The organism is Serratia sp. NPDC078593, from assembly GCF_050268245.1.
GTDB lineage: Bacteria > Pseudomonadota > Gammaproteobacteria > Enterobacterales > Enterobacteriaceae > JBNNGK01.
Map to the genome: position 1 here is coordinate 115,344 of NZ_JBNNGK010000010.1, position 56,305 is coordinate 171,648.

General features: G+C 52.8%; 56 protein-coding genes (1 of these 56 running past the window's edge). 36 read left to right on the forward strand and 20 right to left on the reverse strand.

The window, feature by feature from the left end:
• On the reverse strand, nt 1-454 hold the 5' end (the start) of the coding sequence (locus ACQKDS_RS12915; protein ID WP_399671022.1) for an intracellular growth attenuator family protein. The gene continues 1,679 nt to the left of window position 1, outside the view; the window shows 454 of its 2,133 coding nt (coding positions 1-454); the start codon lies at nt 452-454; the stop codon falls past the left edge of the window.
• A gap of 433 nt (nt 455-887) precedes the next feature.
• On the opposite strand from ACQKDS_RS12915, the gene nudE reads away from it, so the two are divergent.
• Nucleotides 888-1,442 carry an ADP compounds hydrolase NudE gene (nudE, locus tag ACQKDS_RS12920; RefSeq protein ID WP_399671025.1) on the forward strand — a complete coding sequence of 185 codons (555 nt, stop codon included), beginning with the start codon at nt 888-890 and terminating at the stop codon, nt 1,440-1,442.
• A 324-nt stretch (nt 1,443-1,766) separates the two neighbouring features.
• Here the strand turns inward: nudE and mrcA are convergent, their stop codons facing one another.
• Nucleotides 1,767-4,325: a peptidoglycan glycosyltransferase/peptidoglycan DD-transpeptidase MrcA gene (gene mrcA / locus ACQKDS_RS12925; RefSeq protein ID WP_399671028.1), complete on the reverse strand. Its 2,559-nt coding sequence runs from the start codon at nt 4,323-4,325 to the stop codon at nt 1,767-1,769.
• 122 nt (nt 4,326-4,447) lie between these two features.
• On the opposite strand from mrcA, the gene pilM reads away from it, so the two are divergent.
• The 12 genes from pilM (at nt 4,448) to trpS (ending at nt 14,759) form a co-directional block, all read left to right on the forward strand.
• Complete coding sequence (pilM, locus tag ACQKDS_RS12930) at nt 4,448-5,290, forward strand: type IV pilus biogenesis protein PilM (protein WP_399671031.1); 843 nt, start codon at nt 4,448-4,450, stop codon at nt 5,288-5,290.
• Complete coding sequence (locus ACQKDS_RS12935) at nt 5,290-5,826, forward strand: PilN domain-containing protein (RefSeq protein WP_399671034.1); 537 nt, start codon at nt 5,290-5,292, stop codon at nt 5,824-5,826. The genes pilM and ACQKDS_RS12935 overlap by 1 nt, the downstream gene beginning before the upstream one ends.
• Complete coding sequence (locus ACQKDS_RS12940; RefSeq protein ID WP_399671037.1) at nt 5,819-6,325, forward strand: hypothetical protein; 507 nt, start codon at nt 5,819-5,821, stop codon at nt 6,323-6,325. The genes ACQKDS_RS12935 and ACQKDS_RS12940 overlap by 8 nt, the downstream gene beginning before the upstream one ends.
• Nucleotides 6,309-6,668 (forward strand): hypothetical protein, encoded by a 360-nt coding sequence (locus tag ACQKDS_RS12945; protein WP_399671040.1) that lies wholly within the window; start codon nt 6,309-6,311, stop codon nt 6,666-6,668. The genes ACQKDS_RS12940 and ACQKDS_RS12945 overlap by 17 nt, the downstream gene beginning before the upstream one ends.
• Nucleotides 6,665-7,897 (forward strand): DNA uptake porin HofQ, encoded by a 1,233-nt coding sequence (gene hofQ, locus ACQKDS_RS12950; protein WP_399671042.1) that lies wholly within the window; start codon nt 6,665-6,667, stop codon nt 7,895-7,897. The genes ACQKDS_RS12945 and hofQ overlap by 4 nt, the downstream gene beginning before the upstream one ends.
• 472 nt (nt 7,898-8,369) lie before the next feature.
• Nucleotides 8,370-8,891 carry a shikimate kinase AroK gene (gene aroK, locus ACQKDS_RS12955; protein ID WP_050116179.1) on the forward strand — a complete coding sequence of 174 codons (522 nt, stop codon included), beginning with the start codon at nt 8,370-8,372 and terminating at the stop codon, nt 8,889-8,891.
• A gap of 94 nt (nt 8,892-8,985) precedes the next feature.
• On the forward strand, nt 8,986-10,074 hold the full coding sequence (gene aroB, locus ACQKDS_RS12960; protein WP_399671046.1) for a 3-dehydroquinate synthase: 1,089 nt from the start codon (nt 8,986-8,988) through the stop codon (nt 10,072-10,074).
• Between the two features lie 143 nt (nt 10,075-10,217).
• The gene (locus ACQKDS_RS12965; RefSeq protein WP_399671049.1) at nt 10,218-11,177 is read left to right on the forward strand and encodes an SPOR domain-containing protein; all 960 of its coding nucleotides are present in this window, start codon (nt 10,218-10,220) and stop codon (nt 11,175-11,177) included.
• A gap of 245 nt (nt 11,178-11,422) precedes the next feature.
• The gene (gene dam, locus ACQKDS_RS12970; protein WP_399671051.1) at nt 11,423-12,235 is read left to right on the forward strand and encodes an adenine-specific DNA-methyltransferase; all 813 of its coding nucleotides are present in this window, start codon (nt 11,423-11,425) and stop codon (nt 12,233-12,235) included.
• A gap of 148 nt (nt 12,236-12,383) precedes the next feature.
• Complete coding sequence (gene rpe, locus ACQKDS_RS12975; RefSeq protein WP_399671054.1) at nt 12,384-13,061, forward strand: ribulose-phosphate 3-epimerase; 678 nt, start codon at nt 12,384-12,386, stop codon at nt 13,059-13,061.
• A complete protein-coding gene (locus tag ACQKDS_RS12980; RefSeq protein WP_399671057.1) occupies nt 13,054-13,752 on the forward strand; it encodes a phosphoglycolate phosphatase in 699 nt (232 codons plus the stop codon). Before rpe ends, ACQKDS_RS12980 begins: the two co-directional genes overlap by 8 nt.
• Nucleotides 13,753-13,754: 2 nt before the next feature.
• A complete protein-coding gene (gene trpS / locus ACQKDS_RS12985) occupies nt 13,755-14,759 on the forward strand; it encodes a tryptophan--tRNA ligase (protein WP_399671059.1) in 1,005 nt (334 codons plus the stop codon).
• A 72-nt stretch (nt 14,760-14,831) separates the two neighbouring features.
• On the opposite strand, the gene cysG is transcribed toward trpS, so the two are convergent.
• The 4 genes from cysG to nirB are packed head-to-tail and all read right to left on the reverse strand — an operon-like array spanning nt 14,832 to nt 20,005.
• On the reverse strand, nt 14,832-16,235 hold the full coding sequence (cysG, locus tag ACQKDS_RS12990) for a siroheme synthase CysG (protein ID WP_399671062.1): 1,404 nt from the start codon (nt 16,233-16,235) through the stop codon (nt 14,832-14,834).
• Between the two features lie 48 nt (nt 16,236-16,283).
• Entirely contained in the window at nt 16,284-17,084 is an 801-nt protein-coding gene (gene nirC, locus ACQKDS_RS12995; RefSeq protein ID WP_399671064.1) for a nitrite transporter NirC, read from the reverse strand.
• A gap of 39 nt (nt 17,085-17,123) precedes the next feature.
• Nucleotides 17,124-17,459, reverse strand: coding sequence for a nitrite reductase small subunit NirD (gene nirD / locus ACQKDS_RS13000; RefSeq protein WP_399671067.1), 336 nt, complete (start codon nt 17,457-17,459; stop codon nt 17,124-17,126).
• A complete protein-coding gene (gene nirB, locus ACQKDS_RS13005; RefSeq protein ID WP_399671069.1) occupies nt 17,456-20,005 on the reverse strand; it encodes a nitrite reductase large subunit NirB in 2,550 nt (849 codons plus the stop codon). Before nirB ends, nirD begins: the two co-directional genes overlap by 4 nt.
• Before the next feature lie 546 nt (nt 20,006-20,551).
• Between nirB and ACQKDS_RS13010 the strand changes: the two genes are divergently transcribed.
• Nucleotides 20,552-21,835, forward strand: coding sequence for a cytosine deaminase (locus tag ACQKDS_RS13010; RefSeq protein WP_399671071.1), 1,284 nt, complete (start codon nt 20,552-20,554; stop codon nt 21,833-21,835).
• A gap of 141 nt (nt 21,836-21,976) precedes the next feature.
• Here the strand turns inward: ACQKDS_RS13010 and tsgA are convergent, their stop codons facing one another.
• The 6 genes from tsgA to ACQKDS_RS13040 form a co-directional block, all read right to left on the reverse strand.
• Nucleotides 21,977-23,161, reverse strand: a complete 1,185-nt coding sequence (gene tsgA, locus ACQKDS_RS13015) for an MFS transporter TsgA (protein ID WP_399671074.1) — start codon at nt 23,159-23,161, stop codon at nt 21,977-21,979.
• 188 nt (nt 23,162-23,349) lie between these two features.
• On the reverse strand, nt 23,350-24,327 hold the full coding sequence (locus ACQKDS_RS13020) for a LacI family DNA-binding transcriptional regulator (RefSeq protein WP_399671077.1): 978 nt from the start codon (nt 24,325-24,327) through the stop codon (nt 23,350-23,352).
• Nucleotides 24,328-24,395: 68 nt separating this feature from the next.
• The gene (locus ACQKDS_RS13025; protein WP_399671081.1) at nt 24,396-25,706 is read right to left on the reverse strand and encodes a 6-phospho-beta-glucosidase; all 1,311 of its coding nucleotides are present in this window, start codon (nt 25,704-25,706) and stop codon (nt 24,396-24,398) included.
• The gene (locus ACQKDS_RS13030) at nt 25,703-26,005 is read right to left on the reverse strand and encodes a PTS lactose/cellobiose transporter subunit IIA (RefSeq protein ID WP_399671181.1); all 303 of its coding nucleotides are present in this window, start codon (nt 26,003-26,005) and stop codon (nt 25,703-25,705) included. Before ACQKDS_RS13030 ends, ACQKDS_RS13025 begins: the two co-directional genes overlap by 4 nt.
• 60 nt (nt 26,006-26,065) lie before the next feature.
• Nucleotides 26,066-27,391, reverse strand: coding sequence for a PTS sugar transporter subunit IIC (locus tag ACQKDS_RS13035; protein ID WP_399671084.1), 1,326 nt, complete (start codon nt 27,389-27,391; stop codon nt 26,066-26,068).
• A 16-nt stretch (nt 27,392-27,407) separates the two neighbouring features.
• Nucleotides 27,408-27,713: a PTS sugar transporter subunit IIB gene (locus ACQKDS_RS13040; RefSeq protein ID WP_399671087.1), complete on the reverse strand. Its 306-nt coding sequence runs from the start codon at nt 27,711-27,713 to the stop codon at nt 27,408-27,410.
• A 319-nt stretch (nt 27,714-28,032) separates the two neighbouring features.
• Here ACQKDS_RS13040 and ppiA point away from each other — a divergent pair, with 319 nt between their 5' ends.
• From ppiA to argD, 6 genes are all read left to right on the forward strand, one after another.
• The gene (gene ppiA, locus ACQKDS_RS13045) at nt 28,033-28,602 is read left to right on the forward strand and encodes a peptidylprolyl isomerase A (protein ID WP_399671090.1); all 570 of its coding nucleotides are present in this window, start codon (nt 28,033-28,035) and stop codon (nt 28,600-28,602) included.
• A 164-nt stretch (nt 28,603-28,766) separates the two neighbouring features.
• Nucleotides 28,767-30,452, forward strand: a complete 1,686-nt coding sequence (locus ACQKDS_RS13050; RefSeq protein WP_399671185.1) for a LytS/YhcK type 5TM receptor domain-containing protein — start codon at nt 28,767-28,769, stop codon at nt 30,450-30,452.
• Nucleotides 30,452-31,177 (forward strand): two-component system response regulator BtsR, encoded by a 726-nt coding sequence (gene btsR / locus ACQKDS_RS13055; protein ID WP_399671093.1) that lies wholly within the window; start codon nt 30,452-30,454, stop codon nt 31,175-31,177. The genes ACQKDS_RS13050 and btsR overlap by 1 nt, the downstream gene beginning before the upstream one ends.
• A gap of 214 nt (nt 31,178-31,391) precedes the next feature.
• Nucleotides 31,392-32,918 (forward strand): helicase HerA-like domain-containing protein, encoded by a 1,527-nt coding sequence (locus ACQKDS_RS13060; RefSeq protein WP_399671096.1) that lies wholly within the window; start codon nt 31,392-31,394, stop codon nt 32,916-32,918.
• Between the two features lie 58 nt (nt 32,919-32,976).
• A complete protein-coding gene (locus ACQKDS_RS13065; protein ID WP_399671099.1) occupies nt 32,977-33,552 on the forward strand; it encodes an aminodeoxychorismate synthase component II in 576 nt (191 codons plus the stop codon).
• A 130-nt stretch (nt 33,553-33,682) separates the two neighbouring features.
• Nucleotides 33,683-34,903, forward strand: a complete 1,221-nt coding sequence (gene argD, locus ACQKDS_RS13070) for a bifunctional acetylornithine/succinyldiaminopimelate transaminase (RefSeq protein ID WP_399671102.1) — start codon at nt 33,683-33,685, stop codon at nt 34,901-34,903.
• 244 nt (nt 34,904-35,147) lie between these two features.
• On the opposite strand, the gene crp is transcribed toward argD, so the two are convergent.
• Entirely contained in the window at nt 35,148-35,780 is a 633-nt protein-coding gene (crp, locus tag ACQKDS_RS13075; protein ID WP_023489059.1) for a cAMP-activated global transcriptional regulator CRP, read from the reverse strand.
• A 374-nt stretch (nt 35,781-36,154) separates the two neighbouring features.
• On the opposite strand from crp, the gene ACQKDS_RS13080 reads away from it, so the two are divergent.
• The gene (locus tag ACQKDS_RS13080; protein WP_399671106.1) at nt 36,155-36,562 is read left to right on the forward strand and encodes an OsmC family protein; all 408 of its coding nucleotides are present in this window, start codon (nt 36,155-36,157) and stop codon (nt 36,560-36,562) included.
• Between the two features lie 60 nt (nt 36,563-36,622).
• Here the strand turns inward: ACQKDS_RS13080 and ACQKDS_RS13085 are convergent, their stop codons facing one another.
• From ACQKDS_RS13085 to ACQKDS_RS13095, 3 genes are all read right to left on the reverse strand, one after another.
• Nucleotides 36,623-37,492 carry a phosphoribulokinase gene (locus ACQKDS_RS13085; protein WP_399671108.1) on the reverse strand — a complete coding sequence of 290 codons (870 nt, stop codon included), beginning with the start codon at nt 37,490-37,492 and terminating at the stop codon, nt 36,623-36,625.
• A gap of 224 nt (nt 37,493-37,716) precedes the next feature.
• A complete protein-coding gene (locus tag ACQKDS_RS13090; protein ID WP_399671111.1) occupies nt 37,717-37,950 on the reverse strand; it encodes a YheU family protein in 234 nt (77 codons plus the stop codon).
• Nucleotides 37,947-38,927 (reverse strand): hydrolase, encoded by a 981-nt coding sequence (locus tag ACQKDS_RS13095; RefSeq protein WP_399671114.1) that lies wholly within the window; start codon nt 38,925-38,927, stop codon nt 37,947-37,949. The genes ACQKDS_RS13090 and ACQKDS_RS13095 overlap by 4 nt, the downstream gene beginning before the upstream one ends.
• Nucleotides 38,928-39,127: 200 nt before the next feature.
• Between ACQKDS_RS13095 and ACQKDS_RS13100 the strand changes: the two genes are divergently transcribed.
• Nucleotides 39,128-39,730: a LysE family translocator gene (locus tag ACQKDS_RS13100; protein ID WP_399671117.1), complete on the forward strand. Its 603-nt coding sequence runs from the start codon at nt 39,128-39,130 to the stop codon at nt 39,728-39,730.
• Between the two features lie 10 nt (nt 39,731-39,740).
• Nucleotides 39,741-40,523: a PhzF family phenazine biosynthesis protein gene (locus tag ACQKDS_RS13105; RefSeq protein WP_399671119.1), complete on the forward strand. Its 783-nt coding sequence runs from the start codon at nt 39,741-39,743 to the stop codon at nt 40,521-40,523.
• A 35-nt stretch (nt 40,524-40,558) separates the two neighbouring features.
• On the opposite strand, the gene ACQKDS_RS13110 is transcribed toward ACQKDS_RS13105, so the two are convergent.
• From ACQKDS_RS13110 to ACQKDS_RS13120, 3 genes are all read right to left on the reverse strand, one after another.
• Nucleotides 40,559-41,596 (reverse strand): hypothetical protein, encoded by a 1,038-nt coding sequence (locus ACQKDS_RS13110; protein WP_399671122.1) that lies wholly within the window; start codon nt 41,594-41,596, stop codon nt 40,559-40,561.
• A 61-nt stretch (nt 41,597-41,657) separates the two neighbouring features.
• A complete protein-coding gene (locus ACQKDS_RS13115) occupies nt 41,658-42,809 on the reverse strand; it encodes a toxic anion resistance protein (RefSeq protein WP_399671125.1) in 1,152 nt (383 codons plus the stop codon).
• Between the two features lie 270 nt (nt 42,810-43,079).
• A complete protein-coding gene (locus ACQKDS_RS13120; RefSeq protein WP_399671128.1) occupies nt 43,080-44,999 on the reverse strand; it encodes an ABC transporter ATP-binding protein in 1,920 nt (639 codons plus the stop codon).
• A gap of 185 nt (nt 45,000-45,184) precedes the next feature.
• Between ACQKDS_RS13120 and kefG the strand changes: the two genes are divergently transcribed.
• The 4 genes from kefG (at nt 45,185) to slyD (ending at nt 48,478) form a co-directional block, all read left to right on the forward strand.
• On the forward strand, nt 45,185-45,736 hold the full coding sequence (kefG, locus tag ACQKDS_RS13125; protein WP_399671188.1) for a glutathione-regulated potassium-efflux system ancillary protein KefG: 552 nt from the start codon (nt 45,185-45,187) through the stop codon (nt 45,734-45,736).
• Between the two features lie 2 nt (nt 45,737-45,738).
• Nucleotides 45,739-47,547, forward strand: coding sequence for a glutathione-regulated potassium-efflux system protein KefB (gene kefB / locus ACQKDS_RS13130; protein ID WP_399671131.1), 1,809 nt, complete (start codon nt 45,739-45,741; stop codon nt 47,545-47,547).
• A 10-nt stretch (nt 47,548-47,557) separates the two neighbouring features.
• Nucleotides 47,558-47,761: a YheV family putative zinc ribbon protein gene (locus ACQKDS_RS13135; RefSeq protein ID WP_399671134.1), complete on the forward strand. Its 204-nt coding sequence runs from the start codon at nt 47,558-47,560 to the stop codon at nt 47,759-47,761.
• A 138-nt stretch (nt 47,762-47,899) separates the two neighbouring features.
• Nucleotides 47,900-48,478 carry a peptidylprolyl isomerase gene (slyD, locus tag ACQKDS_RS13140; protein WP_399671137.1) on the forward strand — a complete coding sequence of 193 codons (579 nt, stop codon included), beginning with the start codon at nt 47,900-47,902 and terminating at the stop codon, nt 48,476-48,478.
• A gap of 72 nt (nt 48,479-48,550) precedes the next feature.
• On the opposite strand, the gene ACQKDS_RS13145 is transcribed toward slyD, so the two are convergent.
• Nucleotides 48,551-48,778: a SlyX family protein gene (locus ACQKDS_RS13145; protein ID WP_399671139.1), complete on the reverse strand. Its 228-nt coding sequence runs from the start codon at nt 48,776-48,778 to the stop codon at nt 48,551-48,553.
• Between the two features lie 370 nt (nt 48,779-49,148).
• Here ACQKDS_RS13145 and fkpA point away from each other — a divergent pair, with 370 nt between their 5' ends.
• The 9 genes from fkpA to tuf form a co-directional block, all read left to right on the forward strand.
• Nucleotides 49,149-49,973, forward strand: coding sequence for an FKBP-type peptidyl-prolyl cis-trans isomerase (gene fkpA, locus ACQKDS_RS13150; RefSeq protein WP_399671142.1), 825 nt, complete (start codon nt 49,149-49,151; stop codon nt 49,971-49,973).
• Between the two features lie 304 nt (nt 49,974-50,277).
• Nucleotides 50,278-51,000: a transcriptional regulator gene (locus tag ACQKDS_RS13155; RefSeq protein ID WP_399671145.1), complete on the forward strand. Its 723-nt coding sequence runs from the start codon at nt 50,278-50,280 to the stop codon at nt 50,998-51,000.
• A gap of 2 nt (nt 51,001-51,002) precedes the next feature.
• Nucleotides 51,003-51,389: a sulfurtransferase complex subunit TusD gene (gene tusD / locus ACQKDS_RS13160; protein WP_399671191.1), complete on the forward strand. Its 387-nt coding sequence runs from the start codon at nt 51,003-51,005 to the stop codon at nt 51,387-51,389.
• A 9-nt stretch (nt 51,390-51,398) separates the two neighbouring features.
• A complete protein-coding gene (gene tusC, locus ACQKDS_RS13165; RefSeq protein WP_399671148.1) occupies nt 51,399-51,758 on the forward strand; it encodes a sulfurtransferase complex subunit TusC in 360 nt (119 codons plus the stop codon).
• Between the two features lie 9 nt (nt 51,759-51,767).
• On the forward strand, nt 51,768-52,055 hold the full coding sequence (tusB, locus tag ACQKDS_RS13170; protein WP_399671151.1) for a sulfurtransferase complex subunit TusB: 288 nt from the start codon (nt 51,768-51,770) through the stop codon (nt 52,053-52,055).
• Between the two features lie 144 nt (nt 52,056-52,199).
• Entirely contained in the window at nt 52,200-52,574 is a 375-nt protein-coding gene (gene rpsL / locus ACQKDS_RS13175; RefSeq protein ID WP_004930426.1) for a 30S ribosomal protein S12, read from the forward strand.
• Between the two features lie 96 nt (nt 52,575-52,670).
• On the forward strand, nt 52,671-53,141 hold the full coding sequence (gene rpsG, locus ACQKDS_RS13180; RefSeq protein WP_004956203.1) for a 30S ribosomal protein S7: 471 nt from the start codon (nt 52,671-52,673) through the stop codon (nt 53,139-53,141).
• Between the two features lie 94 nt (nt 53,142-53,235).
• Nucleotides 53,236-55,350, forward strand: coding sequence for an elongation factor G (fusA, locus tag ACQKDS_RS13185; RefSeq protein ID WP_399671154.1), 2,115 nt, complete (start codon nt 53,236-53,238; stop codon nt 55,348-55,350).
• A gap of 71 nt (nt 55,351-55,421) precedes the next feature.
• Nucleotides 55,422-56,305: elongation factor Tu (tuf, locus tag ACQKDS_RS13190; RefSeq protein WP_427673881.1), on the forward strand; the 884-nt coding region annotated here is incomplete at its 3' end.

The window sequence follows — 56,305 nt, forward strand, 5'->3', positions numbered from 1 at the left end:
AATGGCCATTAAGTGAGATCACCAATGGCAATGTTTGAGTCTTGATAATTTCAACGTGATTATCAGCGCTGATGTATTGTTCCCAAAACGGGGGCAGGTGGACTTCTTGAGCGTCAAGATAATAGCGCCACTTGTTGGGTTCATCGCTGGCGAGGCCATAGCGGGTGATCGCATGGGTCACCGCGAAGACATTGTCGCTTTGCGGCGTCAGTGAGAGTTTGGCCGTGGGTAAAGCGGCATTGCCGGGCAATAATTTGTTGCTCAGACGAGACTGTTGCCCTAAATAGCGCTCGATTGCTGAACGTTCTTCCGGCGTCAACTTTCGGTGAGTCGGCTTGATGAAAGGCAGTGAGCGAGCCAACACCGGCTGATGGCGAGCTTTGAACCAAAAATACAGGCTAGCGACAATTAGGCAAGCAAGCACTAAGGCTAATATCAACACTAATGTGCTCATGCGATCCCCATCTTACGCCGTGAACCTCACCAACCTGATAAAAAGTCGCCTATTGTAAGCAATCGCTCACGCGAGGCATACAAAGCAACAGTAAAGTTCAAATAACGCGGTTAAAAATATACGCCTAGCTTCTATGATCCTAGCAATCATAGTTCCACGCCAATATCGGTATTATCCTATTTTATCACGCTTTGTTTACTGAATTCGCATGGAAAATCGGCATCTGCTGGCGGTGGATGTTAAAAAAAAGTAAATTACATCGGGTGTGCGTTGCGGCCAAGGTTCTCATTAACGCACAATGTGATCAAGATCGAATATGGTCAGCGTTTACGCACGCCGAAGGCGGCATTGCTGTGCTCATCATTATCCCGGTTATTTGTGGGTTTGCGTCAGTGGGTCAGGTGCAAACAGCGATAACCCATTTGAGGCAATCATGGATAAACACCTGCAAAAACCTAAAATCCTGAAAGTAGACACGGTCGCGCGTTCGCGTTTATTTCACGTCGAATCGGTCGATCTGGAGTTCAGTAACGGGGTGCGGCGGGTGTATGAGCGTATGCGGCCTTCCGATCGTGAAGCGGTGATGATTGTGCCGGTCATTGGCGACGATCTACTGTTAATCCGTGAATATGCTGTCGGTACGGAGTCTTACGAGTTGGGATTCCCGAAAGGACTGATCGATCCCGGTGAAACCGTGTTGGAAGCCGCCAACCGCGAACTGATGGAAGAGGTGGGGTTTGGTGCGCAACGGTTTGATTTCCTCAGCAAGCTGACGATGGCCCCCTCGTATTTCTCCAGCAAAATGAATATTGTGCTGGCGCATGACCTCTATCCGCAACGTTTGGAAGGCGACGAACCGGAACCGCTGCCGCAGGTTCGTTGGCCGATAGCCAACATGATGGCGCTGCTGAGCGAACCCGATTTTCGCGAAGCGCGTAACGTGAGTGCACTGTTCCTGGCCGAGGCATTCCTGCGCGGTTCCCGTTGAGGGACTGACGAAACGTAACCCGCTGCCAGCCTAAGCGCGTAGCATGCTGCGCCCTTCAGCATCATCAATCGATTATCTCGCAACAAATGTGTTCCTGTTCGCCCGACGAGTTCAGCCAGTGTCTTACGTCGCCATCAACGAAAAGGGCCAGATTTAACTGGCCCTTAGACTGCTGACAATGCTTGTTATTAGGAAAAGCGTGCCGAAGGGGTCGTAGCGGCTTGCCGCCGGAGCGGCCCTCGGTGCGCTAAGCCCGAGTATTTCGGGTTTAAAGGCAACGCTGTAATCAATCTCATGGCCAGATTTAACTGGCCCTGAGGGGGTTTAGAACAGTTCGTGGCTTTCGCCACCTTCATCTGTCAGCGTCGTACCCGCATCGTAAGTTGGATAACTGGTTGGCTGCGTACCTTCAATAAAGTACTCAGAACGGCTACCGCCCCCACCGTTAGACAGCTTGCCCGTCGCTTTATCGATAGTGACGCTGATAATGCCCGGCGGTGGGGTGACTTTTTGCTCAGGGATCCCCTCCAGGGCAGTTTTCATAAACTCATCCCACGCGGGTTGAGCCGTTTTTGCTCCGCCTTCGCCACCGGAAATTTGGCCCGGAATCGCGCCGGATGCGGTTGAGCGGCCAAGCGTCCGACGGTGATCATCAAAACCAATCCAGACGGTGGTCACCGTATCTGGACCGTAGCCAGAGAACCAGGCGTCTTTGGAGCTGTTCGTGGTGCCGGTTTTTCCGCCGATGTCACGACGCTTTAGATCACGCCCCGCGCGCCAGCCGGTTCCCATCCAACCCGGTTCACCAAAGATATTACTGTTTAGCGCATCATGGATCAGGAAGGCTAACGGGGTGTTGATGACGTGTGGCGCATACTGCTGGTCGCCGTCTTGCAATATCTGTGCAGGTGTCACCTGTTCCAGTTTTGGCATGGGCACACCGGCATTGTTGCCTTCTTGTGATACTGCAACGTTTTCGACATTATCGTCAGACAGCACCGCAGAGCGGTGGGTATCGCCGTAAATGACCGGCAGATTACAGCTGTTACACACCACTTTCGGTTTGGTTTCAAACAGCGTGTTGCCTGCGTCATCTTCGATACGGGTGATGAAGTACGGATCGACCAAATATCCCCCGTTGGCCAGCACCGCATAACCGCGAACTAACTGCATGGGCGTAAATGACGCAGAGCCCAGCGCCAGCGACTCCGAATGTACGATGTTTTGCGCAGGGAAGCCGAAGCGTTGCAGATACTCCGCGGCATAATCAACGCCCATCGCCCGCATCGCCCGTACCATCACCACGTTTTTAGATTGCCCTAAACCTTGGCGCAGGCGAATCGGGCCGACGTAAGTCGGAGGCGAGTTCTTAGGCCGCCATTCGGTACCGGAGCCGGCATCCCAACGGGTTACCGGCAGATCGTTAAGAATCGTCGCCAGCGTCAGGCCCTTATCCATGGCCGCGGTATACAGGAACGGCTTGATGTTTGAGCCGACCTGACGCAGCGCCTGAGTCGCACGGTTAAATTTACTTTGGTTAAAGTCGAAGCCACCGACCAGCGCTTTTACCGCACCATCATGTGGATTGAGTGATACCAGCGCCGAGTTGACGGTGGGCACCTGTGACAGCCACCAGGCGTCATCCACTTTACGCACCCATACTTGCTGGCCGACTTGCACTACGTCGGTGACACGCTTCGGCGTTGGGCCTTGATGCGTATCGGATTTGTAGGGGCGTGCCCAGCGCATACCGGCCATGGGCAGCGTGATATTGCTGCCATCTGCCAGCATGGCTGTCGCTTGCGCGGCATCCGCTTGGGTTATCACCGCCGGTGCTAGCGGGCCATAGTTTGGTAGATTCTTCAGCGAATCAATGATTTGCTTTTGATCCCACACCGGCTCGCCAACTTTCCATAGCACGTTAGCGGGGCCGCGGTAGCCGTGCCGCATGTCATACGCCAATACGTTGTCGCGTAACGATTGTTGCGCTGCCAACTGCAATCGTTTCGTGACGGTGGTGTACACCTTATAGCCATCGGTGTAGGCGTTTTCACCGTAGCGCTTAATCATTTCCTGGCGCACCATCTCGGAGAGATAGGGTGCCGAGAAGCTGATTTCTGGCGCATGGTAATTGGCCACCAAGGCTTCACTGCGTGCTTCCTGATACTGCGCCTCAGTGATGTAATGCTCATCTAACATGCGTGAAAGCACGACGTTACGGCGCGCTACGGCGCGATCGTGCGAATACAGCGGGTTAAACGTCGACGGCGCTTTAGGCAGACCGGCGATCGTCGCCATTTCACTGAGCGTTAATTGACTGACGTCCTTACCAAAATAGACCTGGGCGGCGGCACCCACGCCATAGGCGCGATAACCCAGATAAATTTTATTCAGATACAGCTCAAGAATTTCATCCTTAGTCAGCATCTGTTCAATGCGTACCGCAAGGAAAGCCTCCTTGATCTTACGCATCAGCGTCCGTTCCGGGCTTAAAAAGAAGTTTCTCGCTAACTGTTGGGTAATGGTACTTGCGCCTTGAGAAGCATGGCCAGAGACCACAGCAACCGAGGCCGCGCGGAAAATCCCCACCGGATCGACGCCATGGTGCTCATAGAAGCGGCTGTCTTCGGTGGCGATGAACGCATGCACCATGACCGGAGGAATTTGGGCCAACTGGAGCGGAATACGGCGTTTTTCGCCGTATTGGGCGATCAGTTCGCCATCGGCACTGTAAACCTGCATAGGAATTTGCAGCCGGACGTCTTTCAGCGTTGCCACATCGGGCAGCTGCGGCTCGACATATTTGTACAAGCCAAAAATCGAGGCTGCTCCCAGCACGATGCAACACACTGCAAGGATTAGAAAATACTTTACGAACTTCACCTGAGATTTCCCATTTTCATGTCATTTGGGCAGTTTATAAACAACCGCGCGGTAGTATAAAGGCAAGCCTCCAACATGGATATGTTCTTTTATCATCTTGCCTTATGGGGGCTGTACAAAATATGTTCTTTCAAGCATGGCAGGTAGGGCTCGATATACAAAGTCGCAGCCTACGTGCGATCGCCGCACAACGGCGTCGCAGCGGGTGGCAGCTCCGCCACTGGTGGCAACAAACGTTGCCATGCCCAGTGCTACGGGACGGCTATCTGGATCAATCTGAAAGCTTAATCCCTTTACTCCGGCAGTGGCGTACGCGTTTACCGAGACATATCTCCTTACGTATTGCGTTGCCTGCCCAGCGGGTTTTACAACACTGGATGCCCGCTCCCGATCCGCGTCTACAAGAGCCAGCACGCAGTGGTTACATCACCGCTCAGGGAGCTAAGCAGTTTCCACTCGACAGCCAAACGTTAGTGCTTGACTACCGCACTTCGTCCCCGCAGGCAACATCATTGTTATTAACGGCAGCGCGGCGGCAGGAGCTACAGCAATGGTTGCATTGTTTACAACAGGCGGACCTACACCCGCAGATAGTTGATATCACGCCTTGCGCGTTGCTTTCGATGGCTGCCTGCGCAGGGTTGGCACCAGAGGCCGCCTTGCTACACCGCTTGGATGACCAGTGGCTGTGGGTAGCGCCACGCACTGAACCGTTTACCTATGGTCAGTGGGGTATCGAGACAATCCCGCACGCCGCTCAAGCGCTGAACGCGGTACGTGCAGCTTGTCCGTCAGTGGGCGACAAAGAAATTTATTATAGCAGCGTGCTTGAGGAGATTTTACCTGAGGGGGCGCTGGCATGGTCACCCTTTAGCGCGTTTCGTTATTTACACCCCCCGTTACCGGCGTTACCGAAGGCATTTGTATTGGCCGGTGGTTTGGCACTGCGTGCGGAAGATTGCTGATGCACCAGGTGAATTTTTTGCCCTGGCGTGAACAGGCGCAACGACGGCGCGCTGCGTTTTGGTTGCGCGTGTTATGCGGACACCTGGTGTTAACGCTGGCTATTCTGGCGTTGGCGCTGAGTGGGTTACGTTATCAGCGCCACCAATTGCAAGAGGTGTTGCAACGCCAGGCACAACACTACGGCGTATTGGTACGCCAACAGCAACAGATTCAGGCAGCGATGACCCGCATAGCGCGTATGGCCGCCAGGGAAACGCAGCGCCAGCGTAATCAAAAACATAATCAGCGTTATGTACGATTGTTACAGCAATTGGCCGCGGTACTGCCTGAGCCATTGTGGCTGATTGCCTTAGAGGAACAGGCAGAAACGTTGACGCTACGTGGCCTCAGCCCGCATTACCCGGCGGTCGTGCAACTGACGCAGAGGTTAACGTCACAGGCTTTATTACCGGGTTATCGCTTGAGTGAAGTGATGCAGCGCAAGGATGATCTGCTGGTATTTACGCTGTTGGTGCCGTGGAGGCGTGATGAATAAGCCTTTACCGGCGGCGCTAATCGGCTGGCTAAATCGTCCAACATGGCAATTATTGGCGACACAGTGGATGTTGCTGGCAGGGATAGCCGTATTCGTCAGCGTGTTGTGGGGGCGTGATGAGTGGCAACAAAATACCCAACTTCAGGCAAAGCAGCAGCAGAACACGCATGATATTCATCAACTGCAACAGCAACTCAGGCAATTGCCGGCATTGGATGAGTTAGAAGCGCAGCTAGTGCCGCGGTCGGAGGAGCCTGTCGATACCGCGCTGGCCGAAAGCTTACGTCAGGCCGGCGGTAGGCTTTTACGCCTGAGGCAGCAAGGGCAACCGCCGCAACAACAGCTGAAAATGCAGATGAAGTATGGCGATTTGTTGCGGTTGTTGGCGGATTTGTCCCCAGGGTTGCGTATTACGCAGTTGAATCTGGAAACCCAGGTCGCCGGGCTGATCGTTGAATTAGTACTTCAGGCGGAGGACGGTGATGATCAAGCGAAGTAGTGGGTTATGGCTGTTGTGTTCCCCCGCGTTGTGGGCGGCACAGCCTGGTGATCCTTTCCATCCCCCCTCGGTTGCCCCCTGTACGGCTCAACACGCGCCACCGATACACTGGCGGCTAAAAGGGACGTTGGGGCAGGACGCGCTTCGCTATGGCTGGGTGGTGACGCCTGAGGGCCAATGGTTGAAACTGGCAGCGCAACAAATGCTACCGGGCGGTCATTGGCAGGTGAGTCGGATTAGCGCGCGCTCGGTGGAGTTCATGGCAAGCCCTAGCAACATGCTTTGCCCAACGTCGGTCAATACTTACACGCTGACGCTGGGCGATCGTAAGGAGATACAATGAAGGGATACTCATTAACGGGGCTGCTGCTGTGGTGTATGTCAATGTCAGCGGCGGCGATTCAGGAAAGCAAACCGATCTCGTTGTCGTTTCATGACGCGCCTGCGACGGTAATTCTGCAAGCGCTGGCGGATTATCAGCAACTGAATTTAGTCGCGGCAGAAGGCATGGGTGGCAACCTGACGTTGCGGTTGAACAACGTTCCTTGGCAGCAAGCGTTAACGGTGATTTTACGCATGGGAAAACTCACGATGACGCTCGATGGCTCGGTGATGATGGTATCGCCAGAGCCAGATGAACAGCAACGAAGATTGCTGGCCCAGCAGCAACCGTTACAGGATTTGACCCTACCTTTGCAGTTCGCTGATGCAGAGGCAATTGCCCAGAGTTTGCAGGCCCAGCGTGGCACGTTATTAGGCGAACGCGGCAGCGTCATGGTGGATACCCATACCAATACGCTGATGATTCGTGATGCTGCCCCGGCGTTGACGGTGTTGAAAAGCTGGGTGCGAGAGATGGATAAGCCGATCGAGCAGGTTCAACTGGCGGCACACATTGTCACTATCAGCAATGAAGACTTGCGCGAGCTTGGCGTGCGTTGGGGGTTGGCGGCGGACGATCGCGAAGCCAAAAGCTTACGTATCGACAATTTCAGCGTGGCGTTACCGGTGGAGCGCAGTACGGTAAGCGCGGGGTTTCATTTGGCGCGCGTTAGCGGGCGAATCCTCGATCTGGAATTGACCGCGTTGGAGCAGGAGAACGCGGTGGAGATTATCGCCAGCCCTCGCTTACTGACGGCTAATCAGCAGACCGCCAGCATTAAACAAGGCACGGAAATTCCGTATGAGGTTTCCAGTGGAGCCAGCGGAGCGACATCCGTCGAGTTCAAAGAGGCGGTGCTGGGCATGGAGGTCACGCCAAAAATTTTACCGAATGGCCGCATTACCCTGACGCTGCACATCAGCCAAAATATGCCCGGCCGAACGATCAAGCAGGGGGAAGGTGAAGCATTGGCGATCGATAAGCAAGAAATCAAAACTCAGGTTACGGTAAAAAATGGCGAAACCATCGTATTGGGTGGAATATTCCAACGCCAAAGTAGCAATATGGCCGACAAAGTACCGGGATTAGGCGACGTGCCGTTGCTCGGCGCGCTGTTCAAACGCAGCAGCAAACAGCACAAAAAGCGTGAATTAGTGATATTTATCACCCCGACCCTGATTAAAGCCTAAGTCGGCGAAACGCGCCAGCCGAAAACTGCCAGAAGTTGATGAGCAGATGCACTTTTTTCTCACCTTATCGGCATCTGCGTTTGACGCTGCGGCCGATTTAGCTTACAAGGGTTACCGAATTGAGCTCCGAGGTTTTTTTGTTAACACCAAGACGCCGTCAAAAACGTATGGTTTCCCTCCTGCGGCGTGGATATACCCCTAAGATTTCAAGTTGCATTGCGTTAGCAACTCAATGAATCTCAGTGACTTACGGAAGTAAGTGGGTGAGGTAAGTGGAAGTAGCCAACAACATGGCGGCTTGAAAGATGAAGGGTAGGGTGATTTATTCGGTTGCCAAACTACCAAGAGTGTTGAGATAATTTTTTGTCTGATCTCACACTTTCGCTCATGAGGTTTCAGTTTAGGTCCCGCCGCTAATTTGATTGGCGGGGCGGGTTAACATTAACGAATAGTCTTAGTAATACCGAAAAACATGGCAGAGAAACGCAATATCTTTCTGGTTGGGCCTATGGGTGCCGGCAAAAGCACTATTGGCCGTCAGTTAGCTCAGCAACTCAATATGGAGTTTTTCGACTCCGATCAAGAAATTGAGCGACGTACCGGAGCTGACGTGGGCTGGGTATTCGACGTGGAAGGCGAAGAAGGTTTCCGCGATCGTGAAGAAAAAATCATTAATGAACTGACGGAAAAGCAAGGGATTGTGCTGGCTACCGGTGGCGGTTCGGTTAAATCGCGTGAAACGCGTAACCGTCTGTCGGCGCGTGGTGTCGTTGTCTATTTGGAAACCACCATCGAGAAGCAATTAGCTCGTACTCAGCGTGATAAAAAGCGTCCGCTGTTGCAAGTTGATTCACCTCCGCGTGAAGTGCTGGAAGCATTGGCGAAAGAACGTAATCCGTTATACGAAGAAATTGCAGATGTGACTATCCGCACCGACGATCAAAGCGCTAAAGTAGTTGCCAACCAGATCATCAACATGCTGGAAAGTAACTGATTACGGTTTCCGTGTTTGGCTGAAGGCAGAGGCGGAAAGACTGATTGTGCTCCCCGCAATGCGGGGATAAACCACATTGAGAGCTGAGCGCGAGATGGAGAAAATTACCGTAACGCTCGGGGAGCGAAGCTACCCGATTACCATAGCCGCCGGATTGTTTAACGATCCGGCTTCTTTTATGCCGCTGAAGGCGGGTGAACAGGTGATGCTGGTCACCAACCAAACGCTGGCACCGCTGTATCTGGATCGCGTCCGGAAGGTGCTGGAGCAAAGTGGTGTGGTGGTGGATCAGGTGATTTTGCCTGATGGCGAACAGTATAAATCCCTTACCGTGCTCGACCAGGTCTTTTCGGCACTGCTGGAAAAGCCTCACGGCCGTGATACCACGCTGATCGCCCTCGGCGGCGGCGTGATTGGTGACCTGACTGGATTTGCTGCGGCGAGTTATCAGCGCGGTGTGCGGTTCATTCAGGTGCCTACCACCCTGCTTTCGCAGGTGGACTCTTCTGTTGGCGGTAAAACCGCCGTCAATCATCCGCTCGGCAAAAACATGATCGGCGCATTCTATCAACCTGCTTCGGTGGTGATTGATCTCGAATGCCTGACGACATTGCCCGCGCGTGAATTCTCCTCTGGCCTGGCCGAAGTGATCAAATATGGGATTATTCTCGATGCTGATTTCTTCGTTTGGCTGGAAAATAACATTGATGCCTTGGTCGCGCTGGATATGCGGGCGTTGGCTTATTGTATTCGCCGCTGTTGTGAACTGAAAGCTGAGGTCGTCGCTGCCGATGAGCGCGAAAGCGGCCAGCGCGCTTTGCTCAATCTGGGCCATACTTATGGCCATGCGATCGAAGCTGAAATGGGCTATGGTGTATGGTTACATGGTGAGGCCGTGGCCGCAGGTATGATGATGGCGGCAAAGACGGCCTATCGTTTGGGGCAGTTTTCTGCTGATGAGGTCGAACGCATCCATAATCTGTTGCTACGTGCTGGCTTGCCGGTCAATGGCCCACAAGAAATGGCGCCAGAGGCCTATTTACCGCATATGATGCGTGATAAAAAAGTATTGGCGGGTGAGCTGCGTTTAGTTTTGCCGACGGCAATTGGCGCAGCGGAAGTCCGTAGCGGCGTGGCGCACGATCGGGTATTGGCGTCGATCGCAGATTGCCTACCTCAGTGACGCGCAGGCAAAATAGTCAAAATAATCGCTATATTTGATAACGTGCGAGTGGGTGAATGCTCATTCGCCATGATTTAGGTTAATGGGTCTGCATCACGTCGGTGACGAAGACAGGCCTTTACCTCTCGCTTGGAGGGTTTCAGATGGATGAATTTAAACCGGAAGACGATCTTAAACCCGATAGCAGCGATCGTCCTACACGTTCGCGAAAAACGCCTTCGGGGCCGCGCTTTGCTGTCTCACGTCAGCACATGATGATTGGTATCGGTATTTTGGTGTTGCTGTTGTTGATTATCGGTATTGGTTCGGCGCTGAATGCACCTACTAAGCACGAAGTGACGCAGCAGAATGCCCAACCGGGTGGCGCGCGTGATATTAACCTGTCGGGTTCTTCGTCGCTGACCGCTGAGAACAACGGTGTTCCGGGTGGTACTACCGATGCTAATGATGCCAATGGCGTCAGCACTTCGCAGCCGCAAAATATCAGCGTTCCCCCCATTTCTGGCACGCCAACCGAAGCGCAACCGCAACCCCAGCTGGGTAGTGAACAGCAGCGCGTCGTGCTGCCTGGCAACATGAATGACGCTTTATCTGCCCAGCAAGGTCAGGTTGACGCGGCCACGCAAGGTATGAGCAGCAGTGCGGTTTCCTCATTGCCCACAGCGCCGGCGACGGTCAGCGGCGGCACTCAGGCTACTCAAAGCGAAACCACACGGCCTGTACACAGCAATACGGCGACTCAATCGCACAAAACCGCCAGTAAACCGGCCGCCAAGCCTCATCAAGCGCCGGTTAATAAACCTGCCGCGGTCGGTGGCAATAGTCGCCTGATTACCTCCGCGCCTGCTAGCCACTATACTTTGCAGTTGAGCAGCGCATCTCGCTCAGATACGCTGATTGCCTATGCCAAGCAGCAAAAGCTAGCGGATTATTTCGTCTATGAAACCAAGCGCGATGGCAAACGTTGGTATGTGCTGGTGAGTGGTAATTACACTTCTCTTTCAGCCGCGAAACGGGCGATAGCGTCGTTACCTGCGAATGTGCAGGCGAAAAAACCCTGGGTTCGGTCTGTACGTCAGGTACAGCAAGACCTGAAAAAGTAACCCGATAGATTTCACGCTACAGCCCTGTGCCAGTAAGCGAACGTGGGTCTGTTAAGGGCGCAGCATGCTGCGCCCTTAACGAGTCAGTGAGTCTCTGGTGATGAGGGTGCTGAATGACTGCATGCAGCCAATGAGGCGGTAGTATGAAAGACGACGGGTGGATCATTTTAATTTGTGCGCTGATGTGCTGTCTAAAACAGAGTACAATCCGCCGCTCTGAATTGTATAAGTAGCTAATTGACGGCATGAAGAAAAACCGCGCTTTTTTAAAATGGGCTGGTGGAAAATACCCGCTGGTGGACGAGATCCGTCGTCACCTTCCTGCGGGTGACTGCTTAATCGAGCCCTTCGTGGGTGCGGGTTCAGTATTTCTTAACACTGAGTACGACGCCTATATTCTCGCCGACATTAACAGCGATCTTATCAACCTGTATAACATCGTTAAGCTGCGCACAGACGACTTTGTGCGCGATGCTCGCACTTTATTCACCGATGAATTCAATATCTCAGAACGGTTTTACCTATTGCGGGAAGAGTTTAATACTAGCCAAGATGCTTACCGTCGTGCGCTGCTGTTTCTCTACCTGAACCGTCACTGTTATAACGGGTTGTGTCGCTATAATCTGCGTGGCGAGTTTAATGTGCCATTTGGTCGTTACAAAAAGCCCTATTTCCCTGAGGACGAGCTGTACTGGTTTGCTGAAAAATCACGCAATGCGACGTTTGTTTGCGAGCATTACCGCGATACCATGCTAAAAGCGTCCAACGGTGCGGTGGTCTATTGCGATCCGCCGTATGCGCCGCTGTCGGCAACGGCAAATTTCACCGCCTATCATACCAACAGCTTTAGCTTGGCCGATCAGCAAGGTTTGGCGAAAATCGCGCATCAGTTGTCGGTAGAAAGCCAGGTGCCGGTGTTGATTTCCAATCACGATACGGAACTGACCCGCGATTGGTATCAGCATGCCTCGCTGTATGTGGTCAAGGCGCGTCGCACCATCAGCAGTAATATTTTAGGCCGTAGCAAGGTCAACGAGCTTTTGGCGCTGTATCGCTAAGGTTTCGATAATCCCCGTTATCACTACGATGCAGGTGGGTTGGCTTTCCCTCAGCCCCGTACTATTTGTCCGTTGCTGGGGGCTGTGTTGCCGCCTTCCTGCCCCTTGAAATAGAGTGGGTATCACAACCCTACGTTTGGAGAAGCGGATGAAAAAGTTTTTGATTGCCCCGTCCATTCTGTCGGCAGATTTTGCCCGATTAGGTGAAGACACCGCCAACGTGCTGGCAGCGGGTGCCGATGTGGTGCATTTCGACGTGATGGATAACCATTACGTTCCGAATTTGACGATCGGCCCAATGGTATGTCAGGCGTTGCGTAATTATGGCATCACGGCGCCGATCGACGTGCACTTGATGGTGAAACCGGTCGATCGTATTGTCCCTGATTTTGCGAAAGCCGGCGCAAGCTACATCTCTTTCCATCCTGAAGCCTCCGAACACGTCGACCGCACCATCCAATTGATCAAAGAACATGGCTGCAAGGCCGGGTTGGTATTTAACCCCGCGACGCCATTGAGCTATCTGGATTATGTGATGGATAAAATCGATGTGATCTTGCTGATGTCGGTCAACCCGGGCTTTGGCGGTCAATCCTTTATTCATGGCACGTTGGACAAACTGCGGCAGGTGCGCAAACTGATTGACGATAGCGGCCGCGATATCCGCCTGGAAGTCGACGGCGGGGTGAAAGTGGACAACATCGCTGAAATCGCCGCGGCGGGTGCCGATATGTTTGTGGCCGGTTCGGCTATCTTCGGCAAGCCAGATTACCGTGCAGTGATTGATGAAATGCGCACTGAGTTGGCGAAGGTCACACATGGCTGATTTCGCCGGTGTCCGTGGATTGGCGTTTGATCTCGACGGAACGCTGGTTGATAGTGCACCAGGGTTGGCTGCCGCCATTGATCTGGCGCTGGCCGATAGGGGGCTGCCGCCAGCCGGCGTTGAACGCGTTAGTACTTGGATTGGCAACGGTGCAGATGTCTTGGTACAGCGCGCATTGCGCTGGGCGCAAGCCGATAGCACGCCAGAATATTGCCGGCAACTGCGTGAACGTTTTGATCGTCACTATGCAGAAAGCGTCAATCATGGCAGCTGCTTATTTCCGCAGGTGCGCTCAACGCTGGCACAATTAGCCTCTGCGGGCTATCCGATGGCGTTGGTGACCAATAAACCGACGCCGTTTGTCGCGCCGCTGTTGCAGGCGTTGGGGATTGTCGAATACTTTTCGCTGATCATTGGCGGTGATGATGTGATCGAAAAAAAACCGCATCCGGCTCCGTTGTATTTAGTCTTGGGCCAGCTTGGTTTGCGCGCTCATCAGTTGCTGTTCGTCGGCGATTCACGCAACGATATTCAGGCCGCGCAGGCAGCGGGTTGCCCGAGCGTTGGTCTGACTTACGGTTATAACTACGGTGAAGCGATCGCCCTGAGCCATCCCGATCGGGTGTTGGCATGCTTCGCCGATTTGTTGCCCGCTCTTGGGCTGTCATCTTTAGAGAATCAGGAAATTTAAACATGAGTAAGCCCATCGTATTTAGCGGCGCGCAGCCGTCTGGTGAACTGACCATTGGCAACTACATGGGTGCGCTGCGTCAGTGGGTGCATATGCAGGACGATTATGACTGTATTTACTGCATCGTTGATCTGCATGCGATTACCGTGCGTCAGGATGCAGAAAAACTGCGTAAGGCGACGCTGGATACGCTGGCGCTGTATCTGGCCTGCGGTATAGATCCGGAAAAAAGTACTATTTTTGTTCAGTCGCACGTACCTGAACACACGCAACTGAGCTGGGTGCTGAATTGCTACACCTATTTCGGCGAACTGAGCCGCATGACGCAGTTCAAGGATAAATCCAGCCGCTATGCGGAAAACATCAATGCCGGTTTGTTCAGCTATCCGGTGTTGATGGCGGCGGATATTTTGCTGTATCAAACCAATCAGGTGCCGGTAGGCGAAGATCAAAAACAGCACTTAGAGTTGAGCCGTGATGTTGCCTCCCGTTTTAACGCACTGTATGGCGATATCTTTAAGGTGCCGGAACCGTTTATCCCTAAATCCGGCGCGCGCGTGATGTCGCTGCAAGAGCCGACTAAAAAGATGTCCAAGTCGGATGACAACCGCAATAACGTGATTGGCCTGCTGGAAGATCCGAAAGCGGTGACCAAGAAGATTAAGCGCGCGATGACCGACTCAGATGAACCGCCGGTCATTCGTTACGACGTCGCGAATAAAGCGGGGGTATCGAACCTGTTGGATATTTTGTCGGGCGTAACCGGTAAGTCGATTGTCGAACTGGAAGCCGAATTTGAAGGCCAGATGTATGGGCACCTGAAAGGTGCCGTGGCCGAAGCGGTGTCCGGCATGATGGGCGAGCTGCAAGCGCGTTACCATCGCTTCCGCAACGATGAAGCGTATCTGCAGCAGGTAATGCGTGATGGCGCAGCGAAAGCCCGTGAGCGCGCGCAGGAAACGTTAGCTAAAGTCTATGAAGCCGTTGGTTTTGTTCCACAACCGTAATCGTGGTTATGGCCGGGCATGCCCGGCCTCTGAGCGTTGATGCCGGCGCGGCAGTTCTCACGCCCGGTGCGGTCAGGCGCTTTTTGCTTGGTTCGTCTCAGTCGTGCGGCTGGCGAACCAATTCAGTTTGCTACGTAAGCTGACCACGCTACCGACGATAATCAGGCTTGGGCTGGCGGCTTGTTGCGCCAGCAAGGCCAGTTGGCTCAATTCCCCTTCAATGACGCGCTGGCGGCAGGATGTGCCGTTTTCTACTAATGCGATTGGCGTGTTCGCCGTCATACCGTGCGCCAGTAGTTGACGCTGAATTTCTGCAGCCTGTGCTAATCCCATGTAAAACACCAGCGTTTGCTGCCTGGCAGCCAGCGTTGCCCAGTCGACACCGCCATCGGCTTTCGCATGGCCGGTGACCAACCGTACGCTTTGCGCATGATCGCGATGCGTAAGGGGAATACCGCTGTAAGCTGAACAACCGGAAGCCGCAGTAATGCCGGGCACCACTGAAAACGGAATGCCCCCCTCGGCCAGGGTTTCTAACTCCTCACCCCCTCGGCCAAAGATAAACGGATCGCCGCCTTTCAGCCGCACGACGCGTTTGCCGTGCTGCGCTTGCTCAAGCAGTATGTGATTAATTTGCTCCTGGGGTACGCAATGCTGACCGGCGCGTTTACCAACAAAAATACGCTCTGCGTCGCGGCGAACCAGCGCCATCACCTCATCCGATACCAACCGGTCATACACCACCACATCGGCCAGTTGTATTTGCTGCAAGCCTTTTAGCGTCAGCAGACCGGCGTCGCCCGGCCCGGCTCCGACCAAGACGACTTCCCCGTGCGATGCTAAAGGCGTATCGAACAGCTCTTCTGTCTGCTGCGTGACGAGGCGATCGTCATGATTAGCCAGTGATTGTGCTAGGCGATCATGAGCGAACAGTTTTTCCCAAAAACGACGGCGTGTGGCGGGATGTGGAAAATGCTGCTTCACCCGTTGGCGCAGCGTGCCGCCCCACTGAGCAAGGCGACCAAGATGCTGAGGCAGTATCGCTTCCAGTTTTTCACGTAGCAGGCGCGCTAAGACCGGCGCTTTGCCGCCGGAGGAGACAGCGACCATGATCGGCGAACGATCGATAATTGACGGCATAATAAAGCTGGCACGTTTGGGATCGTCGACCACATTGCAAAATATCCGCTGCTGATTCGCGCATTGATAGACCAGCGCGTTGACGTCTACGCGGTCAGTAGCGGCGATCACCAGCCATTTCTCTGCCAGTAAGGCCGCGCTGAATTCGCCTTCGGCCAGCGTAACCTGACCTTGCTCAGCCCACAGGCGGAACTGTGGATTAAATTCACGGGCATTAACCGTTAGCTCGGCACCGGCGTCCAGCAACAGACGAGCTTTACGTTCAGCCACTTCCCCGCCGCCCACCAGCAGGCAGGCTTTGCGTTGCAGTTGACAAAAAATGGGTAAATAGTCCATTGGCAATCCTCAGGGAAGCAAAAAAAGGGGGCAAAAGCCCCCCGTGTCTTAGGCCGTTTGGCGGGCGCTGGCTTTCTCTGCCTGCGGGCGCTGCGCACGTGGCGTGGCATACCAGTAACCGAGCCCCATGAATACGGCGCCAGAAACCATATTGCCCAACGTCACCCACAGCAGATTGTGACCAATGCCGCCTAGCGTATAGGCTTCGCTGTGAAGGCCGAACCAGGAAAGAGCAAACAGCGTCATGTTAGCGACGGAGTGTTCATAACCTGAGGCAATGAACGCCAAGAGACACCACCAGATAGCGATGAATTTTGCCGCGCCCTCGACGCGTAGCGCCATCCAGATTGCCAGACACACCAGCCAGTTACATAGAATGCCTTTAAAGAACAGTACGTCTGCGGGCGCGGTGGTTTTTGCCAGTGCCGCGCTGTGCACCAGGCTGGTATCCACCGGCAATAAACTGCCGCCGCCGTAATAATACATCAGGGCGACCAGCACCGAACCGAGCAGGTTGCCAAGCCAGGTTTGCGGCAGCACTGCCCACATTTGGCTCTGCGAGATAGTGCCAGCTTTTACGCCGAGCGTCAGGAATAGGGTGTGGCCGGTGAACAGCTCTGAACCGGCAATAATCACCAGCGTCAACGCGATGCCAAAGGTAGCCCCCATCACCAAAGGCCGAATGGATGGATCCACCAGGTTGCCGAGAGTAAAAATCAAAATGATGCCGAGGCCAACGTACGCCCCCGCCATCGCCGAACTTATCCAGAAGCTCAACGGGCTTTCTTTCGCCAGCTTGGCGATACGCGCCGCATTCGCCGCGCATTTGTTGATGGTATCGGTAAACATATTTTTTCCTCAAAATGCGATGATTTTTCCCATCAACGGCTAGGTACCGGATGCTGCGACCTGAACCACGCCGTCAATAACACGGCTGGTGAAGTGTGCCACCGATTGGTTTTCGTCTTCCATACAGAGGCCATCGTGCAGACGGAAATGCTGTTTTTTCAGCGGGCTGGCGACCCACAATTCTCCCTGATGTTCGGCGATCAGGCCACGTGACAGCACGCTAGCCTGAGCAAAGGGATCAATGTTACTGATGGCAAACACCTGTTCGTCAGCATACGGGCGGAAAACCGCCACCTGTTGCTCGTTAATCAGGGCGCATACGCCAGTGCCGGGCAGGATGTCAGCGATGGGGCAAACGGTAATCCACTGGCTCATGCGTTGTTCTCCTCTGTGTCTAACTGTACAACCGGGATGCGTTCATCAGGGCGTGCAGGACGATGTTGTTCGCGTTCAGCCACCATTTGCACGTTGGGATCGCGCTGGCTGCTATTAATAAAGTGGGCAAAGCGCACCTGAAGCTCAGGGTGTTCAACGGTTTCGGTCCATTCGCAGATCACGGCATCACGTAGGCGGGTAATGTCGGCTTCTAACTGCTCGTTGATGCCCAATTTATCGTCCACAATCACATTGCGCAGATAATCGATACCGCCTTCCAGGCTTTCTAACCAAACCGAAGTACGTTGCAGCTTATCGGCGGTGCGGATGTAGAACATCATGAAGCGATCGAGGTAGCGTACCAGCGTATCGCGATCGAGATCGGCGGCCAGCAGGTCGGCGTGGCGTGGCTTCATACCACCATTGCCGCAGACATACAGGTTCCAACCGTTTTCGGTGGCGATGATGCCCACGTCTTTGCCTTGTGCTTCAGCGCATTCGCGCGTACAGCCGGACACGCCGAACTTCATTTTGTGCGGAGTGCGGATGCCTTTGTAGCGATGTTCCAGCGTGACGCCGAAGCCGACGCTATCACCCACGCCGTAGCGGCACCAAGTGCTGCCGACACAGGTTTTCGCCATGCGTAATGCTTTGGCATAGGCGTGGCCGGTTTCGAAGCCCGCCTCGATCAATTTGGCCCAAATAGCGGGCAGATCGTTTTTCTGCGCACCGAACATGGCAATACGTTGTGAGCCCGTCATTTTGGTGTAGAGATGGTATTCTTTGGCAATTTTGCCAATGGCGACCAGCCCATCTGGGGTAATTTCACCGCCGGCGGAGCGCGGAATGACCGAGTAGGTGCCGTCTTTTTGAATGTTACCGAGGAAGTTGTCGTTGGTATCCTGTAATGGTGTGTGCTGGGGCTTGAGGATGTACTCATTCCAACAGGAAGCCAACAGCGAGCCGATGGTCGGTTTACATACTTCGCAACCGTAGCCTTTGCCGTATTTCGCCAGTAATTCATCAAACGACTTGATGCCTTCGACGCGGATCAGGTGATAAAGCTCCTGGCGCGAATAAGCGAAGTGTTCGCACAGGTGATGGTTAACTTCAATGCCCTGTTTGCTCAGTTCTGCGTTGAGAACTTGCGTAATCAGCGGGATACAACCGCCGCAGCCGGTACCCGCTTTGGTTTCTGCTTTGAGCGCGGCGACGGTGTGGCAACCCATCCCAACGGCTTTGATGATGTCGCCTTTACTGACGTCAAAACAGGAGCAAATCTGGGCGGTTTCCGGTAGTGAATCGACGCCGATGGCCGGTTTACTGCCGGCATGGGCAGGCAGGATCAGGCTGTCAGGATTTTCAGGCAGTTCGATACCGTTCAGTGCCAGCTGTAACAAATTGCCATAATCGCTGGTGTCGCCGACCAATACTGCGCCAAGCAGCGTTTTGTTATCGGCGCTGACGACGATGCGTTTGTAGACTTCTTTGTTTTCATCCAGATAGACGTAACTGCGTGCGCCTTCGGTATGGCCATGTGCATCACCGATGCCGCCGACGTCGACGCCCAGCAGTTTCAGTTTGGCGCTCATGTCCGCGCCTTGGAAGCAATTTTCACGATTGAGCAGGTGGTCGGCCGTGACCTGCGCCATTTTATAGCCTGGCGCGACCAGCCCGAAAGTGCGCTCCTGCCATGAGGCGCACTCGCCAATGGCGTAGACATCGGGATCGGAAGTCTGACAGCAATCATTGATGACGATGCCACCGCGCCGTGCCGTGGCCAACCCGCACTGATGCGCCAGTTTATCTTGGGCGCGAATACCGGTGGAGAACACGATAAAGTCGACTTCCAGCGCGGTGCCATCAGCGAACTGCATAGTCTTACGTGCGTTTTGCCCACTGTGGATGATTTCTTGGGTGTTTTTTCCGGTGTGAACCTTAACGCCCATGCGTTCTATTTTGCGACGAAGTTGATCGCCGCCCATCGGATCGAGCTGTTCGGCCATCAGCATCGGGGCGAACTCGATGACGTGGGTTTCAATACCAAGGCTTTTCAGTGCGCCAGCGGCTTCCAGACCGAGCAGGCCACCGCCGACCACGGCACCGCGTTTACTGCGGCGCGCACAGGCTTCGATAGCGTTAAGATCCTCAATAGTACGATAAACAAAGCAATCTTGGCCTTCCGCGCCCTTGATCGGGGGGATCCACGGGTAAGAACCCGTCGCCATAATCAGTTTGTCGTAATACACCGTACGGCCAGTGTTAGAGTGAATCACCTTTTCACCACGGTTGATGGTAATGGCACGTTCTCCTACCAGTACTTTTACGCCCTGTTTCTCGTAAAAGCCTTCGCGTACCAGAGAAAGTTCTTCAGCCGTATGGTGGGAGAAATAGGAAGAAAGGTGTACGCGATCGTAGGCGATGCGCGGTTCTTCACAAAAAACGGTGATGTCGAATGTGTCGGGCTCTGCTTTATCCAGCAAATCCTCGATAAACCGGTGGCCGACCATGCCGTTACCGATGACAGCAAGTTTGACTCTGCTCATTATTGCCTCAAAATTCTGATTTCCTGGCGCTACATTATTCTTCTCAGAGGGTAGTTTATTGATATACATCAACCACAGTTATATATACCTCAAATGTGGTATTTCCATGATTTTAATGGGGAATTTATAACTTACGGTTTTTATTCAACTTTAGCTGAATCGTGCCAGTTAATGAGAATATTACCCATTTGGAAGTAATACCGATGGATTGACGACAATGCGTCAATTGGCGTAGCGAACGTGAGACGAAAACGATTGCTTGTTGTGAGCCGTCTTTTGAGATTTTGGTCAGTTATTCATCGGCACACAGAGTGCGTAGTGGTTATATAATCAGCTCTTAGGGCGGCGGATATTTTTTGGCACTCTCCTGTAGATGAGCGACGCACGTGTTTTTGATTATTGGGTTAACCGACTACGCGAGATGATAGCGATGGCGTCGTAGAGGATGAGCGGTAACAAGGTAGCAATACGTCGGGCTGGTGAGCGCGGGATGAAATGATGCCGTGCTGACCTGTCGCCAATCTATACAACATATCAAGGAGTAGTATGTCGATCAACCAATTGAAATATATTGATAATTTACGTCTCGGTGGCCATGAAGGATTGTGGCAGATGGCGATTGAGCAAGGCCGAATTGCCCATTTGATCCCGCAGCCAGAAGGTGTTGAGTGGCGCAGTGAGACGCTGGATGCTGAAGGTGGGCTGGCACTGTCCGCATTCGTTGAGCCGCATATCCATTTGGATACCACCCAAACTGCCGGGCAACCGGCGTGGAATCAGTCTGGTACGCTGTTTGAAGGCATTGAACGCTGGGCGGAGCGTAAAGCACGCTTGAGCCATGACGATGTAAAGCAGCGCGCATGGCAAACGCTGAAATGGCAGATTGCTAATGGCGTGCAGTACGTGCGTACCCACGTTGACGTTTCCGATCCGACCTTGACCGCCCTGCGTGCCATGCTGGAGGTGAGGCAAGAGGTTGCGCCTTGGATAACATTACAAATCGTTGCCTTTCCACAAGAGGGTATTATGTCCTACCCGAACGGGGAGGCGTTGTTAGAAGAGGCGCTACGCCTTGGTGCGGACGTCGTGGGGGCGATTCCCCACTTTGAATTTACGCGCGAATATGGCGTGGAGTCGTTGCACAAAGCATTCGCGTTGGCGCAAAAATATGATCGCTTGGTGGACGTGCACTGCGACGAGATCGATGATGAGCAGTCGCGCTTTGTCGAAACCGTTGCGGCATTAGCATTGAAACTGGAGATGGGGAGTCGGGTGACCGCCAGCCATACTACGGCAATGCACTCCTACAACGGCGCTTATACGTCACGGCTGTTCCGCTTGCTGAAGCTCTCTGGCATTAATTTTGTCGCCAATCCCTTGGTCAATATTCATCTTCAAGGGCGTTTCGACAGTTACCCAAAACGCCGTGGCATCACGCGAGTCAAAGAGATGCTCGACGCAGACATTAACGTCTGTTTCGGCCACGATGACGTGTTCGATCCGTGGTACCCGCTCGGCACTGCCAATATGTTACAGGTACTGCATATGGGGCTGCACGTTTGCCAACTGATGGGATACGACCAAATTAATGATGGACTGCGTCTGATTACCACCCACAGCGCCCGTACCCTGCAGTTACAGGATTACGGACTGGCGGTAGGAAACAGTGCCAATCTAGTGATTTTGCCGGCAGAAAGTGGTTTTGACGCGGTGCGCCGCCAGACGCCAGTGCGTTACTCCATCCGTCAGGGGGGCGTGATCGCGCAAACCCGTCCGGCAGAAACTACGCTGTATCTGTCCGGTGAAGAGAAGGTTGATTTCCGTCAATGAGTGACATTCTCAGCAATTAACCGGTTACTCACCGCGTTGTGGCGAATTTGTTCGGTCCAAGTCAATCCGGTACGTTTGCTGATGGGCGCAGCGCGCTGCGCCCCGATGCAGGCTGTGATCAGTGGGTAAATCGCTTATTCATCACTGCGTCACGTGGCCGTGGCTGCGGTGTTTGGTCACAAAACCCAACAGCAGACACATCACGAATACTGCCAGATACAGACCGTTTGCAGTGGTCAGTGCTGCATGTGCGCCGCCTTTTGCCACAATCGGGCCGGTTACCACGAAGGTCAACATGGTACCGATGGTGCCGCAGGTCAGAATAAAGTTCACCAGTTTTGGTGACGATACCTTGGTTTGCAGTGAACCGAGTGTGATCAGTGTGGTGTAGATGGCACTGGAAACAAAGCCTAAGGCCATGATGTAGTACGGTAACGACTGCGGATCGTCACTGCTGACAAACATGTACATCGCGCCGCTGGCCAATGCCGCCAGGACGGTGACAATGCGTTGTAGATCGAAGAAGCGCAGTACGAAACTGAATACCCACATGCCGATCATGTAAGAGGTCCAGAAATCACTGACCAGCTTACCCGCCTGATGGATGTTCATACCGAGGGACTTGGTGGCGTATTCCGGCACCCACTGGATAAAGCCCAATTGGCCGAGGATGTAGCACAATGCGGCGATCGACAGGAACAGGACGCCGATACCCCATTTCTCTTTGACGACCGGCTCACCCGCTTGGGTGCCTTTATTGCCCAGCACCGGGAATTCTGAACACAGGGTTAGCACGAAGATGGCGACATACAACAGCCCAATACAGGCGTAAACCCAATACCAACCGATATGTCGCGCCAATAACATCGCCGCGACTATCGGGAAAATCATTCCGGCCATGCTAAAGAAAGAATCGGTAAACAGCAGGCGCGAACCGCGCTGACGGCCAGAATACATATGCGTGATCAAGAAGGTGCCGATCGACATGGTAATGCCGCTCACTACACCGAGGATGAACATGCAGAGGGAGAACATCGTGAGGCTCTTGCCGACCATCAGGCCGATCACCGCCAAGACCATCAGCAGGAAACCGAAGATGAGCTGGCGCTTCAGGGGGATGATTTCCATCAACCACGCGTTTAGGAAGATGGCGATCAAAATGCCGGCGTTTAAGAACGTGAAGGTGTTGCTCATGCTGGAAACTGGCAGGTTAAAGTACTCTGCAATATTCCCCATCACCATTCCTGTGACGATCACTAAGGCACCGGTCAGCGCATAAGAGAAGAAGCTGATCCATGTTAGCCGGATGCGGTTGCTGTTATTCATTGAATAAGCCCGATTGGTAGATTGGATTTTGTTGTTTGGCAGCAGACGACAGATTTTTTCTGGTAAAAGCAGTAAAAACCCGTCTCCGGCTACCAGGGGGCGAATCCTAGCATAGCTCAGGCGGGTTTTTGTGATGATTGTCTATTTTTTGATGTAAGTTATGAAATGATCGTGGGCTGGTGAGAGAACTATCCTGCCAAGATGGCAATGGAGTCCCGGGGGATAATGATCGGCGCAAAGCTGGCTTGTGGCGTGAGCGGGTCGATCAGCAAACGTGTGGCGAACTGTGCCATGTCGGTAATGGGAAAATGCACGCTGGAAAGCGCTGGGCGCACAAATTGTGCGCGTTCACCGCTGTCATAACAAATCAGTGAGATATCTTGCGGCACGCGCAACCGACGTTCATTGATGGCTAATAAGGCACCAATGGCCATTTCTTCGTTACAGCAATATATTGCCGTGGGGAGCACTTTCCTCCGCAGTAGGCGATCGGCGCATTGGTACCCGCTATCCAGATCGTAAACACCTTCCAAACAGTCTATAGGGGTCAAACTAGCCGCCTGCATCGCCTGCTCAAACCCTAAAAAACGCAACTGGCTGGATGCCCGTTGCCGTGGCCCGCTGATGCAGGCAATGCGTTGATGACCGGCATCGATGAGCTGCTGTGTTGCCAGGCGGCTGGCGCGCTGATGATCAAAAATAACGCAACGATCCTCCAAGCCGGGCACCAAGCGATCGAGCAGAACAAAACGCCGCTGATCGGCCGCTAACTGCCGTAAAACCTCGTCACTGAGATAACGCACATGCAAGATCACACCGTCGCAGCGAAGGCTATATAAACGTTGGATCGCCAGCAGTTCGTTCTCAGCGCTGTTACGCCCTTGCGTTACCAACAACTGCTTGCCGTGGGATTCGGCCTCTGTCTGAACAAAATCCATCAGTGCGCCAAAGAAACCGCCTCGGTATGAGGTGGTCACCAGACCCAACGTATGGCTCTGGCTTGAGGCCAACGCGCGCGCCGCCGGATTCGGCGTGTAGCCAAGCTGCGCAATGGCGCGTTCGACTTTTTCACGCGTCGGTGTTTTAACCTTGCTGTCGCCATTCACGACGCGCGATACCGTGGCGCGCGATACGCCTGCGAGCTTAGCTACATCTTCCAGTGTCACCCTATCCCCTTGCTCTTTCGAGCGGTGTCGTTGTTGGCATGCGCGTGGTGGGGGGCTCAGGTAAACCCCTAGGCATCAAACTGCGGTAAATAGGCTTTATTCACCGTAAGCACCTCGTCGAGCAGTGATTGGGCAATGTCGGCGTTGGCAACCAAAGGATTGGTGACCAGAGCCAACAAGCCGCTTTGGCGATCGCCGTGTACTGCGGCATCAATCGCTAGCCGTTCATACGCTTTCACCTGTTGGGTCAGTGCGTGCATGGCATCAGGCAATGGGCCGAAAACTAACGGGTGAGCGCCCTGAGCATCGACAATACAGTTTGTTTCTATCACCGCATCGTCCGGCAAACCGCGAATAGCGCCACGGTTTGCGGTATTGACCACTAATTGCGTGCCGAGATTATTATGGATCGCGCGGATCAGTTCCAGCGCCACTTCCGAATAGAAAGAGCCGCCGCGGAAGCTGAGCTGCTCTGGTTTGCTATCCAACTGCGGATCGGCATACAGTGCGAATAGCTCTTTCTCTACCTGCATCACCTGTTCTGCTCGGGTGCCGCGTTCGGCAGCGGCCGCGGTTTCTTCGGCCAGCATTGCCTGCGTTTGGTAGAAATAGCGATGATAAGGGCAGGGGATGGCGCCGACAGCACGCAGAAACGCTGGTGGCCACGGTTCTTCCTTGATGTTATTCATGGTCAGCGTTGCGCCGTCGCACAGCATATCGATCACGTTGTCAGTGACGTCTTGGCCGTTTTGTAGCACCTGATGAACCCAAACCATGTGGTTTAACCCGGCGAAGCGCAGCTGCACATCGTCATAGGGCGCGTTGAGCATGTTGGCGATCATGTGATGCATACTGATTGGAACATTACACAGACCAATGATTTTTGCTTTGGTATAATGGGATACGGCTTCGGTCACCATCCCTGCCGGATTGGTAAAGTTGATGATCCAGGCATCGGGTGCCAGTTGCTCAACTTTGCGCGCAATCGACAACATCACCGGAATGGTGCGTAATGCTTTGGCAAAGCCGCCGACGCCGGTGGTTTCTTGGCCGATAAGATGATACTTCAGCCCCAATCGTTCATCGGCAGCGCGTGCCGGTAGCTGGCCGACGCGCAGTTGAGTCAGTACGAACTGTGCCCCGCGAATCGCGTCGTCTAAGGCAAAGTGCACGCTGACCTTAATCTGCTCCAATCCGTGACGCGCCAGCATACGCTCGGTTAACGCCGCGATAATGGCCACTTTCTCACGGCCGGCTTCAACGTCAACCAGTGCCAGCTCGCTCACCGGCAACGATTCAATTCGCTGGATCAGTCCGTCGACCAATTCCGGTGTGTAGCTGCTTCCGCCACCAATAATGGCAATTTTTAGCGAGCTCATGGGCGTGCCTCCTGCTGTGCCTGACGGCGATAGAGTTCAATCATGTCATCGGCTAAATCCTGAATCACCATCGCATTCATCAAATGATCTTGGGCGTGGACGGTAATCAGATTCATCGCCAGCTTGCCGCTGCCTTCGTCCAGGCTGATGAGTTGAGTCTGGATGCGATGAGCCTGTTTCACGGCCTCTTTCGATTCAGCCATCTGTGCGGCAGATGCGGTGAAATCGCCCGCCCGTGCCTGCTGTAATGCCATTAACGCACTGCTGCGCGCACTGCCGGAAAACACCAGCAGTTCCATGATGGTACTTTCAAAATCGGTACTGATTTCAGCGGTTAATTCACTCACATTGTGCTCCTGTTACTGTGCTGCGGCGGCATCGGTTGCTGCGCGTTCGGCTTCGGCTTGCGCTTGTTCTTGCGTCAACAGTTGTTTTTCATACACCTTGAAGAACGGTAGCCAGATAGCGAGATCGATGATCATCAGCAGCAATACCAGCACGATGGCGCGGATATCCCATGAGGCAGAGATCATGGCTCCGATCGGTGCTGGGGTGGTCCACGGTGCCATGGCGACCATCTTCTCTACCCAGTCCCAGTGCAGAGCGAAATAAGCCAGCGTGGCGTTAATCATCGGTACCACAATCAGCGGAATAAACAGCGTTGGGTTCATCACGACGGGCGAGCCGAACAGCAAGGGTTCATTGATGTTGAATACGGAAGGCACCACGCTCAGTTTGCCGATGGTACGCAGATGAACCGAACGGCTGCGCAGATAAAGTAAGGCTAGCACCAGCGTGGAACCGGACCCGCCAATGCAGACATAAAATGACCAAAACGGTGCGGTGAGGGTTTGCGTTGTCGCGGCGCTTTGCGCCACTAAGGCGGCGTTTGTGGCCAGATTCGCCATAAAGATCGGGTTAAGCAGGCCGGTGACGATGTTGTCGCCATGAATACCGGCAAACCACAGTAGGTTGGCAATCAAGACCATCAGCAAAATGGCTGGCAAGGTGTCACCCACGGAAATCAATGGTTGAAATACCTGCATAATCGCCGCCGGTAGCAACAACTGAAATTCGCTCTGCAGCAGAATACTGATCGGGTAAACCGTCAGCAGAATGCCGACCACCGGATAAAGCAGTTCAAACGAGCGAGCAATCGCCGGTGGTACCTGCTCTGGCATGCGTATCGTGATGTTGTACTTTTTCAGTAAGCGAACCAGCTCCACCGACCAAATTGCACAGATTAGCGCGGTGAATACCCCTTGGCCGCCGAGGAAGTCGAGTGACATTTTGTTGTCGACCTGTGGGGCGGCGGCCAGTAGGAACGCCATCAGCGACAGTAGACCCGCAGTTAAGGCGTCTAAACCATAATGTTTCGCCAGGCTGTAGGCGGTGCCGATAGACACGAACACACTCATCAATCCCATGGTCATAAAGAATGGCAGGGTGATGGTGTCCCAGTGTTCTTTGGCAAAGCCGATCCACGCGCGGCCAAAACGGGAGGTGGTGTGGGCGTCAAACGGTGGGTTGGCGACGATCAGCATGATGCTGCCGACAATCAGAAACGGCATGGCACTGATAAAACCATCGCGGATAGCAATAATATGGCGCTGGCTGCCGATGCGGCCAGCCAAGGGGGCGATGTGGTTCTCCACCCCGCGCATCAGGGAAGCGTACAGGCTCATGATGATGTCCGCCGCGTCAGGCTAGTAAATTGAGGGCATGATCCAGCACTTTGTCGCCGCGCAGGGTGCCGTAATCCATCATATCGATCACCGCGACGGGCAAGCCGTGCGGCTCGGCAATTTTGTTAAAGCGCGCCAGTTCATATTTCACCTGTGGCCCGAGCAGTACGACGTCTGCACTCGTCAACTCGGCTTCAAACTCAGCGGCGGGTACGGCTTTGATTTCAATGGCTAACTTTCGCTTTTCCGCTTCAGCTTGCATGCGTTTAACCAGCATGCTGGTGGACATCCCCGCGGCGCAACACAGCACTATTTTTTTCATTATTGCTCTCCAGGATTAGTGTGATTTTCATCGTTGGCTCAAAATGAGAGCGCTCTCATTCATTAAGGGTAGCTGGAATGTGAAATCAAAATGCGAGATAAGTCGCAAATAGCGATGAAGAGCCGAATGGGGTAATTAATGCGTGATCGGCTTGGCAAAAATAAGCTTGGCGATCATACTTTTGTCAGTAAAATTCGGGACATCGTAAGAAACGTCCCACATTTGCGTAAATATTAATAAATGGCTGGCACTCGCTGGGGCAGCTCTTTAGAATCAATGCGCTTTCCCGTTGTTTGTCTCTCAGAGAAAGGACCCATCCATGTTCAAACGTACTTTAGTGACCTTCGTTGCGCTGTGTTCCCTGACAGCAATGGCACCTGCCGCTTTGGCCGCGGGTGAAACCCACGTTATGCTGACCACCTCAGCCGGGAATATAGAATTGGCGCTCGACAGTCAGAAAGCACCGGTATCAACCAAAAACTTCGTTGATTACGTGAACAGCGGTTTTTATAACAACACCGTATTCCACCGTGTTATCCCTGGTTTTATGGTGCAGGGTGGCGGCTTTACTGCGGATATGCAGCAAAAAACGGCGAAAGCGCCAATCAAAAACGAGGCAGATAACGGCCTGCGTAACCTGCGTGGCACCATCTCCATGGCGCGTACGGCAGAAAAAGATAGCGCGACCAGCCAGTTTTTCTTGAACGTCGCAGATAATGCCTTCTTGGATCATGGCCAGCGTGACTTTGGTTACGCGGTGTTCGGCAAAGTGGTGAAGGGCATGGAGATCGTCGATAAAATTTCCCAAGTGCCGACCGGTAACGTCGGGCCTTATCAGAATGTGCCGACCAAACCTATCGTCATTTTGTCAGCGAAAGTCTTACCGTAAGCATGTTGCCGGTTCCCCTGTGGGAGCCGGCCTGTTTCCATCACGCCTCTGAAGTTTTGCCTGCATCACTGTTTTATTCCTCCGCACATGCTTTAATCGCCAGCTTATATCCAGACCGGCTACCCGGCGCGATATGCCTTCCTTGTTCAGGATGAATTGCTGTGATTTATGAATTTAACCAGGTTTTGCTGCTATTGCAGCAAATGTGCGTATACCTTGTCATTGCCTACTTATTGAGCAAAACCCCGTTATTTACCCCGCTGACGCAGGTGACGATCCGCCTGCCGCATAAGCTCCTGTGCTATTTAATCTTTTCGGTGTTCTGCATTATGGGGACCTATTTTGGTCTGCATATTCAGGATTCCATTGCCAATACCCGTGCCATCGGTGCCGTGCTGGGCGGTTTGCTGGGCGGGCCGTCGGTGGGTTTTCTGGTCGGGTTAACCGGCGGCGTGCACCGTTATACGCTCGGTGGGATGACCGATGTCGCTTGCGCGATATCCACGATTGCCGAAGGGCTAGTAGGGGGGCTGGTGCACAGTGTAGCCATACGGCGCGGGCGCATGGGTTTACTGTTTAATCCGTTGTTCGTCGCAGGCGTCACGTTGGTGACCGAAATGCTGCAAATGGTGATTATTCTGGCCATTGCCCGCCCATTTGATGAAGCTTTGCGATTGGTGGAATACATCGCTTTGCCGATGCTGATTGCCAACACCGTAGGTGCGGCTATGTTCATACAAATCTTGTTGGATCGGCGCGCTATGTTTGAGAAGTACACCAGTGCGTTTTCCTCTAAAGCGTTGAAGCTGGCAGAACGTACGGAAGGTATTTTGCGCCAAGGTTTCGATCAGGAAAACAGCATGAAAGTTGCGCGAATTATTTATCAGGAACTGGGGATCGGTGCGGTAGCGATCACCGATCGCGACAAGCTGCTGGCATTTATCGGTATTGGCGACGATCACCATCTGCCGGGGACGCCCATTTCCTCTGCGCATTCCCATCGCGCCATCGACAACAACGAAGTGGTGTATGCCGATGGCAATGAACTGTCGTACCGCTGCTCGATTAATGGCAGTTGCAAACTGGGTTCCACGCTGGTGATCCCGCTGCGCGGCGAGAATCAGCGGGTGATTGGCACTATCAAACTGTATGAACCGAAGAGCAAACTGTTTAGCACCATCAACCGCACGTTGGGCGAGGGCATTGCCAGCCTGCTATCGGCACAGATTATGGCCGGACAGTATGAACGGCACAAACAGCTGTTGGCTCAGTCTGAAATCAAACTGCTGCATGCACAGGTAAACCCACATTTTCTGTTTAATGCGTTGAATACGCTGGTGGCGGTGATTCGCCGTGACGGCGAGCGTGCCTGTGAGCTGGTGCAATATCTTTCTACTTTCTTTCGTAAGAACCTCAAACGTAGCGAGGATGAAGTGACGCTGGCGGATGAGATCGAGCACGTTAATGCCTATCTACAAATCGAAAAGGCACGGTTTGCCGAACGGTTGGAAATTGCGGTTTCGTTACCAGAGGCGTTACTGGCGGTGCGTTTACCGGCCTTTTCGTTGCAGCCTATCGTTGAGAACGCCATTAAGCATGGCACCTCGCATCTTTTGGGGATTGGCAGAATCGATATTGGTGCGCGTTGTGAGGGGGAACGGCTATTGTTACAGGTGACGGATAATGCCGGCCTGTTCCAGGCGAAAAACTCGGGGGTTGGGCTAGGCATGAACCTGGTGGATAAGCGCATTCGTGTGCGTTACGGCGAGGATTATGGTGTGCAGGTGAGCTGCGAACCGGAGGCCTATACCTGTATTACGCTTAACATTCCGATGGTGAGGGCAGCCTGATGTTGAAGGTATTAATTGTCGATGATGAGCCATCCGCCCGTGATAATTTACGTCACCTGCTGGAAAAGGAAAGCGGCGTGAAGGTCATTGGCGAATGTGCCAACGCGATAGAAGCCATTAGCCAGATCCACCGTGTGCAGCCGGACGTGGTTTTTTTAGATATTCAAATGCCGCGTATCAGCGGGTTGGAAATGGTGGGTATGCTCGATCCCAATCGTATGCCAACCATAGTCTTTCTTACCGCGTATGATGAATACGCCTTACAAGCATTCGAACAACATGCCTTTGACTATTTGTTGAAACCCGCAGAGCCCCAGCGTTTGAATAAAACTCTGCAACGGCTACAGCAGCGTCGCGTAGCGCCGGATATGACCGCGTTGCCAGAAAGCGAGGGCTATCTGAAATACATTCCCTGCACCGGTCAAAGCCGCATCTATTTATTGCGTTTCGATGAGGTCATCGCTATCCGCAGCCGTTTAAGCGGCGTGTATGTTGTGCGTAACGATGGCATGGAATGTTTCACTGAGCTGACGTTACGCACGTTGGAAAATCGGACGCCGCTGCTGCGTTGCCATCGGCAATATCTGGTCAATTTGGAGCAGGTGCGTGAGATCCGTTTTGAAGAAAGCGGCGGGGCGGAAATGATCATGCCGGTGGGGGAGCCGATACCAGTCAGTCGCCGCTATCTGAAATCGCTCAAAGAACAGCTAGGGTTGCGTGGATGAGTGATAAATAGGGCGATAGGCGGCGACGGGTTAACCTGAGAGAAACGTTTAGCGGTCTGCTCTGTTTGTTTGCCCTTGACGCGGTTAAGCCGCGCTTATAGCTTTATACCCATTATACTTCAAGCTGTATGATTGTTGACCACCTCTGCGCAATGCGTAGCAGAAAGCCAGCAACAGGCGCATGTGCGCCGCGTCAGCGTCAAAGGAAAAGAACATGAGTGAAGCACGGATTATCGCCAAAGCGATGAAAGAGGGGAAACCGGTAAAAGATTTGGTGATTCTGCCCGCATTGGCTAACCGTCACGGCCTGATCACCGGTGCGACCGGTACCGGTAAGACCGTGACGCTGCAAAAAATGGCTGAGCAGTTCTCGCGCTTGGGCGTGCCGGTATTTTTATCTGATGTGAAAGGCGATCTGTCTGGCATTGGCACTGAGGCCGTTGCCAACGAAAAGTTACAGGCGCGTTTGGCGGCGATTGGCGTCACGGACTGGCAGCCGCAGGCCAATACGATTATCCCGTGGGATATTTATGGCGAGAAGGGGCACCCGATCCGCGCGACCGTTTCCGATCTTGGCCCATTGTTGCTAGCGCGTTTGCTCGATCTGAATGAGGTACAAAGCGGCGTGCTGCAATTGGTGTTCAAAATCGCCGATGATAATGCACTGCTGTTACTCGACATGAAAGACCTGCGTGCCATGGTGCGATACGTTGGGGATAACGCGAAACAGTTCCAGACCCAATATGGCAACATCTCTTCGGCATCGGTCGGCGCGATCCAGCGTGGGTTATTGACGCTGGAGGAACAAGGCGCCAATCAGTTCTTTGGCGAGCCGATGCTGGACATCAAGGATCTGATGAAAACCGATGCTAATGGCTGCGGTAATATCAACCTGCTGGCGGCAGATAAACTGATCAATCAGCCAAAATTGTATTCGGTGTTCCTACTGTGGTTGCTTGCCGAGTTGTTCGAGCATCTGCCGGAGGTGGGCGATCCTGAGCAACCTAAGTTGGTGTTCTTCTTTGATGAAGCCCATCTGCTGTTCAACGATGCGCCACCTGCACTCTTGACCAAGATCGAGCAGGTAGTACGCCTGATTCGTTCAAAAGGCGTGGGTATCTACTTTGTCACGCAAAATCCGCTGGATATTCCAGACAGCGTGCTAGGCCAGTTAGGCAACCGGGTGCAACACGCGCTGCGCGCGTTTACGCCGCGCGATCAGAAAGCGGTGAAAGCGGCCGCCCAAACGTTGCGTGCTAATTCAGACTTTGATGCCGAAAGCGCTATTACTGAGTTGGGCGTCGGCGAAGCGTTGGTGTCATTCTTGGATGAAAAAGGGCGGCCGAACGTGGTGGAGCGGGCGATGGTGATTGCGCCAGAGTCCAAAATGGGTGTGCTGGGTGCTGAGGGATTGAACCGCGCGATTAACCAATCGCCGCTGTACGGCCAATACGAAGAGATGATCGACCGTGAATCCGCTTACGAAAAACTGTCGGCCGAAGGGTTCTCTACTGTGGGCGAGGATGCGGAAGCGGTGGATAAAACGGCATCGAAGGCTGGCCAGCAAAGTGGCGGCGGCTTGATGGGCAGTTTAAACGAGCTGTTGTTTGGCTCCACCGGCCCACGCGGTGGTAAGCGTGACGGTATCGTGCAAACCGCCGCCAAGAGCATGGCGCGTGACCTCAGCAAAAAAATTCTGCGTGGTATTTTAGGCTCATTTAGCGGGGGTCGCAAAAAATAAGCGGCAAATAACGTCAGTGGCAGTACACTAGCGCAGCATTTTTTCTGCGGGACTTGTCATGCTGCTGCTGATCGATAATTACGACTCTTTCACCTATAACCTTTACCAATACTTCTGCGAGCTGGGTGCAGAGGTGTTGGTGAAGCGTAACGATGAACTGCAACTGGCCGATATTGAACGGCTGGCTCCGCAACATTTAGTGATTTCACCCGGACCCTGTACGCCAAATGAGGCGGGCATTTCGCTGGCGGCGATCGGCCATTTTGCTGGTCGTCTGCCGATACTCGGTGTTTGCCTCGGCCATCAGGCATTGGGGCAGGCGTTTGGTGCCGATGTGGTGCGGGCTCGGCAGGTGATGCACGGCAAAACCTCGGCAATTTGCCACAGTAACCACGGGGTGTTTCGTGGGCTAAATAATCCCCTCACCGTCACCCGGTATCATTCCTTAGTGCTGGATGCTGCTACTTTGCCAGATTGTTTCGACATCACTGCATGGAGCGAACGCGATGGCGAGCGTGACGAGATTATGGGTATTCGCCACCGCACATTGGCGCTGGAAGGGGTGCAATTCCACCCGGAAAGTATTTTGAGTGAGCAGGGGCACCAGTTGTTGGATAATTTCCTTAAAAGTTAATCGATTACGATTTATTTATCGTTAACGGTGATTTAGGTTTGCCCTTGATTGGTTTTTTATGCATATTTTGTGATTATAATTTCACTTAATAATCCTGTCAGAAACCGATAGCGCTCAGGGTGGGCCGATAATGACCGAAAAATACACCGTTAACCGTAGCACGTTTGATCAGGTGATTCTGCCTGTTTATGCACCAGCCCAGTTTGTTCCCGTTAAAGGTAAAGGGAGCCGCGTGTGGGACAGTCAAGGTAAAGAGTATATCGATTTCTCGGGTGGCATTGCGGTGACCGCGCTGGGGCATTGTCATCCGGCGTTGGTGGCAGCATTGCAGCAACAGGGAGAAACCCTGTGGCATACCAGTAACGTATTCACCAATGAACCGGCTTTGCGCTTGGCGGCCAAACTGGTCGACGCGACTTTTGCCGATCGTGTATTTTTTGCTAATTCGGGAGCTGAGGCTAACGAAGCCGCGTTCAAGTTAGCCCGCCATTACGCCATCACCCGCCACAGCCCTTACAAAACCAAAATTATCGCTTTCTACAATGCGTTCCACGGCCGCACGCTGTTTACCGTATCGGTTGGCGGGCAGGCGAAATATTCTGACGGTTTTGGGCCCAAACCGGCCGACATCGTGCATGTTCCCTTCAATGATCTGGCGGCGGTGAAGGCGGTAATGGATGATCAGACCTGCGCGGTGGTGATGGAGCCGATTCAAGGGGAGGGGGGCATCACACCGGCCGAAGCGCAATTCTTGCAGGGCGTACGCGAGCTATGTGACCAGCATCAGGCGTTATTAGTGTTTGATGAAGTGCAAAGCGGTATGGGTCGCAGTGGTAAACTATTTACCTATATGCATTACGGTGTGACGCCGGATATTTTAACCACCGCGAAAGCATTGGGCGGTGGCTTCCCGGTGAGTGCTATGTTGACCACCGAAGAGATTGCCTCGGTGATGCAGGTCGGTACGCATGGCACCACGTATGGCGGTAATCCGTTAGCCTGTGCGGTAGCCGAAGCCGCGTTAGACGTGATCAATACGCATGAGGTGTTGAGTGGCGTCGAACAACGTCATACGCTTTATGTCTCGGCTCTGACTGAGATCGGTAATAAATACGGGGTTTTCAGCGATATTCGCGGTATGGGGTTGCTGATTGGCGCAGAACTGACGGCGGCTTACCGTGGTATGGCTCGTGATTTCCTGAATGCCGCAGCTGCTCGGGGGGTGATGATTTTGAATGCTGGGCCAAATGTGATTCGCTTCGCCCCTTCATTGGTGGTCGCGCTGCAAGATATTGAAGAAGGTATGGCACGGTTTGAACGGGCAGTGCAGGATGTGGTGAAGGCAGGTTAATACCCTAAACGGTGTGTTATCAAACCCGAGCAGAGCGGATAATCTAACCCAAAGAGAAAACGGCGCGTGAGGCGCCGTTTTGAGCTTGATGACGAAGTCGTCTATGGCCCCCGAGATACCCGGGCCTAGCGTAGCGAGGGGTGCTCCGGTGGCTTACGCCACTACGACCCCACAGCCACGCTTTCCCTCATAACGAGCTTTGTCAGCAGTCTGAACCGGCGCGTGATGTGCCGTTTTTTACTGATTAGCGCGTGCCGTAAACGACAATGGTTTTGCCGTGTGCGGAAATCAGATTTTGATCTTCGAGCATTTTCAGAATACGGCCGACCGTTTCGCGTGAACAACCGACGATTTGGCCAATTTCCTGACGGGTAATTTTAATTTGCATGCCGTCTGGGTGAGTCATGGCATCCGGTTGTTTAGCCAGATTCAGCAAGGTTTGCGCAATGCGGCCGGTAACATCAAGGAAAGCGAGGTTACCCACTTTCTCTGAGGTGACTTGCAGACGGCTTGCCATCTGTGCCGACAGGCGCATTAAAATGTCAGGGTTAACCTGGATTAACTGACGGAATTTCTTATAAGAAATTTCAGCCACTTCACAGGCGCTTTTGGCCCTTACCCAGGCACTGCGCTCCTGACCTTCTTCAAATAATCCAAGCTCGCCGATGAAATCGCCCTGATTGAGATAGGACAGGATCATCTCTTTACCTTCTTCATCCTTGATGAGCACCGCTACGGAGCCTTTCACGATGTAGTAAAGCGTTTCGGCCTTTTCACCTTGGTGAATCAGCGTACTTTTTGATGGATATTTGTGGATATGGCAATGAGACAAGAACCATTCGAGAGTCGGGTCTGTTTGCGGTTTGCCGAGAACCATTCGCTATTATCCTCTGTTGTAATCTGCCTGTATCACAGGGGTCAGAGTTCCCTGTCAAACGAGTTAGGGCTGACGGTGAGTGACTGCCATTTAACCGTTTTGAGGCGTGCCGTAAAATACGCTATTGCCCTAGCATATTAACTTGCTGTGAGCGCTGCAAGCTACATTCTGTTAACATACCAAATTAGGCACCTTTCTGCGGGCATTTCCCTGAAAATCAGTGTCCAGCAAGAATTATTTCGGCTTTGTTTGTAGCACAGAGTGAGGCGGGTGTCTTGTGTTGTCTCGCTCACACATGACCGGCGTCAGGTTCCATTGCCAGTTTGCGTGTGAACGCGTAGTCTGATTTTAAGAAATTAACCGGAGTAATCAGAATGCAGGCAAGAGTAAAGTGGGTTGAGGGATTAACGTTTCTAGGTGAGTCGGCGTCTGGTCATCAGGTTCTGATGGATGGCAACGCAGGCGATAAGGCACCTAGCCCGATGGAAATGGTGTTGATGTCAGTCGGTGGTTGCAGTGCGATCGACGTGGTTTCGATCTTACAAAAAGGCCGCCATGCGGTGTGCGATTGCGAGGTCAAACTCAGTTCTGAACGTCGCGAAGAAGCCCCGCGGATATTTACCCACATTAACCTGCATTTTATCGTGAGTGGTAAAGGGCTGAGTGAGAAAGCGGTTGAGCGTGCGGTGGATCTTTCCGCTGAAAAATACTGTTCAGTGGCGCTGATGCTGGGGAAAGCCGCCGAGGTATCCCACAGCTTTGAGGTGCGTGACGTAGAGTAAGATCTCGGGCGCGGCGCTGGCGGTTCAACATGCGACTGCGCCCCAGGCATAGCCGAAGCGTTATTCGATTTTTTTCCCTTCCAGTAGCCGCTGTACCAGTGGCGCCATGATCAGCTCCATCGCCAGCCCCATTTTTCCGCCCGGCACGACCAGCGTATTGATATGTGAGATGAAGGAGCCTTGCAGCATCGCCAGCAGGTAAGGGAAATCAATATGATCCAATCCGCGGAAGTGAATCACGACAAAACTTTCATCCAGTGAAGGAATCGCTTTCGCGGCAAATGGGTTAGAAGTATCCACCGTGGGTACACGCTGGAAGTTGATATGCGTGCGAGAGAATTGTGGCGTGATGTAGTTGATGTAATCGTCCATGGATCGCACCACGGAATCCATCACGGCTTCACGAGAATGGCCGCGTTCACCGGTATCGCGGATCAGTTTCTGGATCCATTCAAGGTTGACGATAGGTACCACGCCGACGAGAAGGTCGACCTGTTTCGCGACGTCATGTTGCTCGGTGACCACGCCGCCATGCAGCCCTTCATAGAACAAAACATCGGTTGGCTCTGGTAAGGCTTCCCACGGCGTGAATGTCCCCGGCACTTGATTATAGGGTACCGCTTCATCGTAGGTATGTAGATACTTGCGTGAACGACCAGAGCCGTTTTGGCCATATTCGAGGAAGCTTTGTTCAAGTAGGCCAAAATCATTGGCTTCTGGGCCGAAATAGCTGATATGACGACCCAGATCGCGCGCCTTGCGGATCTCCGCATCCATTTCCGGGCGGGTATAACGGTGAAAGCTGTCCCCTTCCAACTGCGCGGCGCGGATATTCAACTGCTGGAATATTTTACGAAATGCCACGCTGGTGGTGGTGGTGCCGGCGCCGCTGGAGCCGGTTACTGCGATAACAGGATGTTTGGCGGACATAGGGTGTATTACTCCGTCTAAAATGCGCAAGTTATCAGTCATACGCTGCATCTTCAGGCGCGCGGCTTGGCGGCCGAGATAAACCAAGCCCCTATCGGTTTACGACTGCGTTGTCGTTATGTGACTCGGCGTTTGGAGAGCCGTTGATTTGTACGTCGATGCAGCTCGAATGCATTGGGTATAGCACATTGTTACCTGATTTTGGCCGTCAGTCATAGAACGGATTACATTTCTTCCTGGCCGGCGCGGAATTGGCCGCGCGGCATGATATTGATGGTTTCATGTAACTCCGACCAGACCAATAACACCTCGCCACTTTGTAGCTGGCGGCGAACATCATCTACTTTTTGTGCCAGGGAGCGCTCGTGCTCGCCATAATCCGTGCCTTCGCGCAGCACGAACGATTCGATCAGGTTGTTCAGTGTTTCACTGTCCAGGTCTTTCCAGGGAATAATCATGCATTCGGTTCCAAATAGGGGGGCAGCCAGGCAGGTATCCGGTGTTCCAGCCACATTTGCGGTTTTTTCAGTGAGCCGCCGACAAAGCCGACATGGCCGCCACATTCCGTGAGTTGATATTCGATGTTGTGCGGCAGGCTGGCGATGTCCGGGATCACGTCTGCTGTCATGAAGGGATCGTCTTTGGCGTGGATGATCAATAACGGCGTTTGAATTTTTGGCAGCAGCGGTAGCGCACTGCAACGGCGATAATAATCCGTGGCATCGCTAAAGCCGTGAATACGTGCGGTAATCACATCATCGAAGTCGCGGATGCGCTGTAGCCCTTTTAGCTGAGGTAGCTTTAACGGTAAAGAGCCCGGATAATGGAGAAGCTTGCGTGTGGCATTTTGCTTAAGCTGACCAAGAAGATAACGCTGGTAAACTCGGGAAAAGCCCTGTTCCATTCGCAGTGAGCAGGGTTCCAACATCAGTGGGGCGGAAACCACGACGGCCGCATCCACTAAGCGCGAGTTTTCTTGCTGCGCCAGATAGCATGCGAGCATATTGCCACCCAACGAGACACCGACCGCGGCGGTCGGTACCGCGCCGTAGTTATCACGTAGCCATTGCAGAAAGAAGTGGGCATCTTCGGTTTCACCAGAATGGTATATCCGCTGTTTACGATTGGGCACGCCGCTGCAGCCCCGAAAGTGCATGACCACGCCCAGCCAACCTTTCTCACGCCAGGCGTGGAGTTGGCCGTGTGCATAGGGGCTGTAAAAGTTGCCCTCTAAACCATGAAAAAGCACCACACGCGGCTTATCGCGCGCCAACCGTGGGTCTTCGCTCCAGGCGAGATCGATAAAATCACCGTCAGGTAATTCCAGACGTTGCCAGTGCGGTTTAAGCAACACGCGGCGGCGTACCAGCCGTGGCAGCAACGTTTGCAGGTGTGGATTACTGACCCCGGTTAGGGGGCGAAAGATTTCATACATAACGTGAATAAAATTCTTGTGAATGGCTATTGTCTGATCAATAGCGCACTGTTAGCTTCAATACCATTAGCTGACAATAATATACCCTAAATAATTCAGTTGCATTGCGGTGACCGCGACGTAGCCAATGCGCCAACATGCTAGTGGAAGGGTGGCGGGTATACTGCAAAAAGTGCATTTGGGTGAGGAGCACCCGCTACATGGAATTAAGCTTATTTCTTTCGATGTTAGGTTTTCTGTTTGTTGCAGCCATCACTCCAGGCCCGAATAATTTGCTATTAACCACCTCCGGCGCCAACTTTGGCTTTCTGCGCTCGCTGAGTCTGATGATTGGCATCATTCTTGGTATGCAAAGTATTTTGCTGTTGGTGGCGTTTGGCGTGGGCAGTTTGATTGTGGTTTATCCGTCGCTGCACTTGGCCCTAAAAATCCTTGGTAGCCTTTATTTGTTGTGGCTGGCCTGGAAAGTGGCGACCGCCAGTTATGAAAAGCTGAATACCGATGTCGCGCCACCGCAGCCGATTCGTTTGTATCAGGGCTGGTTGTTACAGTTCCTTAACCCGAAGGCATGGCTAATGGCGTTAGGTGCGGTAGCCAGTTTTAGCCTGACGGGCGAGCAATTTAACCATTCGATTATTGCTATTTCGGCGGGGCTTTCGGGCATGAATTTGGTGACTGGCTTGGTTTGGTTGGGATTTGGCACGTTAATTGGACGGCTGCTGCAAAGCAAGAAAGCATGGGTTATCTTTAACGTGTCTATGGGATTGTTGACGGCGGCGTGTGTGCTGCTGATCTGGCATTAAGGAATTGCAGATGACCAAAAATTATTTCCATGTTGATGCCTTTATTGGTGAGGGATTGCGCGGCAACCCTGCTGGTGTTTACATGATGAAACAGCCGCTGCCAACGGCGCAGATGCAGGCCATCGCGCATGAGCTGAACCTGCCGGAAACCAGCTTCATTTGGGAAGATGGCGACATGGCGGCGATTCGCTGGTTTACGCCGCAGCGAGAGGTGGATTTGTGCGGGCACGGTACGCTCGCGGCCGCTTACGTTATGTTTAACGTGGTTAATCCGGCATTGAGTGATATTCGCTTGCGCTCTGCCAGTGGTGAGCTGTATGTCAAGCGTGATGCCACAGACCGTCAGCGTTTGATTCTCGATTTCCCTACGCGCGCGCCGCAACGCGTCGCAGAACCGGCGTTTTTAGCCGCGCAGTTGGGAGCGCAGCCGCAGGAAGTATGGCAATCCGCAGCCATGCTGGTGGTCTTGGCAAATGAGGCGCAGGTTAAGGCGTTACAACCGGATATACCGGCATTAGTTGCCGCGACCGGTCGTGGGGTGATTGTCACTGCACCGGGTGATGAGGTGGATTTTGTTTCTCGTTATTTTACGCTCGACGGTGGCGAAGATCCGGTGACCGGTTCTGCTCACTGCACTTTGATGCCGTATTGGGTCGCGCGGCTGGGGCGTCATACGTTACGTGCCAGACAAATCTCGTCGCGTGGTGGTGAGCTGTTTTGCGAATTGAAGGGCGAACGCACCCTGCTTGGCGGCTATGCCAGGATCTTTTTACACGGGGAAATTCAGGGGTGAATGTCCGCAGCACCCACGGTGCTGCGGCGTGAGGGTTACTTGAGGCCGTCGGTTTTGAGCAGGCTATCGAGTAAACTCAGGTCGGATTTGTATGCCAGCGTGTCATTTTCCAGCAGCTGCGCGTGCTTTTGTTTGAAGGCCGAGTGCAGCGAACGTAGGCTTTCCAAGCCTTGGTTATTGATGCTGCCGGAAGCGCCGTGAATATCCAATTGGCTGGCAAGCTTATAGCCTTCATTCAATAACCTAAGCGTGTAGGGCAGGTAGCGCTTGAGAAACTCGCTGCCCGGTTTAATGTCATTAGGGTCCTGTACTACGCACTGTTGTATCAGCCGTGCATATTTGACGATGCCATTCAGTTCAGTTCGCATGGGTTTGTCAAGCGTAGGATAGTTCTCCAAGCTGACGATAATTGACTCTCCTTCTGTGTTGAGCCAGCTCTCTTCCCCTGCATTTTCTTGGCTGCCGGCGTTTGCTGCGGACGTATGTTTTTCAGCGCTGTTCCTCTGGCGAGGTTCAGGCTTGCTTGCATCGGCGATCATTTTGGCGATCCTTTGTGACAGCGGCAGACTACGGTAGGCGGAAAGCATAAACAACGCCGCGAAGAGGCAGAGGTAGCCGTAGTGATGGATATCTTCATACACCAGATTGTAATTAGATAACATTAGCAGCCATAACAGCAGGTACCACAGGTGTATCCAGCCTAGTGTTTTCCGTTGCGCTAGCAGATATAGCATGAAAAACATGGATGAGGCCCAAACGCCTGCGGCGACCGTATCTCCGATGCATACCCAGCAAAGGCCAGCCAGTAGCCCCCATGCCAAGCTGCGTTGATCGTAAAGGAATCCGCGGAAAAGCAGTACCAAACTCATCCAACAGAAGATGCTGGGGTCGTATTTAGTGGCCTCCTCGGGAGTCAGGCCAGCTTGCAGAGCCGCGAGGTCGGGTGAGCCTACGCGGGTGGCAAGTTGAATATAACAGCCCACGACGATCGTCAGGGCAAATTGTATGCCGAATGTATACCAGCGGCTGTTTTCGTAGCGTTCGCGAAAGCCAGAAACATTAATCAGAGTCATAGGCAGAGATCGTTGGAATCCGTGAGTGGTAAAAAGCGTTCAACATCATCTTAAACGCCGGTTATACGTTGGCCGTCGGGCGCTGGTCTGCCGCAATCGCCGCGAGGTGGTTGCGCAGTTCTTGTTCCATAGTCGTCAACTCTTTTTCTACCTCAGTGCGGCGTGCTCTGGCTTCACTGGCGATCGTCACCGTATCCTCAATGGTACTGAGTAAGCGGTTTTGTACATCGCGTAACGTTTCGATATCGACGATTGAGCGTTCGACTTCGCGGGCGGTTTCTAAGGTGCCGGTTTGCAGCAGTTCAGCATTGCGGCGCAGCATATCATTCGTGGTGTCTGCCACATCTTTTTGTAATTTTGCCGCTTGACGCTGGGAGTTCAGCGAGAGTGCCAGAACAATCTGGCTCTTCCAGATAGGGATAGTCGTCAGAATGCTGCTTTGGATTTTTTCTGCCAACGACTGGCTATTGCTCTGCATCAGGCGGATCTGTGGCGCGGTCTGAACGGCAATGGTACGTGACATCATCAGATCATGCAGGCGACGCTCAAAGCGCTGGATGCCTTCGATCAGGTCGCGTACGTATTGGGCATCCATAGCATCAGTAGAACGGTTAGCTTGTGACTGAGCTTGAGCGAGTTCTTGGTCTTGCACCTGAGCTAACTTCTGCTTACCGGCAATGACATGCAGGTTAATCTGCTGGAAAAATTCGCGGTTGCGGACAAAGAGTTGTTCCAGTGTGGCGATATTACGCAACAGCTCCACCATGGTGTGTTCAAGTCGCTTGCTGATGGTATCGACTTGCTGAGCCAGCGTTTGGTATTCCGCCATTGTGCGCTCAACTTTGTTGAACAGTTTTCCCAGTAAAGGAATTGAGGCCAGCAGTCCTTTCTTTTCGCCAAAGGCGGCCAAATCGACGGCTTTAACTTTTCCCAACAAATCGGTTAGCTGTTCGCCAATCATGCCGGCATCTTTCGCTTTGACCTCCTGCATGAGCGCTTCGGAAAAGCGAGAAATGCTGTTCATGGTTTTCGCACCGTAGGAGATGGACAATACCGGATCGGTGATATCGATTTGATTAATCAGGCGCGCGACCTCTTCTTGCTCTTGTGGGCTAAGGCGCTCCTCTTCAACGGCGGGTAGCGTGTGAGCGACGGCGTTAGATGCGTGATGGGCGGTTTGCTGTGGTAAGAAAGCAGGGGAGGTGTTCGTCACTAAAAGATTTCCTTATACGAAATGGCGTCACGTATTGTGATAGTGGAATCGTGGCGGCGCGCGTTTAAGCATTATTTTCAGATAATATTACCTTGCACTTTGTAGGGAAGCCAGAAAGGTAGCGGATTTACCTGGGATTAATGGCGGCATGGGTATTTAACCGCCAGCCCGATTGACCCGGGGCAGCCCACATCCTTTGTGGATGTGGGTTTATTGACGATTGGCGCGGCGGCCTGACGCTGTGCAACCGCCCCACCTTTCTGTGATAAATTAGTTATCTGCGGCAAATTGTTGGGTGAGTTGTTCCAACTGTTCTTGCGCATCCAACCACGTCATTTCCGTTTCCTCTAACGCTGCTTTAGCCTGGCTTTGCTGCTGTAAACACTCGGTCAGTTCGGCTTTGCGACTGATGTCGTATAGCGTCGAATCCGCCAGCTTTTCCTCCACCTTTGCCAGTTCGCCAACCAGTTTTTCCATCTGCTGTTCCAGCTTGAGGATCTGCTTGCGCAGTGGCTGAGTGTGCGTGCGGAATTCTGCTTCACGCCGTTTCTGGTCTTTACGCGCTTGTGCGCTGTTGCCGCTGTCCTGCTTGGGTGCTGCGTCTTGCTGTGCCTGCTGCTTCTGCAAATCGCTTAGCCATTGTTGATAATCGTCCAGATCGCCATCGAACGGTTCGACCTGTCCATCATGAACCAGATACAGATCGTCGGTGGTTGAGCGGAGCAGGTGACGGTCGTGCGAAACCACCACCAGAGCGCCTTCGAAATCGATCAGCGCTTCGGTGAGCGCTTGACGCATATCCAAATCCAAGTGGTTAGTAGGTTCATCAAGCAGCAGCAGATTTGGGCGTTGCCAGACGATCAGCGCCAGCACCAGCCGCGCTTTTTCGCCGCCGGAGAAACGTTCGGTGGCTTCGGTCACTTTATCGCCTTGGAAACCGAAACCGCCTAGATAATCACGCAGTTGTTGCTCGAGTACGCGTGGCGCGATGCGGCTCAGGTGTTGTAGCGGTGATTCTTCTGCGCGTAGGAACTCTAACTGATGCTGGGCGAAGTAACCCAGCTTGATACCTTTAGCCAAGCCGACTTCACCGCTCAGGGGTTCCAACGTGCCAGCCAGCAGTTTGATCAGCGTGGATTTACCGGCGCCGTTGCGCCCTAGCAGACCAATGCGTGAGCCCGGCACCAGATTCAGCTTGATGGATTGCAGAATGATTTTATCGCCATAACCGGCGCTAACCTTCTCCATTCTCAACAACGGATTTGGCAAGCTTTCGGGTTCACGGAAGCTGAAGCTAAAGGGGTTATCGACGTGTGCTGGCGCAATCAGCTCCATACGCTCCAACATCTTGATGCGGCTTTGCGCCTGCTTGGCTTTGGATGCCTTGGCTTTAAAACGGTCGATAAAGCTTTGCAGATGTGCCACTTTTTCTTGCTGGTTTTGATACAGCGACTGTTGCTGCGCCAGCTTGGTCGCGCGTTGACGTTCGAACGAAGAGTAGTTGCCGGTGTATTCGTAAATGGTTTGTTGCTCAATGTGCAGGATCTTATCGACGATCGGATCGAGAAAATCACGGTCGTGCGAAATCAGCACCAATGTGCCCGGATAGCTTTTCAGCCAGCGCTCAAGCCAGATCACTGCGTCTAAATCCAGGTGGTTGGTCGGTTCATCCAGTAGCAATAAATCGGAACGACAGAGTAGCGCTTGCGCCAGATTGAGACGCATACGCCAGCCACCAGAAAAGGCGCGCACCGGGCTTTGCAACTGTTCATTAGAAAAGCCTAAACCGTGTAACAGGCTGGAGGCGCGAGCGCGAACCGTCCAGGCGTCGATAGCGTCGAGCTTACCGTGCAGCGTGGCAATGGCATGACCATCATCACGATCGTTGGCCAATTGCAGTTCGGCTTCGAGTTGGCGGAACTCGCGGTCGCCATCGATAACATACTCTAGCGCTGGAACATCAAGCGCCGGTGTTTCCTGGTTAACCCAGGCCAGCGCCCAGTTGCTAGGAAAGGTGTAATTGCCACCGTCTGCGGCCAGTTCGCCCTTGAGTAACGCCAGTAGGGTAGATTTACCACACCCGTTTTTGCCCACCAGGCCGACCTTTTGACCTGGATTAACCGTCGCCGTAGCGTTGTCCAGCAAGACACGGGTGCCGCGTCGAATTTGTAGCGAGGAGAATACAATCATAAAGCGCCGTTTGTTATGTGTCGTCCGTTTACTTCGAGCCGTTGTCGCTTCGAAGCCACTCGAATAATGTAGGAGATATGTTAAATTATCATCAACGTAACAGACCGCAGTGCGCGTGCTGTTTTAATCTTTGCTCTGCATGGTAACGGAAAACCGCTACCCTGACGACGCTTTGGAGGGGAATGATGTCGCAGCCGCCCAAGGTTTTGCTGCTGTATGCCCATCCGGAATCTCATGACTCGGTCGCCAATCGGGTTTTGCTCAAACCGGCGCAGCAGATGAACCATATCACCGTGCACGATTTATACGCGCACTACCCGGATTTTTTTATTGATATTCACCACGAACAACAACTGCTGCGTGAGCATCAGGTGATTGTTTTTCAGCACCCGTTATACACCTACAGTTGCCCGGCATTGTTGAAAGAGTGGTTTGACCGGGTGCTGTCGCGTGGCTTTGCCAGTGGTGTTGGCGGTAATGCGCTGGCGGGAAAGTATTGGCGCTCGGTGATCACCACCGGGGAGCCTGAGGGCGCGTACCGCATTGGCGGTTATAACCGTTATCCGATGGAAGCTATTTTGCGCCCGTTCGAACTGACCGCCGCTATGTGCAGTATGCACTGGCTTACACCTATTATCATTTATTGGGCGCGTCGCCAGAAACCGGATGTATTAGGCAGCCATGCGGATGCTTACGCGGATTGGTTGCGTCATCCGATTCCTCTGCGGGGAACATAACAATGGAAAGCTCAACGCTATTGACCGCCGTGTTGTTGTTTTTGTTTGCCGCTGTCGTGACGGTACCGATTGCCCGCCGTTTGGGCATCGGTGCGGTTTTGGGATATTTGATAGCGGGTATTGCCATCGGCCCCTGGGGTTTGGGGTTGATACGTGATGTGGATGAGATTCTGCACTTCTCTGAGCTGGGTGTGGTTTTTCTGATGTTTATCATTGGGCTGGAGCTTAACCCGTCCAAATTGTGGGCATTGCGGCGTTCTATCTTTGGTGTGGGGGCGGGGCAAGTGCTTATTACCGCCGCGGTATTAGGCGCGTTGTTGTATCTGAGCCATTTTGCCTGGCAGGCCGCGGTCATTGGCGGCATTGGATTAGCGATGTCGTCCACCGCGATGGCGTTACAATTGATGCGTGAAAAGGGTATGAATCGCAATGAGGGTGGCCAGCTTGGTTTCTCGGTGTTGTTATTCCAAGATATGGCAGTGATCCCGGCGTTGGCGTTGATTCCTCTTTTGGCAGAAGGCGCTGGAACCAGCGACGACTGGGCGCAGATCGGCTATAAAGTCGCGGCGTTCGGCGGCATGTTAGTCGGTGGGCGCTTCCTGCTGCGGCCGCTTTTTCGCTACATTGCCGCGTCTGGCGTACGTGAGATCTTTACCGCGGCATCGCTGTTGGTGGTGTTAGGTGCCGCGCTGTTTATGGATTTGCTGGGGTTGTCGATGGCGCTCGGGACTTTTATTGCGGGCGTGTTGTTGGCGGAGAGCGAGTATCGTCATGAGCTGGAAATTGCCATTGAGCCGTTTAAGGGCTTGCTGTTAGGGCTGTTCTTTATATCGGTCGGTATGGCGTTGAATATTGGCGTGCTCTACACCCACTTAGCTACGGTGCTGATTGGCGTCGTATTGCTCGTGGCGATCAAGTCTGGCGTGTTGTATGCGCTGGCGCGCATTTTCGGGCTGCGGCGTTCGGTACGCTTACAGTTTGCCGGTGTGCTGAGCCAAGGTGGTGAGTTTGCCTTTGTGCTGTTTTCGGCGGCCGCGGCGCAAAAGGTGTTGAGCAACGATCAGTTGGCGCTGTTATTAGTGATCGTGACGTTGTCGATGATGACGACGCCGCTGCTGATGCAAATGATTGATCGGGTGCTGGCGCGTCGTTACAACGCTAAAGATGAGGACGAAGAAACGCCGTTTGTTGAGGATGATGAGCCGCAGGTGATTATTGTCGGTTTTGGGCGTTTTGGTCAGGTGATTGGCCGCTTGCTGATGGCAAACAAGATGCGCATTACCGTATTGGAGCGCGATGTCAGCGCGGTGGGTGTGTTGCGCCGCTACGGTTATAAAGTGTATTACGGTGATGCTACCGAGCTGGAGCTGTTACGCGCGGCCGGGGCGGAGAAGGCCAAATCGATTGTGATTACTTGCAATGAACCGGAAGACACCTTAGCCGTTGTTCATCTTTGCCAGCAGCATTTCCCGCATCTTGCCATTTTGGCCCGTGCACGTGGCCGTGTCGAGGCGCATGAACTGTTGCAGGCGGGGGTGAAGGATTTCAGTCGCGAGACGTTTTCCAGTGCATTAGAGTTGGGGCGTAAGACGTTGATGACATTGGGGATGCACCCACATCAGGCTTTTCGTTCCCAGCAGCATTTTCGCCGGTTGGATATGCGCATGTTGCGAGAATTGATGCCACCGCATCAGGGGGATGTGGCGCAGATTTCTCGAGTGAAAGAAGCGCGGCGCGAGTTGGAAGAATTGTTCCATCGTGAAATGCAAAAAGAAAGTCGCCAATTTGATGGCTGGGACGAATATGAATAGGAGTAATAGCATGTCTGCAACGCGTAAGCGATTTATCGCGGGGGCGGTTTGCCCAAGCTGTAATGCGATGGATACGCTGGCAGTGTGGCGCGAAGATCGTGTCGAAGTCGTGGAGTGCGTCAAGTGTGGCCATCATCAGCGACAAACGGAGCAACAGGTGGAAAAACATGTACGGCCGCAGGAACAGGTCATTGGCATTTTCCAGCCAGAGTAGCGTTATCTGATGTGATTTTTTATGCTGGAGGGTACAGCGCTGCAGATTTCCGTTACAATCTGCACGGTAAGGTTGTGTCCGTACGGTACTTAGGTGCCACAAGGGGGCAGCTTAAAGTATCCAACGGTAGGAGATATCATGAAAGTAGTAAAAGACTCGGTAGTCAGCCTGGCTTACCAAGTACGTACAGAAGACGGTGTTTTAGTTGATGAGTCTCCGGTGAGTGCACCGCTGGACTATCTGCACGGGCATGGTTCTCTGATCGCAGGTTTGGAGAAGGCGCTTGAAGGCCGTGAAGCGGGCGATCGCTTCGACGTGAATGTCGGCGCTAACGAAGCTTACGGTCAGTACGATGAAAACTTGGTGCAGCGTGTACCAAAAGACGTTTTCATGGGCGTTGACGAACTGCAAGTCGGTATGCGTTTCCTGGCTGATACCGATCAGGGGCCTGTTCCCGTTGAAATTACCGAAGTGGACGGCGATCACGTTGTGGTTGACGGCAACCATATGCTGGCGGGCCAGAACCTGAACTTCAACGTAGAAGTGGTCGCGATTCGTGAAGCGACCGCGGAAGAACTGGCTCACGGCCATGTTCACGGCGAGCACGATCATCACCACGAACACGGTGAGGGCTGCTGCGGCGGTCACGACCACGAGCACGACCATGATCACGGCAAGAAAGGTGGTTGCGGTAACGGCGGTTGTGGCTGCCACTAAGCGCCAGTCACGGTTAGAAAAAGGTCGCCTCGGCGGCCTTTTTTACTGATGGCCGCCGCGTTTTGCCGCCAATCAGTAGTGCGGCGGTGGCGTTTCTTCCGATTGCGACGCAATCATGGAGGTCTGCGTGGCGCGTAGTTTATCGGTCAACATATGCAGATGCTCGCGTAATTTTAATAACTCGAGCTGGTGCTGAACCACTGTCTGATTCAACTCCTCAATAGTTACTTCCTGAAAAGCCTGACGGCTTTCCAATTCTTCCAGCCGCTTTAACAGGCTTAGGTTGTCGGCGTTTTGCATAGTGCTACCTCTGACGCGGTTAAATCCCGATGGCAAACGTTATGGTAACAGGTGACGCTGACTTTGCGTTGCGCTATTTCGTCGTCTTCCGCCTAGGGTAGAGCTGAAATAGACCCGAAGTGGTGTAAAACTCGGTAAAAAGGGGTGCAAAGGTCGATTTTTGTATGCCATGGTAGACTTCTTTAGCACGAAAAGTCTGATTTATCATGATGGTAATAGATCAAAGGAAACTTCTCTCTTAATGTGGAGTCACACTTTGACTCGATTGGTTACCTGTGCGACTGTTTTGTTTGCTTTCAGCCAGCTATAGTAGCCCGGTTTTCTTACTTAATGATTGTTTGGGGCACCGCTTCAGACACTGGAGAAATGGATGAAATCTTTGTTTAAAGTCACGCTTCTGGCAACCACCATGGCTTTTGCCTTGAATGCGACTCAGGTTATGGCCGCTGATGCGGCAAAGCCGGCTGACGCGGCAAAACCTGCCGCAGCACCAAGCACGGGCAAGTTCAAGAGCGATGACGAGAAAGTGGCCTATGCACTGGGCGCATCGTTGGGTCGTTACATGGACAACTCGTTGAAAGAGCAGGAAAAACTAGGTATCAAATTGGATAAAGATCAATTGATCGCCGGTGTTCAAGACTCTTTCGCTAACAAGAGCAAGTTAAACGACGATGACATTGAAAAAACCTTGCAGAGCTTTGAAGCACGTGTGAAAGCCTCCGCTCAGGAAAAAATGGAGCAGGACGCAAAAGACAACGAGGCGAAAGGCGCGAAATACCGTGATACTTTCGCTAAAGAAAAAGGCGTGAAGAAAACGGAATCGGGTTTGCTGTATCAGGTAGAGAAGCCGGGTACGGGTGACGCGCCAAAAGATAGTGACACTGTGGTGGTGAATTACAAAGGTACGCTGACGGATGGTACTGAGTTTGATAATTCTTATACCCGTGGCGAGCCGTTGTCATTCCGTCTGGACGGCGTGATTCCGGGTTGGACTGAAGGCCTGAAACAAATTAAGAAAGGCGGCAAAATCAAGCTGGTGATCCCGCCGGCGCTGGCTTACGGTAAAACGGGCGTTCCGGGCATCCCGGCTAACTCCACGCTGGTATTTGACGTTGAGCTGCTGGATATCAAAGCGGCACCAAAAGCCGAAGCTAAATCAGAGAAGCCTGCGGCTGCAGACGCTAAAGCCAAATAAGTTCATTTTGTGTTTATCCGCCGCGTTCTCGCGGCGGATATCCTTTCACCACATCGATAGAAACTATCCCAACTTTTCCTCCCACCTCTTACGGATTACTTGACGCCTGCTGGGCATCGGGCTTAACGTCAATGCCACGCGCAAACGCAAGGAGTTGGTTATGGCTGTTTTTGCCAAACTAACGTTCAGACTAATCAGTCATGCGCCTGCCCCTTAGGGCGTGTACCTAAAACTGTTCCCGGCCGCCATGAGCCGTTTTAGCTGCGCCCCCTGGCACAGGCGATCTATGAGGGTGGTATCTTCGATGTCTAATTCGCTTTTATCCAGCGAGGCCAGCGAACTCGATTTGCTGAATGAGCGTCCGTTTAGCCAAACGGATTATGAAATTCTGAAGTCTTATGAAGCCGTGGTCGATGGTCTGGCGATGCTGATCGGCGGGCATTGCGAAATCGTGCTGCACTCGCTGGAGGATCTGAAGTGCTCTGCGGTGCGTATTGCCAATGGTGAACATACCGGGCGGCAAATTGGCTCGCCGATTACCGATCTGGCGTTGCGTATGTTGCATGATATGGCCGGTGACGACAGTAGCGTATCCAAAGCCTACTTTACTCGCGCGAAGAGCGGGGTGTTGATGAAGTCAGTCACCATTGCGATTCGCAACCGCGAGCAGCGGGTGATTGGCTTGTTGTGTATTAACATGAACTTGGATGTGCCGTTTTCACAAGTGATGCAAACATTTATGCCGCCGGAAACGCAAGAAGTACCTTCTTCGGTTAACTTTGCCTCTTCCGTTGATGACCTGGTTGCGCAGACGTTGGAGTTCACTATTGAAGAGGTGAATGCCGATCGCAGTGTGTCAAATAACGCGAAAAATCGGCAAGTGGTGCTCAACCTGTATGAAAAGGGTATTTTTGATATAAAAGACGCCATCAATCAGGTAGCCGAACGCTTGAATATCTCTAAACACACCGTGTATCTGTATATTCGCCAGTTTAAAAACGGTGATTTATTGGGAACCGAACGTTGAAACTGACTTATTGCCTGTTGGTAACCGGCCCTGCGTATGGCTCCCAACAGGCCAGCAGCGCGTATCAATTCGCTCAGGCGTTATTGGCGGCGGGGCATCGGTTGGATAGCGTGTTTTTCTATCGTGAAGGTGTGTCGAATGCTAACCAATTGACGTCGCCCGCCAGTGACGAATTCGACTTGGTACGTGCGTGGGTGGCATTGGCGCAACAGCATGATATTGCGCTTAACGTCTGTGTGGCGGCGGCACTACGCCGTGGCGTGACGGATGAGCAAGAGGCGCAGCAGCAAAATTTGTCAGCGGCTAACTTGCAGTCGGGGTTTACCCTGAGTGGGTTGGGGGCTTTCGCGGAAGCCGCGCTCAGTTGCGATCGCATGCTGCAATTTTAAGAGAGCATAATGAAACGAGTTGCATTTGTTTTCACTCAAGGGCCGCATGGCAGCGCTAGCGGCCGTGAAGGTTTGGATGCCTTGCTGGCAACCTCCGCATTGAGCGAAGATCTCGGCGTATTTTTTATCGGGGATGGGGTATTGCAATTGCTGCCTGGTCAACAGCCGGAGAAAATCTTGGCACGCAATTACATTGCTACCTTCGGCGTATTACCGTTGTACGATGTTGAACAGTGTTACCTGTGTGCCGCTTCGCTACAGGAACGTGGGCTATCCCAGGTTGAAAACTGGGTACTGGACGCCGAAACCTTAGCGCCGAAGGCCTTGCGTGAACGGCTCGCCAATTATGACGTGGTGCTGACTTTCTAGGAATTTGTGATGCTGTTTACCCTGAGTCATTCCCCTCTTCAGTGCGATCTGCCGGCTTTATTGCGTTTGGCAGCGCCGGGTGATGCGATACTGTTACTGCAAGATGGTGTACTGGCTGCGTTATCCGGCTGTGCCGCTCTTGATTTGTTGCTTGATGCCCCCTTATCGCTCTACGTTTTACAAGACGATGTGGTAGCGCGCGGCCTGTCTGGTTGTATTTCACACAATCTTACTGTCATCGACTATAATCAATTCGTTGAATTAACCGAAAATCATCATAGCCAAATGGCATGGTAACAACACTGATGTTGTATATTTCTTGACACCTTAACCACTCAGCCATAAAATTCTGCGTCCTCGTACTTTGCCAGTAGTGCATGCGAGGGGATTTATCACATGTTTACGAAGCAAGAAACGAAGCACAAACCAGGAGCTTTTTGAATGGCAACGATTAACCAGCTGGTACGCAAACCACGCTCTGTGAAGGCTGCTAAAAGCAACGTTCCAGCGCTGGAAGCCTGCCCGCAAAAACGTGGTGTATGTACCCGCGTATATACTACTACCCCGAAGAAACCAAACTCCGCACTGCGTAAAGTTTGCCGTGTGCGTTTGACTAACGGTTTTGAAGTGACTTCCTACATCGGTGGTGAAGGTCACAACCTGCAGGAGCACTCCGTGATCCTGATCCGTGGCGGTCGTGTAAAAGACTTGCCAGGTGTGCGTTATCACACCGTTCGCGGCGCACTTGACTGCTCCGGTGTTAAAGACCGTAAGCAAGCTCGTTCCAAGTACGGCGTGAAGAAGCCAAAGGCTTAATGGTTCTCCGTTAAGTAAGGCCAAACATTTTCACTTTAATGTCAAAATAAACTCGTAGAGTTTTGGACAATCCTGAATTAACAACGGAGTATTTCCATGCCACGTCGTCGCGTTATTGGTCAACGTAAAATCCTGCCGGATCCTAAGTTCGGATCCGAGCTGCTGGCTAAATTTGTAAATATCCTGATGGTAGATGGTAAAAAATCTACTGCAGAAGCAATCGTCTATACCGCGCTGGAGACCCTGGCTCAGCGTTCTGGTAAAGATCACCTGGAAGCTTTCGAAGTAGCTCTGGACAACGTGCGCCCGACTGTCGAAGTTAAGTCTCGCCGCGTTGGTGGTTCTACTTATCAGGTACCAGTTGAAGTTCGTCCGGTTCGTCGTAATGCTCTGGCAATGCGTTGGATCGTTGATGCTGCTCGTAAACGTGGTGATAAATCCATGGCTCTGCGCCTGGCGAACGAGCTGTCTGACGCAGCAGAGAACAAAGGTTCTGCTGTTAAGAAGCGTGAAGACGTTCACCGTATGGCCGAAGCCAACAAGGCGTTCGCCCACTACCGCTGGTAATTACCACGCGTAGTTATGCTAACCAAGCGGGCGCTTCAATAAGTCAGCCCGCTTGGCTTAACTGAATGAACGCCCTAGGCAATAGAGGAATCAAATGGCTCGTACAACACCCATTGAGCGCTACCGTAACATCGGAATCAGCGCACACATTGACGCCGGTAAAACCACCACTACCGAACGTATTCTGTTCTACACCGGTGTAAACCACAAACTCGGTGAAGTTCATGACGGCGCAGCTACCATGGACTGGATGGAGCAGGAGCAGGAGCGTGGTATCACTATTACCTCTGCTGCGACTACTGCATTTTGGTCAGGTATGGCTAAGCAGTATGAACCGCATCGCGTAAACATCATCGACACCCCAGGACACGTTGACTTCACCATCGAAGTAGAACGTTCCATGCGTGTTCTTGACGGTGCGGTAATGGTTTACTGTGCTGTTGGTGGTGTTCAGCCACAGTCTGAAACCGTATGGCGTCAGGCTAACAAATATAAAGTTCCACGCATCGCGTTCGTTAACAAAATGGACCGTATGGGTGCTAACTTCTTGAAAGTTGTAGGCCAGATTAAATCTCGCCTGGGTGCTAACCCGGTTCCTCTGCAGCTGGCAATCGGCGCAGAAGAGAAATTCACCGGTGTTGTTGACCTGGTGAAAATGAAAGCTATCAACTGGAACGAAGCTGATGCTGGTTTGACCTTCGAATACGAAGAGATCCCTGCAGACATGCAGGAACTGGCTGAAGAATGGCACCAGAATCTGATCGAATCTGCTGCTGAAGCTTCCGAAGAGCTGATGGAAAAATACTTGGGCGGCGAAGAGCTGACCGAGGAAGAAATCAAAGGTGCTCTGCGTCAGCGCGTGCTGAACAACGAAATCATCTTGGTCACCTGTGGTTCTGCGTTTAAGAACAAAGGTGTTCAGGCGATGCTGGATGCGGTAATCGATTACCTGCCATCACCAACTGACGTACCTGCCATCAACGGTATGTTGGACGACGGTAAAGACACCCCAGCCGAGCGTCACGCGAGTGATGAAGAGCCGTTTGCTGCATTGGCGTTCAAGATTGCTACCGACCCGTTCGTAGGTAACCTGACGTTCTTCCGCGTGTACTCCGGTATTGTTAACTCCGGTGATACCGTAGTGAACTCCGTGAAAGCTGCGCGTGAGCGTTTCGGCCGTATCGTTCAGATGCACGCTAACAAGCGTGAAGAGATCAAAGAAGTTCGCGCTGGTGACATCGCGGCGGCAATCGGTCTGAAAGACGTTACCACGGGTGATACCCTGTGCGATCCAGATCATGTGATCATTCTGGAGCGTATGGAGTTCCCTGAGCCGGTAATTTCCATCGCGGTTGAACCGAAAACCAAAGCTGACCAAGAAAAAATGGGTCTGGCTCTGGGTCGTTTGGCGAAAGAGGATCCATCATTCCGCGTATGGACTGATGAAGAATCTAACCAGACTATCATCGCGGGCATGGGCGAACTGCACCTCGATATCATCGTTGACCGTATGCGTCGTGAGTTCAACGTTGAAGCTAACGTGGGTAAACCACAGGTTGCTTACCGTGAAGCGATTCGCGCGAAAGTGACGGATATCGAAGGTAAACACGCCAAGCAATCTGGTGGTCGTGGTCAGTATGGTCATGTTGTTATCGACATGTACCCACTGGAGCCGGGCTCAAATCCGAAAGGTTACGAGTTCGTCAACGACATCAAAGGTGGTGTAATTCCAACAGAATACATCCCTGCCGTTGATAAAGGTTTGCAGGAGCAGCTGAAATCTGGCCCACTGGCTGGTTATCCGGTTGTTGATCTCGGTGTGCGTCTGCACTTCGGTTCTTACCACGACGTTGACTCCTCTGAGCTGGCGTTTAAACTGGCTGCCTCTATCGCCTTTAAAGATGGCTTTAAGAAAGCAAAACCAGTTCTGCTTGAGCCTATCATGAAGGTTGAAGTTGAAACGCCGGAAGAGAACACTGGTGACGTTATCGGTGACCTTAGCCGTCGTCGCGGCATGCTGCGCGGTCAAGAATCCAACGTTACTGGCGTTGTGATTCACGCTGAAGTTCCGTTGTCTGAAATGTTCGGGTACGCAACTCAACTGCGTTCTCTGACCAAAGGTCGTGCTTCTTACTCTATGGAGTTCCTGAAGTATGATGATGCTCCGAACAACGTTGCTCAGGCCGTAATCGAAGCCCGTGGTAAATAAGCCCAGGGTTTTACAATAATGATCCCATGCTCTCTCCTTGAGGGGAGAGCATAAGAGTAAGGAATATAGCCGTGTCTAAAGAAAAATTTGAACGTACAAAACCGCACGTTAACGTTGGTACTATCGGCCACGTTGACCACGGTAAAACTACCCTGACTGCAGCAATCACCACCGTTCTGGCTAAAACCTACGGCGGCGCTGCGCGCGCATTCGACCAGATCGATAACGCACCAGAAGAAAAAGCTCGTGGTATCACCATCAACACCTCTCACGTTGAATATGACACCCCGACTCGCCACTACGCGCACGTTGACTGCCCAGGGCACGCCGACTACGTGAAAAACATGATCACCGGTGCTGCACAGATGGACGGCGCTATCCTGGTTGTAGCTGCGACTGACGGCCCTATGCCTCAGACTCGTGAGCACATCCTGCTGGGTCGTCAGGTAGGCGTTCCTTACATCATCGTGTTCATGAACAAATGTGACATGGTTGATGATGAAGAGCTGCTGGAACTGGTTGAAATGGAAGTGCGTGAGCTGCTGTCTCAGTACGACTTCCCAGGCGACGACCTGCCGGTAATCCGTGGTTCAGCGCTGAAAGCACTGGAAGGCGAAGCCGAGTGGGAAGCGAAGATTGTAGAACTGGCAGAAGCGCTGGATTCTTACATCCCAGAACCAGAGCGTGCTGTAGACAAGCCGTTCCTGCTGCCAATCGAAGACGTGTTCTCCATCTCTGGTCGTGGTACCGTTGTTACCGGTCGTGTTGAGCGCGGTATCATCAAAGTTGGTGAAGAAGTTGAAATCGTAGGTATCAAAGACACCGTTAAGTCTACTTGTACTGGCGTAGAAATGTTCCGCAAACTGCTGGACGAAGGCCGTGCGGGTGAGAACGTTGGTGTTCTGCTGCGTGGTATCAAGCGTGAAGATATCGAACGTGGTCAGGTACTGGCTAA

Coding starts and splice junctions, on each gene's coding strand:
- rpe (WP_399671054.1), top strand. CDS start 12,384: ATGAAAAAGTTTTTGATTGCCCCGTCCATTCTGTCGGCAGATTTTGCC.
- ACQKDS_RS13135 (WP_399671134.1), top strand. CDS start 47,558: ATGTCTGCAACGCGTAAGCGATTTATCGCGGGGGCGGTTTGCCCAAGC.
- nudE (WP_399671025.1), top strand. CDS start 888: ATGGATAAACACCTGCAAAAACCTAAAATCCTGAAAGTAGACACGGTC.
- tusC (WP_399671148.1), top strand. CDS start 51,399: ATGAAACGAGTTGCATTTGTTTTCACTCAAGGGCCGCATGGCAGCGCT.
- nirC (WP_399671064.1), bottom strand. CDS start 17,084: ATGTTTACCGATACCATCAACAAATGCGCGGCGAATGCGGCGCGTATC.
- argD (WP_399671102.1), top strand. CDS start 33,683: ATGACCGAAAAATACACCGTTAACCGTAGCACGTTTGATCAGGTGATT.
- slyD (WP_399671137.1), top strand. CDS start 47,900: ATGAAAGTAGTAAAAGACTCGGTAGTCAGCCTGGCTTACCAAGTACGT.
- crp (WP_023489059.1), bottom strand. CDS start 35,780: ATGGTTCTCGGCAAACCGCAAACAGACCCGACTCTCGAATGGTTCTTG.
- fkpA (WP_399671142.1), top strand. CDS start 49,149: ATGAAATCTTTGTTTAAAGTCACGCTTCTGGCAACCACCATGGCTTTT.
- ACQKDS_RS13095 (WP_399671114.1), bottom strand. CDS start 38,927: ATGTATGAAATCTTTCGCCCCCTAACCGGGGTCAGTAATCCACACCTG.
- ACQKDS_RS13100 (WP_399671117.1), top strand. CDS start 39,128: ATGGAATTAAGCTTATTTCTTTCGATGTTAGGTTTTCTGTTTGTTGCA.
- ACQKDS_RS13060 (WP_399671096.1), top strand. CDS start 31,392: ATGAGTGAAGCACGGATTATCGCCAAAGCGATGAAAGAGGGGAAACCG.
- rpsL (WP_004930426.1), top strand. CDS start 52,200: ATGGCAACGATTAACCAGCTGGTACGCAAACCACGCTCTGTGAAGGCT.
- tusB (WP_399671151.1), top strand. CDS start 51,768: ATGCTGTTTACCCTGAGTCATTCCCCTCTTCAGTGCGATCTGCCGGCT.
- ACQKDS_RS12940 (WP_399671037.1), top strand. CDS start 5,819: ATGAATAAGCCTTTACCGGCGGCGCTAATCGGCTGGCTAAATCGTCCA.
- ACQKDS_RS12945 (WP_399671040.1), top strand. CDS start 6,309: ATGATCAAGCGAAGTAGTGGGTTATGGCTGTTGTGTTCCCCCGCGTTG.
- ACQKDS_RS13080 (WP_399671106.1), top strand. CDS start 36,155: ATGCAGGCAAGAGTAAAGTGGGTTGAGGGATTAACGTTTCTAGGTGAG.
- fusA (WP_399671154.1), top strand. CDS start 53,236: ATGGCTCGTACAACACCCATTGAGCGCTACCGTAACATCGGAATCAGC.
- ACQKDS_RS13155 (WP_399671145.1), top strand. CDS start 50,278: ATGTCTAATTCGCTTTTATCCAGCGAGGCCAGCGAACTCGATTTGCTG.
- ACQKDS_RS12965 (WP_399671049.1), top strand. CDS start 10,218: ATGGATGAATTTAAACCGGAAGACGATCTTAAACCCGATAGCAGCGAT.
- kefG (WP_399671188.1), top strand. CDS start 45,185: ATGTCGCAGCCGCCCAAGGTTTTGCTGCTGTATGCCCATCCGGAATCT.
- nirD (WP_399671067.1), bottom strand. CDS start 17,459: ATGAGCCAGTGGATTACCGTTTGCCCCATCGCTGACATCCTGCCCGGC.
- ACQKDS_RS13105 (WP_399671119.1), top strand. CDS start 39,741: ATGACCAAAAATTATTTCCATGTTGATGCCTTTATTGGTGAGGGATTG.
- rpsG (WP_004956203.1), top strand. CDS start 52,671: ATGCCACGTCGTCGCGTTATTGGTCAACGTAAAATCCTGCCGGATCCT.
- pilM (WP_399671031.1), top strand. CDS start 4,448: ATGTTCTTTCAAGCATGGCAGGTAGGGCTCGATATACAAAGTCGCAGC.
- nirB (WP_399671069.1), bottom strand. CDS start 20,005: ATGAGCAGAGTCAAACTTGCTGTCATCGGTAACGGCATGGTCGGCCAC.
- tsgA (WP_399671074.1), bottom strand. CDS start 23,161: ATGAATAACAGCAACCGCATCCGGCTAACATGGATCAGCTTCTTCTCT.
- aroB (WP_399671046.1), top strand. CDS start 8,986: ATGGAGAAAATTACCGTAACGCTCGGGGAGCGAAGCTACCCGATTACC.
- btsR (WP_399671093.1), top strand. CDS start 30,452: ATGTTGAAGGTATTAATTGTCGATGATGAGCCATCCGCCCGTGATAAT.
- ACQKDS_RS13035 (WP_399671084.1), bottom strand. CDS start 27,391: ATGAGCCTGTACGCTTCCCTGATGCGCGGGGTGGAGAACCACATCGCC.
- ACQKDS_RS13065 (WP_399671099.1), top strand. CDS start 32,977: ATGCTGCTGCTGATCGATAATTACGACTCTTTCACCTATAACCTTTAC.
- ppiA (WP_399671090.1), top strand. CDS start 28,033: ATGTTCAAACGTACTTTAGTGACCTTCGTTGCGCTGTGTTCCCTGACA.
- ACQKDS_RS13010 (WP_399671071.1), top strand. CDS start 20,552: ATGTCGATCAACCAATTGAAATATATTGATAATTTACGTCTCGGTGGC.
- ACQKDS_RS13030 (WP_399671181.1), bottom strand. CDS start 26,005: ATGGAACTGCTGGTGTTTTCCGGCAGTGCGCGCAGCAGTGCGTTAATG.
- dam (WP_399671051.1), top strand. CDS start 11,423: ATGAAGAAAAACCGCGCTTTTTTAAAATGGGCTGGTGGAAAATACCCG.
- kefB (WP_399671131.1), top strand. CDS start 45,739: ATGGAAAGCTCAACGCTATTGACCGCCGTGTTGTTGTTTTTGTTTGCC.
- ACQKDS_RS13090 (WP_399671111.1), bottom strand. CDS start 37,950: ATGATTATTCCCTGGAAAGACCTGGACAGTGAAACACTGAACAACCTG.
- ACQKDS_RS13085 (WP_399671108.1), bottom strand. CDS start 37,492: ATGTCCGCCAAACATCCTGTTATCGCAGTAACCGGCTCCAGCGGCGCC.
- aroK (WP_050116179.1), top strand. CDS start 8,370: ATGGCAGAGAAACGCAATATCTTTCTGGTTGGGCCTATGGGTGCCGGC.
- ACQKDS_RS12980 (WP_399671057.1), top strand. CDS start 13,054: ATGGCTGATTTCGCCGGTGTCCGTGGATTGGCGTTTGATCTCGACGGA.
- cysG (WP_399671062.1), bottom strand. CDS start 16,235: ATGGACTATTTACCCATTTTTTGTCAACTGCAACGCAAAGCCTGCCTG.
- hofQ (WP_399671042.1), top strand. CDS start 6,665: ATGAAGGGATACTCATTAACGGGGCTGCTGCTGTGGTGTATGTCAATG.
- ACQKDS_RS13120 (WP_399671128.1), bottom strand. CDS start 44,999: ATGATTGTATTCTCCTCGCTACAAATTCGACGCGGCACCCGTGTCTTG.
- ACQKDS_RS13025 (WP_399671081.1), bottom strand. CDS start 25,706: ATGAGCTCGCTAAAAATTGCCATTATTGGTGGCGGAAGCAGCTACACA.
- ACQKDS_RS12935 (WP_399671034.1), top strand. CDS start 5,290: ATGCACCAGGTGAATTTTTTGCCCTGGCGTGAACAGGCGCAACGACGG.
- ACQKDS_RS13110 (WP_399671122.1), bottom strand. CDS start 41,596: ATGACTCTGATTAATGTTTCTGGCTTTCGCGAACGCTACGAAAACAGC.
- ACQKDS_RS13145 (WP_399671139.1), bottom strand. CDS start 48,778: ATGCAAAACGCCGACAACCTAAGCCTGTTAAAGCGGCTGGAAGAATTG.
- trpS (WP_399671059.1), top strand. CDS start 13,755: ATGAGTAAGCCCATCGTATTTAGCGGCGCGCAGCCGTCTGGTGAACTG.
- ACQKDS_RS13040 (WP_399671087.1), bottom strand. CDS start 27,713: ATGAAAAAAATAGTGCTGTGTTGCGCCGCGGGGATGTCCACCAGCATG.